The 51,442-nt window shown below is 72.8% G+C and carries 57 protein-coding genes and 4 pseudogenes; 34 read left to right on the forward strand and 27 right to left on the reverse strand.

The window, feature by feature from the left end; translation table 11 throughout:
* The first annotated feature begins 441 nt into the window (after window positions 1–441).
* Window positions 442–1,176 (forward strand): NDP-sugar synthase, encoded by a 735-nt coding sequence (locus tag ACFVU7_RS32865; protein ID WP_388048707.1) that lies wholly within the window; start codon window positions 442–444, stop codon window positions 1,174–1,176.
* Window positions 1,177–1,254: 78 nt separating this feature from the next.
* On the opposite strand, the gene ACFVU7_RS32870 is transcribed toward ACFVU7_RS32865, so the two are convergent.
* The 5 genes from ACFVU7_RS32870 to ACFVU7_RS32890 form a co-directional block, all read right to left on the reverse strand.
* Window positions 1,255–1,569 carry a hypothetical protein gene (locus ACFVU7_RS32870; RefSeq protein ID WP_375875258.1) on the reverse strand — a complete coding sequence of 105 codons (315 nt, stop codon included), beginning with the start codon at window positions 1,567–1,569 and terminating at the stop codon, window positions 1,255–1,257.
* A gap of 43 nt (window positions 1,570–1,612) precedes the next feature.
* Window positions 1,613–2,278, reverse strand: coding sequence for an SMI1/KNR4 family protein (locus ACFVU7_RS32875; protein ID WP_117487295.1), 666 nt, complete (start codon window positions 2,276–2,278; stop codon window positions 1,613–1,615).
* Between the two features lie 42 nt (window positions 2,279–2,320).
* Entirely contained in the window at window positions 2,321–3,094 is a 774-nt protein-coding gene (locus tag ACFVU7_RS32880; protein WP_074002226.1) for a maleylpyruvate isomerase family mycothiol-dependent enzyme, read from the reverse strand.
* A 162-nt stretch (window positions 3,095–3,256) separates the two neighbouring features.
* Window positions 3,257–3,460, reverse strand: a complete 204-nt coding sequence (locus ACFVU7_RS32885) for a hypothetical protein (RefSeq protein WP_049651392.1) — start codon at window positions 3,458–3,460, stop codon at window positions 3,257–3,259.
* A 231-nt stretch (window positions 3,461–3,691) separates the two neighbouring features.
* The gene (locus tag ACFVU7_RS32890) at window positions 3,692–4,168 is read right to left on the reverse strand and encodes an ATP-binding protein (protein ID WP_375875260.1); all 477 of its coding nucleotides are present in this window, start codon (window positions 4,166–4,168) and stop codon (window positions 3,692–3,694) included.
* Between the two features lie 122 nt (window positions 4,169–4,290).
* On the opposite strand from ACFVU7_RS32890, the gene ACFVU7_RS32895 reads away from it, so the two are divergent.
* Together ACFVU7_RS32895 and ACFVU7_RS32900 are read left to right on the forward strand one after the other, a co-directional pair.
* On the forward strand, window positions 4,291–5,160 hold the full coding sequence (locus ACFVU7_RS32895; protein ID WP_074002224.1) for a helix-turn-helix transcriptional regulator: 870 nt from the start codon (window positions 4,291–4,293) through the stop codon (window positions 5,158–5,160).
* Window positions 5,157–5,348: a DUF397 domain-containing protein gene (locus ACFVU7_RS32900; RefSeq protein WP_388048710.1), complete on the forward strand. Its 192-nt coding sequence runs from the start codon at window positions 5,157–5,159 to the stop codon at window positions 5,346–5,348. The genes ACFVU7_RS32895 and ACFVU7_RS32900 overlap by 4 nt, the downstream gene beginning before the upstream one ends.
* A 168-nt stretch (window positions 5,349–5,516) precedes the next feature.
* On the opposite strand, the gene ACFVU7_RS32905 is transcribed toward ACFVU7_RS32900, so the two are convergent.
* Together ACFVU7_RS32905 and def are read right to left on the reverse strand one after the other, a co-directional pair.
* Complete coding sequence (locus ACFVU7_RS32905; protein ID WP_388048712.1) at window positions 5,517–6,173, reverse strand: class I SAM-dependent methyltransferase; 657 nt, start codon at window positions 6,171–6,173, stop codon at window positions 5,517–5,519.
* Window positions 6,170–6,754, reverse strand: a complete 585-nt coding sequence (gene def / locus ACFVU7_RS32910; RefSeq protein WP_049651387.1) for a peptide deformylase — start codon at window positions 6,752–6,754, stop codon at window positions 6,170–6,172. Before def ends, ACFVU7_RS32905 begins: the two co-directional genes overlap by 4 nt.
* Window positions 6,755–6,819: 65 nt before the next feature.
* Here def and ACFVU7_RS32915 point away from each other — a divergent pair, with 65 nt between their 5' ends.
* Window positions 6,820–7,344, forward strand: a complete 525-nt coding sequence (locus ACFVU7_RS32915; protein WP_338016274.1) for a helix-turn-helix transcriptional regulator — start codon at window positions 6,820–6,822, stop codon at window positions 7,342–7,344.
* A 20-nt stretch (window positions 7,345–7,364) separates the two neighbouring features.
* Here ACFVU7_RS32915 and ACFVU7_RS32920 read toward each other — a convergent pair whose 3' ends face one another.
* A complete protein-coding gene (locus tag ACFVU7_RS32920) occupies window positions 7,365–7,895 on the reverse strand; it encodes a hypothetical protein (RefSeq protein ID WP_388048714.1) in 531 nt (176 codons plus the stop codon).
* Between the two features lie 219 nt (window positions 7,896–8,114).
* Between ACFVU7_RS32920 and ACFVU7_RS32925 the strand changes: the two genes are divergently transcribed.
* Window positions 8,115–8,717 carry a GrpB family protein gene (locus tag ACFVU7_RS32925; RefSeq protein ID WP_380743817.1) on the forward strand — a complete coding sequence of 201 codons (603 nt, stop codon included), beginning with the start codon at window positions 8,115–8,117 and terminating at the stop codon, window positions 8,715–8,717.
* A gap of 4 nt (window positions 8,718–8,721) precedes the next feature.
* On the opposite strand, the gene hemC is transcribed toward ACFVU7_RS32925, so the two are convergent.
* From hemC to ACFVU7_RS32940, 3 genes are all read right to left on the reverse strand, one after another.
* Window positions 8,722–9,657 (reverse strand): hydroxymethylbilane synthase, encoded by a 936-nt coding sequence (gene hemC / locus ACFVU7_RS32930; RefSeq protein ID WP_049651384.1) that lies wholly within the window; start codon window positions 9,655–9,657, stop codon window positions 8,722–8,724.
* A 126-nt stretch (window positions 9,658–9,783) separates the two neighbouring features.
* On the reverse strand, window positions 9,784–12,093 hold the full coding sequence (locus ACFVU7_RS32935) for an FtsX-like permease family protein (protein ID WP_388048716.1): 2,310 nt from the start codon (window positions 12,091–12,093) through the stop codon (window positions 9,784–9,786).
* The gene (locus tag ACFVU7_RS32940) at window positions 12,090–12,815 is read right to left on the reverse strand and encodes an ABC transporter ATP-binding protein (protein WP_049651382.1); all 726 of its coding nucleotides are present in this window, start codon (window positions 12,813–12,815) and stop codon (window positions 12,090–12,092) included. Before ACFVU7_RS32940 ends, ACFVU7_RS32935 begins: the two co-directional genes overlap by 4 nt.
* Before the next feature lie 117 nt (window positions 12,816–12,932).
* Here ACFVU7_RS32940 and ACFVU7_RS32945 point away from each other — a divergent pair, with 117 nt between their 5' ends.
* The 6 genes from ACFVU7_RS32945 to ACFVU7_RS32970 all read left to right on the forward strand — a co-directional run bounded on the left by ACFVU7_RS32945 (window position 12,933) and on the right by ACFVU7_RS32970 (window position 18,318).
* Window positions 12,933–13,805 (forward strand): sensor histidine kinase, encoded by an 873-nt coding sequence (locus ACFVU7_RS32945; protein WP_387966421.1) that lies wholly within the window; start codon window positions 12,933–12,935, stop codon window positions 13,803–13,805.
* Window positions 13,806–13,816: 11 nt separating this feature from the next.
* The gene (locus ACFVU7_RS32950) at window positions 13,817–14,515 is read left to right on the forward strand and encodes a response regulator transcription factor (protein WP_255357472.1); all 699 of its coding nucleotides are present in this window, start codon (window positions 13,817–13,819) and stop codon (window positions 14,513–14,515) included.
* 189 nt (window positions 14,516–14,704) lie between these two features.
* Window positions 14,705–15,913 (forward strand): cytochrome P450, encoded by a 1,209-nt coding sequence (locus ACFVU7_RS32955; protein ID WP_388048718.1) that lies wholly within the window; start codon window positions 14,705–14,707, stop codon window positions 15,911–15,913.
* Window positions 15,914–16,046: 133 nt separating this feature from the next.
* Window positions 16,047–17,204 (forward strand): type III polyketide synthase, encoded by a 1,158-nt coding sequence (locus ACFVU7_RS32960; RefSeq protein ID WP_380743824.1) that lies wholly within the window; start codon window positions 16,047–16,049, stop codon window positions 17,202–17,204.
* A complete protein-coding gene (locus ACFVU7_RS32965; RefSeq protein ID WP_380743826.1) occupies window positions 17,204–17,788 on the forward strand; it encodes an NUDIX hydrolase in 585 nt (194 codons plus the stop codon). Before ACFVU7_RS32960 ends, ACFVU7_RS32965 begins: the two co-directional genes overlap by 1 nt.
* Before the next feature lie 98 nt (window positions 17,789–17,886).
* Window positions 17,887–18,318: an SHOCT domain-containing protein gene (locus ACFVU7_RS32970; protein ID WP_074002217.1), complete on the forward strand. Its 432-nt coding sequence runs from the start codon at window positions 17,887–17,889 to the stop codon at window positions 18,316–18,318.
* Window positions 18,319–18,420: 102 nt separating this feature from the next.
* Here ACFVU7_RS32970 and ACFVU7_RS32975 read toward each other — a convergent pair whose 3' ends face one another.
* Window positions 18,421–20,928, reverse strand: a complete 2,508-nt coding sequence (locus ACFVU7_RS32975; protein ID WP_388048720.1) for a Tex family protein — start codon at window positions 20,926–20,928, stop codon at window positions 18,421–18,423.
* 179 nt (window positions 20,929–21,107) lie between these two features.
* Between ACFVU7_RS32975 and ACFVU7_RS32980 the strand changes: the two genes are divergently transcribed.
* Together ACFVU7_RS32980 and ACFVU7_RS32985 are read left to right on the forward strand one after the other, a co-directional pair.
* Complete coding sequence (locus tag ACFVU7_RS32980) at window positions 21,108–21,500, forward strand: PPOX class F420-dependent oxidoreductase (protein ID WP_074002216.1); 393 nt, start codon at window positions 21,108–21,110, stop codon at window positions 21,498–21,500.
* A gap of 127 nt (window positions 21,501–21,627) precedes the next feature.
* Entirely contained in the window at window positions 21,628–22,527 is a 900-nt protein-coding gene (locus tag ACFVU7_RS32985) for an aminoglycoside phosphotransferase family protein (protein WP_117487304.1), read from the forward strand.
* A 16-nt stretch (window positions 22,528–22,543) separates the two neighbouring features.
* On the opposite strand, the gene ACFVU7_RS32990 is transcribed toward ACFVU7_RS32985, so the two are convergent.
* Window positions 22,544–22,885: a DUF5713 family protein gene (locus tag ACFVU7_RS32990; RefSeq protein ID WP_049658165.1), complete on the reverse strand. Its 342-nt coding sequence runs from the start codon at window positions 22,883–22,885 to the stop codon at window positions 22,544–22,546.
* 134 nt (window positions 22,886–23,019) lie between these two features.
* Here ACFVU7_RS32990 and ACFVU7_RS32995 point away from each other — a divergent pair, with 134 nt between their 5' ends.
* The 3 genes from ACFVU7_RS32995 (at window position 23,020) to ACFVU7_RS33005 (ending at window position 24,912) form a co-directional block, all read left to right on the forward strand.
* Window positions 23,020–23,754: a tyrosine-protein phosphatase gene (locus ACFVU7_RS32995; protein WP_388048723.1), complete on the forward strand. Its 735-nt coding sequence runs from the start codon at window positions 23,020–23,022 to the stop codon at window positions 23,752–23,754.
* Between the two features lie 102 nt (window positions 23,755–23,856).
* Window positions 23,857–24,309 (forward strand): hypothetical protein, encoded by a 453-nt coding sequence (locus ACFVU7_RS33000; RefSeq protein WP_388048724.1) that lies wholly within the window; start codon window positions 23,857–23,859, stop codon window positions 24,307–24,309.
* A 42-nt stretch (window positions 24,310–24,351) separates the two neighbouring features.
* Window positions 24,352–24,912, forward strand: coding sequence for a DinB family protein (locus ACFVU7_RS33005; RefSeq protein WP_079272064.1), 561 nt, complete (start codon window positions 24,352–24,354; stop codon window positions 24,910–24,912).
* Window positions 24,913–24,916: 4 nt separating this feature from the next.
* Here ACFVU7_RS33005 and ACFVU7_RS33010 read toward each other — a convergent pair whose 3' ends face one another.
* Window positions 24,917–25,867 carry a pentapeptide repeat-containing protein gene (locus ACFVU7_RS33010; RefSeq protein ID WP_388048726.1) on the reverse strand — a complete coding sequence of 317 codons (951 nt, stop codon included), beginning with the start codon at window positions 25,865–25,867 and terminating at the stop codon, window positions 24,917–24,919.
* Window positions 25,868–25,997: 130 nt separating this feature from the next.
* Here ACFVU7_RS33010 and ACFVU7_RS33015 point away from each other — a divergent pair, with 130 nt between their 5' ends.
* The gene (locus ACFVU7_RS33015; protein WP_074002211.1) at window positions 25,998–26,660 is read left to right on the forward strand and encodes a GNAT family N-acetyltransferase; all 663 of its coding nucleotides are present in this window, start codon (window positions 25,998–26,000) and stop codon (window positions 26,658–26,660) included.
* A 31-nt stretch (window positions 26,661–26,691) separates the two neighbouring features.
* Here ACFVU7_RS33015 and ACFVU7_RS33020 read toward each other — a convergent pair whose 3' ends face one another.
* Window positions 26,692–27,483 carry an SGNH/GDSL hydrolase family protein gene (locus tag ACFVU7_RS33020; protein WP_388048728.1) on the reverse strand — a complete coding sequence of 264 codons (792 nt, stop codon included), beginning with the start codon at window positions 27,481–27,483 and terminating at the stop codon, window positions 26,692–26,694.
* Between the two features lie 363 nt (window positions 27,484–27,846).
* A pseudogene (locus tag ACFVU7_RS33025) lies at window positions 27,847–28,200 on the reverse strand (winged helix-turn-helix transcriptional regulator); the annotation flags it as partial.
* Between the two features lie 97 nt (window positions 28,201–28,297).
* Here ACFVU7_RS33025 and ACFVU7_RS33030 point away from each other — a divergent pair.
* Both ACFVU7_RS33030 and ACFVU7_RS33035 read left to right on the forward strand, forming a co-directional pair.
* Window positions 28,298–29,512, forward strand: coding sequence for a pyridoxal phosphate-dependent aminotransferase (locus tag ACFVU7_RS33030; protein WP_049652769.1), 1,215 nt, complete (start codon window positions 28,298–28,300; stop codon window positions 29,510–29,512).
* Between the two features lie 18 nt (window positions 29,513–29,530).
* On the forward strand, window positions 29,531–29,863 hold the full coding sequence (locus ACFVU7_RS33035; RefSeq protein ID WP_380663970.1) for a YnfA family protein: 333 nt from the start codon (window positions 29,531–29,533) through the stop codon (window positions 29,861–29,863).
* 103 nt (window positions 29,864–29,966) lie between these two features.
* Here ACFVU7_RS33035 and ACFVU7_RS33040 read toward each other — a convergent pair whose 3' ends face one another.
* The 3 genes from ACFVU7_RS33040 to ACFVU7_RS33050 form a co-directional block, all read right to left on the reverse strand.
* Window positions 29,967–31,634 carry a metallophosphoesterase family protein gene (locus tag ACFVU7_RS33040; RefSeq protein WP_079272061.1) on the reverse strand — a complete coding sequence of 556 codons (1,668 nt, stop codon included), beginning with the start codon at window positions 31,632–31,634 and terminating at the stop codon, window positions 29,967–29,969.
* A 202-nt stretch (window positions 31,635–31,836) separates the two neighbouring features.
* The gene (locus ACFVU7_RS33045) at window positions 31,837–32,091 is read right to left on the reverse strand and encodes a hypothetical protein (RefSeq protein WP_049652766.1); all 255 of its coding nucleotides are present in this window, start codon (window positions 32,089–32,091) and stop codon (window positions 31,837–31,839) included.
* A gap of 206 nt (window positions 32,092–32,297) precedes the next feature.
* Window positions 32,298–32,714 (reverse strand): hypothetical protein, encoded by a 417-nt coding sequence (locus ACFVU7_RS33050; protein WP_049652764.1) that lies wholly within the window; start codon window positions 32,712–32,714, stop codon window positions 32,298–32,300.
* 147 nt (window positions 32,715–32,861) lie between these two features.
* Between ACFVU7_RS33050 and lepB the strand changes: the two genes are divergently transcribed.
* Entirely contained in the window at window positions 32,862–33,533 is a 672-nt protein-coding gene (gene lepB / locus ACFVU7_RS33055) for a signal peptidase I (protein ID WP_388048730.1), read from the forward strand.
* Between the two features lie 104 nt (window positions 33,534–33,637).
* Here lepB and ACFVU7_RS33060 read toward each other — a convergent pair whose 3' ends face one another.
* The 3 genes from ACFVU7_RS33060 to ACFVU7_RS33070 form a co-directional block, all read right to left on the reverse strand.
* A complete protein-coding gene (locus ACFVU7_RS33060; RefSeq protein WP_387819407.1) occupies window positions 33,638–33,928 on the reverse strand; it encodes a hypothetical protein in 291 nt (96 codons plus the stop codon).
* The gene (locus ACFVU7_RS33065) at window positions 33,925–34,206 is read right to left on the reverse strand and encodes a hypothetical protein (RefSeq protein WP_375873880.1); all 282 of its coding nucleotides are present in this window, start codon (window positions 34,204–34,206) and stop codon (window positions 33,925–33,927) included. Before ACFVU7_RS33065 ends, ACFVU7_RS33060 begins: the two co-directional genes overlap by 4 nt.
* Before the next feature lie 148 nt (window positions 34,207–34,354).
* On the reverse strand, window positions 34,355–36,010 hold the full coding sequence (locus tag ACFVU7_RS33070) for an FAD-binding dehydrogenase (protein ID WP_388048732.1): 1,656 nt from the start codon (window positions 36,008–36,010) through the stop codon (window positions 34,355–34,357).
* 368 nt (window positions 36,011–36,378) lie between these two features.
* Here ACFVU7_RS33070 and ACFVU7_RS33075 point away from each other — a divergent pair, with 368 nt between their 5' ends.
* Entirely contained in the window at window positions 36,379–37,317 is a 939-nt protein-coding gene (locus tag ACFVU7_RS33075) for an SGNH/GDSL hydrolase family protein (RefSeq protein WP_380781414.1), read from the forward strand.
* 126 nt (window positions 37,318–37,443) lie between these two features.
* Here ACFVU7_RS33075 and ACFVU7_RS33080 read toward each other — a convergent pair whose 3' ends face one another.
* A complete protein-coding gene (locus tag ACFVU7_RS33080; protein WP_375873883.1) occupies window positions 37,444–38,580 on the reverse strand; it encodes a HoxN/HupN/NixA family nickel/cobalt transporter in 1,137 nt (378 codons plus the stop codon).
* A gap of 302 nt (window positions 38,581–38,882) precedes the next feature.
* Here ACFVU7_RS33080 and ACFVU7_RS33085 point away from each other — a divergent pair.
* The 4 genes and pseudogenes from ACFVU7_RS33085 to ACFVU7_RS33100 form a co-directional block, all read left to right on the forward strand.
* A pseudogene (locus ACFVU7_RS33085) lies at window positions 38,883–39,839 on the forward strand (hydrolase); the annotation flags it as partial.
* Window positions 39,840–40,036: 197 nt separating this feature from the next.
* Window positions 40,037–41,887, forward strand: a complete 1,851-nt coding sequence (locus tag ACFVU7_RS33090; protein ID WP_388048734.1) for a CocE/NonD family hydrolase — start codon at window positions 40,037–40,039, stop codon at window positions 41,885–41,887.
* A 57-nt stretch (window positions 41,888–41,944) separates the two neighbouring features.
* Window positions 41,945–42,640 carry an aspartate/glutamate racemase family protein gene (locus ACFVU7_RS33095; RefSeq protein WP_388048736.1) on the forward strand — a complete coding sequence of 232 codons (696 nt, stop codon included), beginning with the start codon at window positions 41,945–41,947 and terminating at the stop codon, window positions 42,638–42,640.
* Window positions 42,641–42,773: 133 nt separating this feature from the next.
* Complete coding sequence (locus tag ACFVU7_RS33100) at window positions 42,774–43,265, forward strand: VOC family protein (RefSeq protein ID WP_388048738.1); 492 nt, start codon at window positions 42,774–42,776, stop codon at window positions 43,263–43,265.
* On the opposite strand, the gene ACFVU7_RS33105 is transcribed toward ACFVU7_RS33100, so the two are convergent.
* The 4 genes and pseudogenes from ACFVU7_RS33105 to ACFVU7_RS33120 form a co-directional block, all read right to left on the reverse strand.
* Window positions 43,262–44,092, reverse strand: coding sequence for a hypothetical protein (locus ACFVU7_RS33105; protein ID WP_388048740.1), 831 nt, complete (start codon window positions 44,090–44,092; stop codon window positions 43,262–43,264). The genes ACFVU7_RS33100 and ACFVU7_RS33105 overlap by 4 nt on opposite strands.
* Window positions 44,093–44,299: 207 nt before the next feature.
* Window positions 44,300–44,659, reverse strand: coding sequence for a hypothetical protein (locus tag ACFVU7_RS33110; RefSeq protein ID WP_387819418.1), 360 nt, complete (start codon window positions 44,657–44,659; stop codon window positions 44,300–44,302).
* 67 nt (window positions 44,660–44,726) lie between these two features.
* On the reverse strand, window positions 44,727–45,302 hold the full coding sequence (locus tag ACFVU7_RS33115; RefSeq protein WP_388048741.1) for an HD family hydrolase: 576 nt from the start codon (window positions 45,300–45,302) through the stop codon (window positions 44,727–44,729).
* A gap of 149 nt (window positions 45,303–45,451) precedes the next feature.
* Window positions 45,452–45,949, reverse strand: a pseudogene (locus ACFVU7_RS33120) (XRE family transcriptional regulator); the annotation flags it as partial.
* Window positions 45,950–46,196: 247 nt separating this feature from the next.
* Between ACFVU7_RS33120 and ACFVU7_RS33125 the strand changes: the two are divergent.
* The 9 genes and pseudogenes from ACFVU7_RS33125 to ACFVU7_RS33165 form a co-directional block, all read left to right on the forward strand.
* Window positions 46,197–46,421, forward strand: a pseudogene (locus ACFVU7_RS33125) (helix-turn-helix domain-containing protein); the annotation flags it as partial.
* Between the two features lie 63 nt (window positions 46,422–46,484).
* The gene (locus tag ACFVU7_RS33130; protein WP_388048758.1) at window positions 46,485–47,432 is read left to right on the forward strand and encodes a transcriptional regulator; all 948 of its coding nucleotides are present in this window, start codon (window positions 46,485–46,487) and stop codon (window positions 47,430–47,432) included.
* A 438-nt stretch (window positions 47,433–47,870) separates the two neighbouring features.
* Entirely contained in the window at window positions 47,871–48,287 is a 417-nt protein-coding gene (locus tag ACFVU7_RS33135) for an ATP-binding protein (RefSeq protein ID WP_388048743.1), read from the forward strand.
* Between the two features lie 14 nt (window positions 48,288–48,301).
* The gene (locus tag ACFVU7_RS33140) at window positions 48,302–48,676 is read left to right on the forward strand and encodes a hypothetical protein (RefSeq protein WP_388048745.1); all 375 of its coding nucleotides are present in this window, start codon (window positions 48,302–48,304) and stop codon (window positions 48,674–48,676) included.
* Window positions 48,676–48,984, forward strand: coding sequence for a hypothetical protein (locus ACFVU7_RS33145; protein WP_388048747.1), 309 nt, complete (start codon window positions 48,676–48,678; stop codon window positions 48,982–48,984). The genes ACFVU7_RS33140 and ACFVU7_RS33145 overlap by 1 nt, the downstream gene beginning before the upstream one ends.
* Complete coding sequence (locus tag ACFVU7_RS33150) at window positions 48,948–49,793, forward strand: hypothetical protein (RefSeq protein ID WP_388048749.1); 846 nt, start codon at window positions 48,948–48,950, stop codon at window positions 49,791–49,793. Before ACFVU7_RS33145 ends, ACFVU7_RS33150 begins: the two co-directional genes overlap by 37 nt.
* Window positions 49,790–50,311, forward strand: coding sequence for a GNAT family N-acetyltransferase (locus ACFVU7_RS33155; protein ID WP_388048750.1), 522 nt, complete (start codon window positions 49,790–49,792; stop codon window positions 50,309–50,311). The genes ACFVU7_RS33150 and ACFVU7_RS33155 overlap by 4 nt, the downstream gene beginning before the upstream one ends.
* A gap of 72 nt (window positions 50,312–50,383) precedes the next feature.
* Window positions 50,384–50,800, forward strand: coding sequence for an ATP-binding protein (locus ACFVU7_RS33160; RefSeq protein ID WP_388048752.1), 417 nt, complete (start codon window positions 50,384–50,386; stop codon window positions 50,798–50,800).
* A 14-nt stretch (window positions 50,801–50,814) separates the two neighbouring features.
* Window positions 50,815–51,366, forward strand: a complete 552-nt coding sequence (locus ACFVU7_RS33165; RefSeq protein WP_388048754.1) for a hypothetical protein — start codon at window positions 50,815–50,817, stop codon at window positions 51,364–51,366.
* The last annotated feature ends 76 nt before the right edge of the window (window positions 51,367–51,442 follow it).

Here is a 51,442-nt window from a genome sequence, read left to right on the forward strand (position 1 = left end):
GCCCCTCGGGTGGCGTTTGGGGGGGGGTTCCCCGTGGGGGCGGCCCACTTTCGGTGGGTCTGCGGGCCGGGGGGTCCCGGCCCGGCACGACGAGTCTTCCGATCCCGCTCGCCTGGGGCATCAGGGGCGGGGAGCCGCCGTCCCCTGATCTTCCGTCAGGGTTCACCCGGAGGCGCGACACAGGAGGCTGTGGGCGGAGTCCGACTCGAACATCTGAGGACCCGACTGATCACTCCACAGGACGGGAGCACCGATCACCCGCTCATCGGCGTGACTTCACGGCGATCGGATCGGTTGCCTCTCCAGCGGCGCGTCGGGGCCACCCTCGTCGCATTCGTACGCTCCGTCCGCACCGTGCGGCCGGGGCTCCGAAGCCGTGCCGTCGCTCCCCGGAGGTCGGGAATGCCATCGCCGGACACGTGCTTCCCGATCCGCCAAGCCGTGATCCTGGCAGGCGGACGCGGCAGACGGCTCGCCCCGCACACGGACCTGCGCCCCAAGGCCATGGTCGAGGTCGACGGCACACCGCTGCTGCGCCACCAGCTCGACCGGTTCGCCGACGCGGGCGTGGAGACGGTGGTCGTCTCGGCGGGCTACCGCTCCCAGGCGATCACCGACTACGTCCGCACGGCGCCCCTGCCCGTCCGCACCACCGTGGTCGTGGAGTCCACCCCGCTGGGCCGGGGCGGCGGGCTGAAGCTCGCCGCCCGCGCGCTACCGGCGCCGCGGGACCCGTGGTTCGCCGTCTACGGCGACATCTGGGCCGACTTCCCGCTCACCCCGCTGGCCGCCCACCACCTGCGGTGCGGGGCGCTGGCCACGGTCGCCCTGGTCCCGCCCCGGCTGCCCCGGGGCACGGTCCGCTGCGACGCCCTGGGCCGGGTCGCCGAACTCGCCGCACCGCCGCCGCCCGCCTGCACGGTCAACGGCGGCGTGTACGCCTTCGCGCCCGGGGTCGTCCCCCTGCTGCCGGACCGGGGAGACCACGCGACCACGACCCTGCCGCACCTGGTGCGGCTGCGGCAGCTGGCGGGGTACCGCGCCGAGGGCTACTGGTGCGCGGTCAACACCCCGGCGGACCTGCGAGAGCTACGGGAGCGCGTGGCACCGACCGCGCCACCCGGGAACGGACCCGGCCTCAGCGGTACGACCGGGGACCGACACCCGCCGACCTGAGACCTCCCCGGTCCACGATCGTCCTCAGCACGAGCGACGCAGCGCTCCACGGCCGGGGAGTGGCGCCGGGATTGTGAATCAGGAGAGCCGTCTCCCGGGGTACGGAGGCAGGGCGGGGCCCGGCAGCCGGACCTGGCGCGAGTACACCGGCGGGGTGCCCTCCGTGGGAGCGGGCTCCGTGAAGCACTCCAGGAGCAGCTCGCCGCGCAGGTCGTCGAGCTCGTCGGGCGCCTCCTCCAGCAGGGCGTCCGCCCATACCTCCAGGGGCACGTTCCTCAGCGCGTCGTTCGGAACCCGGTTGACCGGCTCGGGCCCCAGCACCGCGAACTCCGGCTCGCCGTCCGCACGGAACCGCAGCCGCCACCAGTACGGCTGCCAGTAAGGGCGCTTCACCGGGAACCGCCTCCCGTCCGCGGTGCGCGTGCGTGCGGCGCCCTCACGTCCTGACCCAGGGCATCTCCGTCGACCCGGGCGCCGTGAGGAATCCGTCGATCCCCCACTCGGCGCCCCAGTTCCTGCCCGCCCAGTCCCCCTTCGGCGACCAGAGGGGCCGGGCCGGCTGCGGCCCCCACACGGCAGGGTCCGCGCGCACCAGCAACTCGTCCTCCGCCGCGTAGCCGCCGGTCAGCACGGTGACCAGGAACTCCGCGAAACCACCGTCGAAGTGGTCGAGCCGGTCCTCGTAGAACACCGCCACCGGCCACTGCTCGGGGTCCGGACCGGTGGTCAGCCAGCAGCACTGGTTGTGGTTGCTGTTCCAGCCCCAGGGCAGCAGGCCGCCCGGGTCCGGGAACACCGGGGTGGGGCCCGGCAGCTCCCACCACACCTCTTCGCCTTCGAGCTGATCGCGGAGATCGGTGTCGGTCCTGAAGCGCCATCCCGCCAGACCGGTCGGCTCGCCGGCGTAGACCGGCGTCTCCGTCGGCGTGTACACACCCCACTCGCCGTTCAGGTTCACCCCGCCGTAAAGGTCGATGAACGCCCGGTAGTCCGAGGGCAGTTGGACCCCCAGCTCGGCAGGCGCCGACTCCCACGGAACCCGCGCCGGGGCGTACACCGGCTCCCCCATGATCGCCCGCAGTCGGTCCCACGCCTCGGCCATCGCCCGCCCTCTCGCCGATTGCCAGCCCACCGGATGCCGCCTCTACGCGGTCGGGTCCCACTCCGCGAGCTGCTCCATCGGCTCGGTGGTGCCGGAGTTGTCCAGGCTGTCGAGCGGGATGCGGTCGTAGAAGTAGAGGACCAGGTCGCTCGCCGCCCCGCGCATCACCATGTCGCCCGGCTCCGCGTCGGCGGCGAGGCCGTCGCAGCGGACGCCGGAGGCGTCGAGGGTCAGGCGCCAGGAGCGGCCCTCGGCCGCGTGCAGGTCGATGGTCGCCGGCTTGAACGGCCAGGGGACGGTCGTCGCCGAGACGGTCGTCAGGAACTCGTCGACGCCCTCGACCGCGACGTCCGCCGGCAGCGGCTGTGCGGCGCCCAGGATGAGCTGGACGTCGTAGGTGTGGACGGCGATCTCCTGGATCTGGTGCCGGGCCAGGGCTCCGCTGGTCTCCGGGGCCTGCGAACGGCCCCACCAGGTCCAGCAGCCGCGGTCCGGACCGGCCTCGCGCAGAGCGTCGAGCATGAGCCCGGTCGACTCGGCGAGCCAGGCGTCCAGGGCTTCGCGGTCGCGGGGCGCGGTCGGGGCGCCCTTCGGGGACGTCTTCGCCGGGGGCTCGGCACCCGGGCCCGCCGCGACGATGGCGGCCTGGCGACGGCGGCCGTCGCCGAGGTGCTGCGCCAGTTCGCGCAGCGTCCAGTCCGGGCAGGTCGGGACCTGGACGTCGAGGTCGGGGGCGGCCGCGATCGCGGCGCGGAAAGCGGCCGACCGGTCCTCGATCAGCCTCAGGACCTCGGGAAACTCCACTATGTTCTGCACGCCGGATTGTGTATCACGGCACTCCGGCCACCGGACAGCGAATTTGTCGGCATGGTCCCCGCGGTGGACCGGAGCACGGGGGCGCCGACGTCACCGATACACCGGACGACAGCGGCCGGTGGGTCGCGGCCCCCGGCCGGGGCCGGGGGCCGCGGGAGGCGGTCAGCCCGCCATACAGGCGGCCCACTGGCCGCGAGCGAAGGACGCGCCGCCGGACCAGTAGTTGACGTTCCACGCCGCGGTGCACTGCTCCCTCTTCGACAGCTGCCGCGGGTAGGCGTTCGCCTGGGTCCCGGTGGCCAGGACGAGCACCGGGGCCAGCACGGCGGCAACGGCCGAGGCGGCGACAAGTCGGCGGATCTTCATGGGTGTGGATCCCTCTTTCGAGACGGCCGGACGCTCCGACGGAGCCCGGCCGGAGTGGTCGGCTCCGTGCGCCACATCCTGGCAATGCCCCTCGACCTGGGGGTATCCCACAAACCTGGGATGTCCCCGGACCGGCGGTGGGCGTCGGCGAGGAAGCGAGAGGAGTGGGAAGTCGGAGGGGTCGACTTCCCACTCCTGCTGGTTCAGTGGGGTGTTGGGCTATCGCGGGGTTCAGGGGGCATCGGGGACATCGGGCGCGGCGGGCGCGACGAGGTCGAGTTCGGCCCACACGGTCTTGGAGTTGGGGTGGCGGGGGATGGTGCCCCAGCGGTGGCTGAGGGCGTCGATGAGGGTGAGGCCGCGTCCGGTCTGGGCACTGGGGGTGTGGACGGTGGGGAGGACGGGGAGCCTGTCACCCCGGGGGTCGCTGATCTCGATGCGAAGGGTGGTGCCCCGGCGCACGGAGGTGGTGAGGGAGAGGTGAAGCTCGAACCCGCGCCCCGGAACGCGTCCGTGCGTGATCGCGTTGGCGGCCAGCTCCGTGACGATCAGCAGCGCGCAGTGGAACGGCTCGGTGTGCGTGGAGTCCAGCCCCCAGTGGGTGAGTTGACGCCTCGCCAAGCGTCGGCAGATGGCGGCGCCCTTGGGGGTGGCGGCGAAGAGGGCGGTACGGGACCGGGGGTCTTCGAGGGGGGTTTCGGTCGTCATGGGAGTTAAGCGTGGTCGGGCGGACGTACGCTGGCCAGCAGCCCGGCGGACACAGAGAGTATCTGTACGGGTGCACATAGTTGGCCTGCCGGTCGACCCAAGATCGAAAGAGATGGACTGCGATGAGCCTTGAGGGAACCGTCTTCGAGGACGGCGAGACGGCGGAGGGCTTCGACGGCGTCGCGGAGTTCTACAGCGCGGTCGGGAAGATGATCAAACTCCTCCGCGAGCGGGCGGGAATCACGCAGAAGCAGCTGGCCAAGACCACCGGCTACAGCGAAGACCACGTCGGGGCCGTGGAGCGGGGCGTGCGGACCCCGAGGATCGAGTACCTGACGGTGGTGGACGACGCCCTTGACGCAGGCGGGCTGCTCAAGGTCGTCGCGGACGACGTAATGAAGGCGAAGGTGCGCGTGTCCGAGAGGCACCCCGCCTACAACAAGGCCTTCACCCAGGAAGAGTGGAAGGCGATCGAGATCCACGAGTACAGCAGCCTCCACATTCCTGGACTTCTCCAAACGGAGGCCCATGCACGAGCACTGTTCGACATGCGCAGGCCGTGGCTCTCCGTGGAGCAGGTCGACCAGTGGGTTGCCGCGAGGTTGGAGCGGCAGCAGATCCTCACCCGCTGGCCTTTGCCGGTCATGAGTTGGGTGATCGACGAAAGCGCCCTGCGTCGTCCGCTGGGCGGCTGGGACGTTCACCGGGAGCAGTTGCGCCACCTGCTCAAAGTCGCCGAGATCCGGGGCCTGGAGTTGCAGGTCATGCCGCTCGACAGGACCGAGAACGCCGGCATGGGGGGTTCGTTCGTCCTCCTCACGCCGAGCGGACGACCGCAGATCGCGTACGTCGAGGTCCAGCACGTCAACAGGCTGATCACAGCCCCTGAAGAAGTCCGTAGGATGGCCGCACGGTACGGCACCCTCAGGGGGCAGGCGCTCACCATGAGGGAGTCCTTGGCCTTGATCGAAATGATCCTTGGAGAGCGATGAGCATGTCCGAGCTGGCATGGTTCAAGAGCAGTTACAGCAGCAACGAAGGTGCCGCATGCGTCGAGGTTGCCGGGACGACCACCGCCGTCCACGTGCGTGACTCCAAGGACAAGACCGGCCCCCAGCTGGCCTTCGAGCCGACCGCCTGGGCGGCCTTCGTGAAGTTCGCCGCCACCACCGAGGTCTGACCGACCAGAGCTCCCCTCAAACGGCCCACCGCCTTCCCGGCGGCGGGCCGTTGGCGTACCTGCGGCCTCCTGCCCCCACCCGACAGATCCATTCTGTACGGGTCCGGGTCGGCGTGTGTCAGCCGCCGACGCTCTCCCTGGTCCGGCGGGCCGCGCCGATGTCGGGGCTCAGCGCCGGCCGGGCGCCTGGGCCAGCAGACAGGCGTGGGACCGGTTTTCCCGCTGCGGGTGCGGCTGTTCGAGGCGGGTCGTGACGGTGAAGCCGGCCTGTTCGAGGAGTTCGGCGAGGTGCCCGGCCGGGACGAGGTGCGAGGCGTACGACACCGGGTGGCCGTACGCCTGGGTCGGGCGCAGCAGTTGGGCCTCGCCGACGTGGCCGCCGAGGAGGAGGTGGCCGCCGGGTGCGAGGACGCGGGCGAACTCGGCGAAGAGGCCGGGCAGTTGCGAGGCCGGGGTGTGGTGGACGGAGTACCAGGCGAGGATGCCGCCGAGGGCGCCGTCGGGGAGGTCGAGGGCGCCCATCGAGCCGTGCAGGAAGCGCAGTCGGGGGTAGGCCCGGCGGGCGAGCGCGACCATCTCGCCCGACACGTCCACCCCGAAGGCCCTCAGCCCCAGGCCGGACAGGTACGCCGTCACCCGCCCGGGGCCGCAGCCGAGGTCCGCGACCTCGCCGCCACCCGACTCCCGTACCAGCTCCGCGAAGGCGGCGAGCATGGCGCGGGACACCGGGTCCATGCCCTCCGGCGGGACGACGAGGCGGAGGTAGTCGGCGGCGACGGCGTCGTACGAGGCGCGGACGGCGGCGAGGTGCGCGGGTTCGGTCACCGCGCCATCTTGGCAGCCCTGGTGGCGCGTTCGGCGAAGACCTTCTCCCGGCGGTCGGCGGTCTGCTTCAGCATGCGCTTGCGGTCGCGGGCGGAGAGGCGGTCGATGTAGAGGCCGCCGTTCAGGTGGTCGGTCTCGTGCTGGAGGCAGCGGGCGAAGTAGCCGGTGCCCTCGATCACGACGGGGTCGCCGTGCTGGTCGACGCCGCGCACCACGGTGCGGGCGGGGCGGGCGAGTTTGGTGTTCGCGCCGGGGACGGAGAGGCAGCCCTCGGTCTCCTCGATCAGTGCGCGGCCGGGCTCCTGCTCGTCGACCACCGGGTTGAGCACGTGGCCGGTGTGCCGGACGCCGTCGTCGTCGGGGCAGTCGTAGACGAACAGGCGCAGGTCGACGTCCACCTGGTTGGCGGCGAGGCCGCAGCCGTCGGCGACGTGCATGGTGGCGAACATGTCGTCGATGAGCCGGGCCAGGCGCTCGCTGCCGAAGTCCTCCTCGGTGGCGGTCCGGCAGGTGCGGCTCAGGATCTCCTCCCCCACCTCGGTGATCCGCAGGACGGTCGGCCGTTCGCGCAGCTCGGACACGGGAGGGCACTCCTTCGAGAGACGGTACTTGCGGTCTGACTTTGCAAAGTAGCAGACTTTGCAAAGTGACCGAAGACCTCGTCAGAACCGGCCCCCTCCCCGAGCACGCCGTCCGCACCGCGCTGCTGGACCTGCTCGCCGAGCGCGAGCACGGCACCGTCACCTCCACCGAGGCCGCCGCCCGGCTCGGCCTCAGCTCCGGCCTCTGCTCGTTCCACCTGCGGCAGTTGGCCCGGTACGGGCTGATCGAGGAGGCCCCGGCCACCGACGGGCGGGCCCGGCCCTGGCGGCTGCCGACGACCCAACCGGACGCCGTGGAAGGCGGGTTCGGAGAGCTGGCGCGCGGCCTGGAGGACGAGAGCTACCAGCACTGGCTCGCCCGGCGCGCCGAGGCCCCGGCCGAGTGGCGGCAGGACGAGGCCTTCAGCGCCGTCGTCTACCTGACGCCCGAGGAACTGGCCGCCGTCGGCGAGGAGGTCCGCCGGACGCTGGCCCGCTACCGGGGCCGCGAGACCGACCCGGCCGCCCGCCCCGCCGGGGCCCGCCCGGTCGCCGCCGTCACCCGGCTCTTCCCGCTCCTCGACCAGTAGACAGCCGGATGGACAGGCCGTCAGACGGCCCGCGAACGCGCCCGCAGCGCCCGTACCAGCGGCCCGGCCGCCAACCCCGCCGCCGCTCCGAAGGCGACCCCCTGCACCCCGTCCCAGACGTCCTGCACGTCGCAGGCCCGCCCGATCGCCGGCAGCGCGTAGTGCACCGCCGACACCGCGAACGGCAGCACCGCCGCACCCAGCAGCGCCGCCGCCCGCCGCCGGGGGCCCGCCAGCGCCGCCGCGAAACCGACCGGGGCGTAGGTCGCCAGCTTGAGCTCGATGTGCCGGACGTGCAGCAGCTCGTACGGCGACCGCGGCCGGCCGCCCGCCACGGCGCAGTGCCGGACGGCGCCCTCCGAGAGCCGGAACGCCTCCGGCAGCAGGGTCGCCACGACCACCCCGCCGAGCCCGAGCAGCAGGACGAAGCCCACCACCCAGTGGGCCCGCAGCAACCGCCCCACCGGCCGGTTCAACAGGGCCGCGGGCACCAGCGAGAGCAGCAACCCGGGCCAGAACATCGGCATCCCGCCGAGCACCGCACTGATCACGCCTCAAACGGACGCCCCGCGCACCCGGCCGGTTCTCACCCGGAAGAGAAAAACCTCCGGAGCGTCACCATCCGCTCACCGCACGGACCGTCAGGCGACCGCGCGGAAGCCGACGCGGCCCCGACCCGACGGCCGCGCGAAGGCCGACGCGTCCTGGTCTACTGGGTCGGTCCCCGACGAGGACCCCCTTGACCAGCACCCGAGGAACAGGAGCCGGCCGTGCCCGAGCAGGAGATCCCGCGCGTCCCCATGACCACCGAGGAGATCGAGGCGGCCAACCTGGGTGCGCCCACCAGGCCCGACGGCCGGATCGTCCTGCGCGACCACGACCCGCGGTGGCCCGCGGCCTACCAGCGGGAGGCCGCGGGCATGGCGGAGCGCCTGGCCCACCTCGACCACCGGATCGAGCACGTCGGCTCCACCTCCGTGCCCGACCTCCCCGCCAAACCGGTCGTCGACATGCTGCTGATCGTGCCCGACTCCGCCGACGAGGCGGCCTACGTGCCCGCCCTCGAAGCCCTGGGCTACCGGCTCGCCGTCCGCGAACCCGACTGGTACGAGCACCGCGTCCTGCGCCGGTACGCCATCGACCCCAGCGCCGACTACGCCAACCTGCACGTGCTGTCCGCCGGATGCCCCGAGATCGGGCGGATGCTGCGCTTCCGCGACCGGCTGCGCCGCCACCGCGGCGACCGCGAGCTGTACGCCGACGCCAAGCGGGCCCTGGCCGAGCAGTCCTGGGAGTACCTGCAGAACTACGCCGACGCCAAGACCGAGGTGATCGCCGGCATCATCGAACGGGCCGCGGCCGAAGCGGAATAGCCGCTCAGTGCGGGATCGAGGAGATCAGCTCCTGCGCGCCCTGCCGCTTGAGCGCCAGCGCCACCGACGTCCCGAGGTCCTCCGGGCTGAGCGCGCCCGCCCACTCGTGGGCGTCCAGCACCTGCTTGCCGTCCGGGGTGAAGACCCGGCCGCGCAGCGAGAGGCGGCCGTCCCGCTCGGCCCTGGCGTACCCGGCGATCGGGCTGTTGCAGTGGCCCTGGAGCGCGTGCAGGAACATCCGCTCGGCCGCCGCCTCGCGCCAGGTGTCGTGGTGGCCGAGGCCGGTGACCGCCTCGATGGTCGCGGTGTCGCCCTCGCGGCACTGCAGGACGAGGATGCCGGCGCCGATCGGCGGGCACATCGCCTCGATGCCGAGCACCTCGGTGATCCGCGCCTGCTCGCCGATCCGCTCCAGGCCGGAGAGGGCGAGCAGCAGCGCGTCGACGTCCCCGGCGTCCAGCTTGGCGAGCCGGCTGTTGGCGTTGCCGCGGATCGGGAGGCACTCCAGGTGCGGGTGGGAGGCGGCGAGTTGGGCGACCCGGCGGACGGAGGAGGTGCCGATCCGGGTGCCGGGCGGGAGCGCGGCCAGCGGCAGGCCGCCGGGGTGGACGAGGGCGTCGCGGATGTCGTCGCGGCGCAGGTAGGCGGCGAAGACGGTGCCCGCCGGCAGCGGTCGGTCGGCGGGCACGTCCTTGAGGCAGTGGACGGCGACGTCGGCCTCCCCGGCGAGCAGCGCGGCGTCGACCTCCTTGGTGAAGGCGCCCTTGCCGCCGAGGGCGGCGAGATCACCCGTCCAGCGGTCGCCCGAGGTGGTGACGGGCACCACCTCGGTGCGCAGCCCCGGGTGCAGGGCGGCGAGTTCGGTGCGGACCCGCTCGACCTGGGCCAGTGCCATGGGCGAGGAGCGGGAGACGATGCGGATCAGCTCAGCGGTGGCCATGGCGCAGATGATAGGCGTCCTCACGGCACGGACTGAGCATGCGTCAGTTCCGTGACGGGAACGCGGCGGACCCGCGCACGGCGGAGGGCCGGTCGGATGATCCGACCAGCCCTCCCCACGGCGGGCTTACTCGTTGTGCAGCACCTCGGCGATCGGCAGCCGGGCGGCCGAACGGGCCGGGACGAGCGCGCCGAGGACGGCGATGGCGACGCCCGCGACGCCGACGCCGGTGAGCAGCGGGGCGCTCCAGACGTCCATCGTCCACTCCGGGAAGAGGATGCTCCCGACGTTCTCGATGAGCAGCCGGTGCGCCAGGATGCCGGCCGGGACGCCGATGAGCGCGCTGACCACGCCCTGCCAGGCCACCGAGGTGATCGTCATCGTCACCACCTGGCGGGGTGTCATGCCGATCGACTTGAGCATGCCGAGGTCCCGGCGGCGCTCGCGGATGGTGAGCAGCAGGGTGTTGAAGACGCCCAGCGCGGCGACCACCGACAGCAGGACGGTGAAGATCGTGGCGAAGCTGATCACCGCGACGATCGGGCCGGACGGGTCGGGCGCGAACACCTGGGCCGAGAGGCTCGGGTCGGCGGCCGTCACGGCCCGCTGGTACGCCTGGGCGTCGGCGCCCTCGGCGAGGCTGATGTCGTACTCGACCGCGTGCGGGTCGTCGGTGAGCGCGGTCCGGGTGAGGTCGTTGGACGTGAAGGCCCGGGCGTTGCCCTGGACCACCTCGCCGACCACGGTGACGGTCAGCCGCCGGCCGTCGAGGTCGAGGGTGAGCCGGTCGCCGAGCCTGAGTCCGTGCTCCCGGAGGAAGGAGGGCCCGGCCTCGATCTCGTTCGGCCCGGTCGCCGCGCGGCCCCTGACCACCTCGCGCTGCAGCTGCTCAGCGATCCCGTCGCCGCTGAGGAAGTCGGCGAAGACCGGCTGGGTGAAGCCGACCAGCCCGACCTTGACCAGCCCGCGGACGTGGACCTGGTCGGCGCCGGGGGTGGTCCGCAGCATCGTCTCGGTCTGGGCGGGGGTGAGCCGGGGCTCGGTCTTGTTGCCCGCGAAGTGGGCGGTCTGCACCCTGACGTGGGTGTGGCCGTCGTTGTGGCCCACCAGCCTGGTCAGGGTGGTGCCCAGTCCCGACGTCACGGTCACGGTGAGCACGCCGAGCACGATCGCCGACATGGTGAGCGCGGTGCGGCCGGGGCGGGCGAAGGGCTGGCCGAGGCCGAGGCTGACGGCGCGCGGCAGGCGGGTGCCGCTCAGCAGGCGCTGGACCTTCAGTCCGCGCCCGGCGCGCGGTGCGCTGCCGGCCGAGATGGCCTGGGCGGCGGACAGCCGGTGGGCGCGCGAGGCGGGGAGGAGGGCGGCGAGGACCACCAGCAGCGGGACGCTGACCAGGGTGGCGGCGGGCAGCCAGCCGGCCGGTTCGATCACGGCGGTGCCGGTGGTGATCCCGGAGAAGGCGGACTGGAGGATCGGGTGGGCCGCCACCCAGCCGGCCGCGGTGCCGAGGACGGTGCCGGCGACGGCGGGTACCGAGACCATGGTCAGGTAGACGGTGACCACCTGGCGCGGGGTGAAGCCGATCGCCTTCAGCACGCCGATGTGCCGGTAGCCGGAGACGACCGCGCCGCTCACCACGTTGCCGACGATCAGCGCGGCGACGACCAGGCCGAGCACGCCGAAGACCGTCATCAGCGGCAGGTAGGCGTCGGCGCCCGCGGAGAAGGCGTCCTTGAGCACCAGGTAGGACTGGACGTTGGTGAGCGCGTCCTTCGGCAGGCCCTCGGTGGCGGTGGCCAGGGCGGAGGTGAGCCGCTGTTCGTCGGAGGCGTCGGAGAACCGGTAGAGCATCTGCCGGGCGCTGGGGTGCAGGTCGGCGGCCTGTTCGGGGGTGACCCAGCCGCCCGCGCTCTGGCTCATGCTGGTGGCGTAGCCGACGATGGTCAGCGTCCGGCCGCCGCTGAGGGGCAGCGGGTAGTCCAGGTTGGCGGGCGAGTAGCCGCCGAACGGCTCGTTGATGACGACCTCGCCGGGCTTGCTCGCCCAGCGGCCGCCCAGCAGTTGCACCCGGTCCACCGGGCCGGCCGGGTCGGAGCGGCCGACCAGGGTGAGCGCTCCGGGCGGGCTGCCGACCCAGTCGGTGGGGATCTCCACCACGGCCTGGTCGAACGGCCCGGCGGCGGCCTCGACGCCGGGCCGGTGGGCGGTGGCGGCCAGTTGTTCCGGCGTGGCCCCGGCCGGGTCGAAGGTCGCGACGACGTGGGCGCCGCGCTGCTGGGAGAAGGCGTCGTCGAAGGGGGCCCGGGCGGCGCTGATCACCGCGAGGGCGAGCAGCACGGTCGTGGTGGAGCAGAAGACGACCAGGCCGATCACGATGGTCTGCACCCGGCGGCGCTTCACGGCCGCCCGGGAGGCACGCCAGACGGCGCCGGTCATGCGGACGCCTCCAGCATCCGGTCGCCGGCCACCCGGCCGTCCGCGACCTCGACCAGTCGGCTGGCGCAGCGGGTGGCCAGGGCGGGGTCGTGGGTGACGATCAGCAGGGTCTGGCCGATCTGGTTGAGGTCGATCAGGAGGTCCATCACCTGCTCTCCGGAGCGGCTGTCCAGGGCGCCGGTGGGCTCGTCGGCGAGCAGCAGGGCCGGGCGGTTCATCAGGGCGCGGGCCACCGCGACGCGCTGGCGCTCGCCGCCGCTGAGCGTGGCCGGGTAGACGTCCTTGCGGTGCGCGACGCCGAGTTCGTCCAGCAGCTCCAGCGCCCGGCGGCGGGCCTGGCGGGCGCCGGTGCCGGTCAGCTGGGCGGCCAGGGCGACGTTGTCGAGGGCCGGGAGGTCGTCGATCAGGTTGAAGAACTGGAAGATCATGCCGACGTGCCGGCGGCGGAACAGGGCCAGCCCGTTCTCGTTCAGCCGTCCGAGGTCCTGGCCCTGCACCCGGACGGTGCCGGCGGTGGGCCGGTCCAGTCCGGCCACCATGTTCAGCAGGGTGGACTTGCCGCACCCCGAGGGGCCCATCACGGCGACCGCCTCGCCGGCGCGGATCCGCAGGTCGACGCCGTCGAGCGCCTTGGCGTCGCCGAACTCCTTGTGCACCCCGGACAGCTCGACGACGACCTGCGCGTCGTCCGGCCGGGAGGTCCCGTCGTGGTCGTTGCTCATGGTGGACGACCGTAGGCGCGGGGCCGCCGCCGGCACGTCCCACCCCGGGTGTAACCGCGGCGGCCGTAGTACCCGGGATGTACGGGGGCGGCACCCCCGGATGATGTGGATCATGCGGTGACCTGGGAGGCTGTCGCCGTGTGGGGAACGGGGTGGGAGTGGGCGGCCGTCGCGACGGCCGCTGCGGCGGGCACGGCGGCCGGCTGGCTGGCGGTGGCGCTCGCCCGGGCGCGGCGGCTGCACCGGGCGGCCATCGGCGAGCGCGGCTGGCTGCTGGAACGGGAGCGGGAGAGCGCCGCCCGGACCGCCGTGGAGGCCGAACGGTCCCGGATCGCCGCCGAGTTGCACGACATCGTGAGCCACAACGTGAGCCTGATGGTGGTGCAGGCCGGGGCCGCGCGCGAGGTGCTGGCCACCATGCCCGCGGAGGCGGCGGCCGCGATGGCCGCGGTCGAGGCGGCCGGGCGGGACACGATGACCGAGCTGCGGCACCTGCTCGGCCTGCTGGCCCCCGCCGCGGACGGCAGCGAGGAGCCCGCGCCGGACGGCTTCGCGCCGCAGCCCAGCCTGAGCCGGCTGAGCCCGCTGATCGACCGGTTCGCCTTCGCCGGGCTGCCGGTCGAGGTGCGGGTCTCGGGCGAGCCGAGGCCGCTGCCGGGCGGGATCGACGTGACGGCGTACCGGATCATCCAGGAGGCGCTGACCAATGCGCTCAAGCACGGGGACGGGGTGACGGCGGAGGTGACGGTGCGCTACGCGGACCACTACCTGCGGGTGGAGGTGCTCAACAGCGGTCCGAGCGTGCTCTCCGGGGCGGCCGCCGCGTCAGGGGGGCGGGCCGCACCGGACGGGCCGAGGCCGGACGGCGCCGGGCGCGGGCTGATCGGCCTGCGCGAGCGCGTCGCGGTGTACGGCGGGGACCTGGACGCCCGGCGCCGGCTCGGCGGCGGCTTCCGGGTCCGCGCCCGCATCCCGCTGGACCGGCCGTGACGGAGGAGAACGTGCCCCAGGACCAGGAGCGCCGCCCCCGGGTGGTGATCGCCGACGACCAGGAGCTGGTCCGCACCGGCTTCCGGATGATCCTCACCGCGCGCGGCATCGACGTGGTCGCCGAGGCCTCGGACGGCGCCGAGGCGGTGGCCGCCGCCGTCCTGCACCGCCCGGACGTGGCGCTGCTGGACATCCGGATGCCCGGCACGGACGGGCTGGAGGCCGCCCGGCGCATCCTGGCCCAGGTGCCCGGCTGCCGGGTGATCATGCTGACCACCTTCGACCTGGACCACTACGTCTACGCCGCGCTGTCCGCCGGGGCCAGCGGCTTCCTGCTCAAGGACGTCACCTCCGCCCACCTCGCCGCCGCCGTACGGCTGGTGGACACCGGGGACGCGCTGCTCGCCCCCTCGATCACCCGGCGCCTGGTCGAGCGGTTCGCGGCCGGCGCCCCGCGCCCGGCCCCGGGCGCCGACGGCCCGGCGCTGCACCGCGACCTCGCGCCGCTCACCCCGCGCGAGGCGGAGGTGCTGGCGCTGCTCGGGCGCGGGCTGTCCAACACCGAGCTGGCGCGCGAGCTGACGCTCAGCGAGTCGACGGTGAAGACCCACGTGGCCCGGATCTTCGCCAAGCTGAACCTGCGGGACCGGGCGCAGGCGGTGGTGCTCGCCTACGAGACCGGGCTGGTCGCGCCGGGCGGCGCCGACTGAACGTCAACTTCCCTTGACCTCATGCTGATTGGCATGACTATCAGCCCAATCTCACTCCTTGGAGTTAACTCTCTTCACCACGTTCTCCTTTTTGCCAGTTCATGGGGCACCATCTGCATGTCCACGCCCGAACGTGACCACCACCTCGGGCGCCACCCCCCGGCATGACGAGAACACTTGGACCGGCCCGTGACCACCACCGCCCCCGTGTGGGACTGCCCCTTCCACCACACCGACGGCCTGGAGTTCGACCCCCTCCTGAAGCGACTGCTCACCGAGGCCCCGGTCGCCAGGATCCGGCTGCCGCACGGCGAGGGCGAGGCCTGGCTGGCCACCCGCTACGAGGACGTCAAGGTGGTCACCAGCGACCGCCGGTTCAGCCGCGCCGCCGGCATCGGCCGCGACCTGCCCCGGATGACGCCCGCCCCGATCGCCCAGGCCGAGGCGATCAACCTGATGGACCCGCCCGCCCACAACCGGCTGCGCCGACTCGTCGCCCAGGGCTTCACCAACCGCCAGGTCGAACGGATGCGCCCGGCCACCCAGCGGACCGTCGACGGCTACTTCGACGAGATGACCGAGCACGGCGCCCCCGCCGACCTGATGCACTTCCTGGCCGGCCGCCTCCCGCTCACCACCATCTGCGAACTGCTCGGCATCCCCGCCGCCGACCGCGCCGAACTGCGCGGCCACGCCGTGGCGATGATGCGGATGGGCCCCGGCAGCCGGGACGGCCAGGAGGCCGCCAAGAGCGCGCTGCGCGACTACTTCACCGGGCTGACGGCCGAGCGCCGCGCCCGCCCCGGCGAGGACCTGATCAGCGCCCTGGCCACCGCCCGCGACGGCGACGAACTGCTGGCCCCGGACGAGCTGACCGTCATGGCGATGGTCCTGCTGGTCACCGGCCACGACACCAGCACCTACCAGCTCGGCAACCTCACCTACACCCTGCTCACCCACCCCGAGCAGCTCGCCAAACTGCGCGCCCGGCCCGAGACGCTGCCCCGCGCCCTGGAGGAGCTGCTGCGCTTCATCCCGTTCCGCCAGGGCGTCGGCATCGCCCGGGTCGCCACCGAGGACGTCGAACTGGGCGGCGTGCTGATCCGGGCCGGCGAGGCCGTGCACGTCTCCTACCTGACCGCCAACCGGGACCCGGCGGCCTACGAGCGCCCCGACGAACTCGACCTCGACCGCGACGCCGGGCCCGTCAACATGACCTTCGGGCACGGCCAGCACCGCTGCCTCGGCTCGCACCTGGCCCTGATGGAGCTGCAGGTCGCCATCGGCACCCTGCTGCGCCGCTTCCCCGGCCTGCGGCTGGCCGTCGAGCCGTCCGAACTCGACTGGAACTCCGGCTCGATCTGGCGCTTCCCGCACACCCTGCCGGTGGCCTGGTAGCCGACTCCCCGCCTGCCGCCGCCACCCGTCACCACCACCCGCCGCCGCCCGCCGCCCACGGCCGCCGCGGCGTCCGCACCGCTCCACGCATCCACCATGCCTGCCACCAGGCCCCCAGGGGAGACCCGTACCCATGGCAACACTCTGCCGCCCCGCCATCGCCGTACCCGAGCACGTCATCACCCTCGACGAGACCCTCGCCCTGGCCCGCACCCTGCACGCCGACCACCCCCGACTCGGCCTGGCGCTGCGGCTGATCGAGAACACCGGGGTGCGCACCCGGCACCTGGTCCAGCCGATCGAGCGGACCCTCGCCCACCCGGGCTTCACCGTCCGCAACGAGGTGTACGAGCGCGAGGCCAAGCGGCGCGTCCCCGAGGTGGTCGAACGCGCCCTCGCCCACGGCGAGTTGACCGCCCGGGACATCGACCTGATCGTCTACGTGTCCTGCACCGGCTTCATGATGCCGTCGATGACCGCCTGGCTGATCAACACCATGGGCTTCCGCTCCGACACCCGCCAGGTGCCGATCGCCCAGCTCGGCTGCGCGGCCGGCGGCGCCGCCGTCAACCGGGCGCACGACTTCTGCCGCGCCTACCCGGGCGCCAACGTGCTGATCGTCGCCTGCGAGTTCTGCTCGCTCTGCTACCAGCCGACCGACCTCGACGTCGGCTCGCTGCTCTCCAACGGACTGTTCGGCGACGCGGTCGCCGCCGTGGTGATGCGCGGGAACGGCGGGCACGGCGTGCAGGTCGAGCGCAACGGCTCGCACCTCGTCCCGCACACCGAGGACTGGATCTCGTACGGGGTGAAGGACACCGGCTTCCACTTCCAGCTGGACCGGCGGGTGCCCGGCACCATGGAGCTGCTCGCGCCCGCGCTGCGCGGCCTGGCCGGGGAGCACGGCTGGGACGTCTCCGGGCTCGGCTTCTACATCGTGCACGCGGGCGGCCCGCGCATCCTGGACGACCTGTGCCGCTTCCTCAACCTGGAGCCGGCCACCTTCCGCTACAGCCGGGCGACGCTCACCGAGCGCGGCAACATCGCCAGCGCCGTCGTCTTCGACGCCCTGGCCCGGCTGTTCGCCGACGGCGGCGTGCCCGAGGGCACCACCGGGCTGATCGCGGGCTTCGGACCGGGCATCACCGCCGAGATCTCGCTGGGCAGTTGGGTCGGCGCACCGGCCGAAGGGGCGCGTCCGCGCCGGCCGCGCGCCATCTCCACCTCCGACATCGCGCTCGTCCATCCGACCGTCCCCCGCCGTTTCCCGACCGGCACTACGATCTCCTGATGACCGATACCACGGAGCGCACCGACACCTCTGCCAGATCAGCCGAACTCGCCGCCCTGTTCCCGGCGTTGCACGCGCCGCAGTACTGGAGCTGGGGCCGCTTCGACGCGCAGTTCTCCACCGAGCCGCCGCCGGACGCCCTGGTCACCAACATCCACCTGGTCGGCTTCGCGGACGGTCAGGTCGTGCTCTGCCGGGACGACCGGGACCACTGGTTCCTGCCCGGCGGCACCCGGGAGCAGGACGAGGGCATCGTCGCCTGCCTGGCCCGGGAGCTGCGCGAGGAGGCGGGCGCCCGGCTGCTCGGCGAGCCGCACTGGCTGGGCGCGCACCGCTGCCGCACCGAGGACCCGGTGCCGTACCGGCCGTGGCAGCCGCACCCGGAGAAGGCCTGGCTGTGGGGCTGGGGCGAGGTCGCGCTGGACTCCGCGCCGACCAACCCGGCGGACGGCGAGCAGGTGGTCGAGGTCCGTCCGGTGCCGCCCGCGGAGGCCCAGCGGCTGCTGCTGGCCGGGCACGACGCCTGGTGGGGCGAGCTGGTCGCGCTGGCGGTGGAGCTGCGCCGACGGGCCGGGCTGGGCTGAAACCGCTCCCCGCCGGGATATTCCCACTGGGACGGAAGACCACCGGAACAGCCGAACAGCAGCAGGCCATGTCCGTTTTACGGTGATATGACTCGGCCATGGACACCAAACTGCTGGCCGTGGACTACCCGGCACTCCACATCTTCTGGACGATGCTGGAGCTGTTCCTCTGGATCCTCTGGTTCTTCCTGCTGTTCAAGATCATCACGGACATCTTCCGCAGCCACGACCTCGGCGGCTGGGCCAAGGCCGGCTGGCTGGTCCTGGTGATCATCCTGCCGCTGATCGGCGTCCTCGCCTACCTGATCGCCCGCGGGCAGTCGATGGGCAAGCGGGACGTCGAACAGGCGGAGCGGTCCGAGGCCGCGTTCAAGTCCTACATCCGGGACGCCGCCGGAACGGCACCGGCGGGCGGCGGAGGCGGTGGCGGCAGCCACGTCGACGACCTGGCGAAACTGGCGGCCCTGAAGGAGAAGGGCGCCATCTCCGACGAGGAGTACCAGAAGGCCAAGGACAAGCTCCTGGCCTGACCCGCACGGACGGCCGGGGCCGGTGGACGCACCGTGACGTCCACCGGCCCCGGCCGCTGCCGCTGTCGGGTTCCGGGTGCCGGTTCGGCTCCGCTCAGCCGTTCAGCGCCGCCCGGAGCGCCGGTCGCCGCGGCCGCCGTCGCCGCCGGTCAGGCCCGCGCGGCGCAGCGCGTCCGCCATGGCGCTGTTGGCCGGCGCACCGCCGCCGGAGCCGCCGCGGTCACCACCGCCGCCCTGACCGCCACCGCGCCGGTCCTGGCCGCCGCGACCGCCCTGGCCCTGACCGCCCTGGCCGCCCTGGCCGCCCTGGCCGCCCTGGCCACCGCCCCGGCGCTCCTGGCGCGGCGGGCGGGCCTGGCGGTCACCGCGGTCGCCGCGGTCCCCGCCGCGCTCGCGCCCGACCTCGTCGTCCAGCCGAAGGGTCAGCCCGATCCGCTTGCGCGGCACGTCCACCGTGAGCACCCGGACCTTGACGATGTCGCCGGGCTTGACCACCTCGCGCGGGTCCTTGACGAAGTTCCTCGACAGCGCCGAGACGTGCACCAGCCCGTCCTGGTGGACGCCCACGTCCACGAAGGCGCCGAAGGCAGCGACATTGGTGACCACGCCCTCCAGCACCATGCCGACCTCCAGGTCGCCGATCTTGTCGACGCCCTCCTTGAAGGTCGCGGTGCGGAAGGCCGGACGCGGGTCGCGGCCCGGCTTGTCCAGCTCGCCGAGGATGTCGGTGACGGTCGGGACGCCGAAGGTGTCGTCGGCGAAGTCCGCCGGGCGCAGCGCCCGCAGCCGCTCGCCGTTGCCGATCAGCTCGCGCAGCTCCCCGCCGGTCGCGGCCAGGATGCGGCGCACCACCGGGTAGGCCTCCGGGTGCACGCTGGAGGCGTCCAGTGGGTCCTCGCCGCCGGGGATGCGCAGGAAGCCCGCGCACTGCTCGAAGGCCTTGGGGCCGAGCCGGGAGACGTCCTTGAGCTGTCGGCGGGTGCGGAACGGGCCGTTGGCGTCGCGGTGCGCGACGATGTTGTCGGCCAGCGTGCCGGTGACCCCGGAGACCCGGGTGAGCAGCGGCGCCGAGGCGGTGTTGACGTCCACCCCGACGGCGTTGACGCAGTCCTCGACCACGGCGTCCAGCGAGCGGGAGAGCTTCACCTCGCTCAGGTCGTGCTGGTACTGGCCGACGCCGATCGACTTGGGGTCGATCTTGACCAGCTCGGCCAGCGGGTCCTGGAGCCGACGGGCGATCGAGACCGCGCCGCGGATCGACACGTCCAGGTCCGGCAGCTCCTGCGAGGCGAACGCGGAGGCCGAGTAGACCGAGGCGCCGGCCTCGCTGACCATCGCCTTGGTGAGCTTCAGCTCGGGGTGGCGCCCCAGCAGGTCCTCGGCGAGCTTGTCGGTCTCCCGGGAGGCGGTGCCGTTGCCGATCGCCACCAGGTCGACGTCGTGCTTCTTCGCCAGGGCCGCCAGCGTCGCCAGGGCCGCGTCCCACTTGTTGGCGGGCTGGTGCGGGTAGATCGTGTCGTACGCGACGACCTTGCCGGTGGCGTCCACCACGGCGACCTTCACGCCGGTGCGGAAGCCCGGGTCCAGGCCCATGGTGGCGCGGGTGCCGGCCGGGGCGGCGAGCAGCAGGTCGCGCAGGTTGGCGGCGAAGACCCGCACCGCCTCCTCCTCGGCCTCGGCGCGCAGCCGGGCGCGCAGGTCGATGCCGAGCCGGACCAGCACGCGGGTGCGCCAGGCCCAGCGGACGGTGTCGCCCAGCCACTTGTCGGCCGGGCGGCCGCGGTCGGCGATGCCGAAGCGGGCGGCGATCCGCTGCTCGTAGTCGTTCTCGCCCGGAAGGTCGCCCTCGGACTCGCCGTCGTACGGGGAGAGGTCGAGGTCGAGCACCTCCTCCTTCTCGCCGCGCAGCATCGCCAGGATGCGGTGCGAGGGGAGCCGGGTGTACGGCTCGGCGAAGTCGAAGTAGTCGGCGAACTTGGCGCCGTCGCCCTCCTTGCCGTCGCGGACCTTCGCGACCAGCCGGCCGCGGGTCCACATCCGCTCGCGCAGCGAGCCGACCAGGTCGGCGTCCTCGCCGAAGCGCTCGACCAGGATCGCCCGGGCGCCCTCCAGGGCCGCGGCGCCGTCCGCCACCGACTCGTTGAGGTACTGGGCGGCCAGCGCGGCCGGGTCCTGCCCCGGGTCGGCCAGCAGGGTGTCCGCCAGCGGCTCCAGGCCCGCCTCGCGGGCGATCTGCGCCTTGGTGCGCCGCTTCGGCTTGAACGGGAGGTAGATGTCCTCCAGGCGGGCCTTGGAGTCCGCGGCGAGCACCCGGGCGCGCAGCGCGTCGTCCAGCTTGCCCTGGGCCTCGATCGACTCCAGCACGGCCGCCCGGCGGTCCTCCAGCTCGCGCAGGTAGCGCAGCCGTTCCTCCAGGGCACGCAGCTGGGCGTCGTCGAGGGAGCCGGTGACCTCCTTGCGGTAGCGGGCCACGAAGGGCACGGTCGAGCCGCCGTCGAGCAGATCGACGGCCGCCTTCACCTGCCCCTCGCGGACACCCAGCTCCTCGGCGATCTGCCGCTCGATCGCCTGCTGGGCCTGCCGGGCCACCTGTTCGACTGGCGTGGTCACGAAGCCGGTCACCTTCTCCATCAGTGCTTGCGCCGTACGCCCTGCATTCTGGCAGGTGCCGACGACACCGACCGGCCGCCCCCGGGACGGCCGGGCGTGGCGCGCGCCTCCGGCTGACGACCCCCGGGCTCCACCGAGGCTTGAGCGGGGCCCAGTTGCGGCTTCCTAGGCTGGCGGGCATGGACACTCTGGATGCCGCCGCCGAGTTGGAGCGGCTCGCCGCCGCCAAGTACCTGCTGTTCACCACCTACCGGAGGAACGGCACTCCGGTCGCCACCCCGGTGTGGGTCGCGCGCGACGGGGACGCGCTGGTCTTCACCACCGTCACCAAGACCGGCAAGGTCAAGCGCCTGCGCAACCGTTCGGACGTGCTGGTCGGGCCCAGCGACATCCGCGGGAACCTGCTCGGCGCCCAGGTGCCGGCCACCGCGGTGCTGGACCCCGACCGGGCGCCCGCCTACCGGAAGCTGCTGCGGCGCAAGTACGGCCTGCTGTGCGCGGTGGCGCTGACCGCCAACGTGCTGCGCTTCGGCAAGGGCGGCACCATCGGGGTGCGGGTCACCTTCGGGTGACCGTCGGGGCCGTCAGGGCCGTCGCCGGGTGGCCGAAATCGCGCGTTCCGGTTCGAACGACCGTCGGAATGTGAGCAGTTCGGCAATCCGGCTGAACGGCGACGACCGGAGCTGTACGCTGCCGGGCATGTGCGCTGCCACCCGGATCCACCCCGACGGGCCGGTGGTCGACGCGGCCCTGGTGCGGCGGCTGATCGCCGCCCAGTTCCCGCAGTGGGAGCGCCTCCCGGTCACCCCCGCCGCCACCTCCGGGGCGGACAACGCGATGTTCCGCCTCGGGCCCGAACTCGCCGTCCGGCTGCCCCGGGTGGAGTGGGCCGCCGGGGGCCTGCGGCGGGAGCAGCAGTGGCTCTCCCGGCTGGCCCCGCGGCTGCCGCTGCCCGTCCCGGCACCGCTCGCGGTCGGCCGGCCCGCCGCCGGCTACCCGTGGGAGTGGTCCGTCCTGCACTGGCTGGACGGCGCCAACCCGGTCGTCCACGCCCTGGCCGCACCCCAGGCGCTGGCCCGCGACCTGGCCGGCTTCGTCAACGCCCTGCGCGCCGTCGACCCGGCCGACGCCCCCGTCTCCCAGCGCAGCGTCCCGCTCGCCTCCCGCGACGGCGCCACCCGCGCGGCCATCGCCCAGCTCTCCGGCTCGATCGACACCGAGGCCGCGACCGCCCTGTGGGACAAGGCACTTCGACTGCCCGACTACGCCGGCCCGCCGGTCTGGCTGCACGGCGACCTCACCCCCGGCAACCTGCTGCTCACCGGCGCCGGCCGGCTCGCCGCCGTCATCGACTTCGCCCTGATGGGCGTCGGCGACCCGACCGCCGACCTGATCGCCGCCTGGAACCTGCTGCCCGCCACCGCCCGCCCCGCCTTCCGCGCCGCCCTCCACGCGGACGAGGCCATGTGGGCCCGCGGCCGCGCCTGGGCGTTCTCCCTCGCCCTGGTGACGATCCCGTACTACCGCCACACCGACCAGGCGCTGACCGCCAACGCCCGCCACGTCGTCCGCGAGGTCCTCGCCGACCGCGGCGTGTAGGGCCGGGCGGTGCCCGTCACCACTCCCGGGGCTCGACCATCTCCTCCACGTCCGCGTCCTCGAAGCCGTAGGCCGAGGCGATGATCCAGAAGGCCTCGGCGATGTCCTCCCGCGCCGCCGTCTCGATCTCGCTCCCCGCCGCCTTCAACTCCGTGTCCAGACGGTTGAACTCCTCCGCGGCGGCGTGGGAGAGCACGTACAGCGCCGGCAGGTCCGCCGGTCGCTCGGCCTCGATCCGCTCGCACAGCCGCACCAGGATGGCCCTGCCCTTGGCCACGAGGTGGTCGGGGAAGTACGGGTCCTCGGACATCTCCCGCAGGAACTCCTGCTCCGTCACCTGCTCGTTCGTGATCGCCATGACGCCCTTTCCGTCCCTCCGAAGAACCGACGTGCCGATCCTGCCCGACACCACTGACAGACGGCGGCGCCCGGGCCGGCCGCCGCCGCTCCCCCGGCCCGGCGGCGCTTGACGCGCTGGTTAGAGTGCCGCGCATGACCACACGTCACATCGAGTTCGAGGCCCTGCACAACTTCCGCGACCTGGGCGGCTACCCGGGTGCCGGCGGGCGGTCCGTCCGGTGGGGGCTGGTGTACCGCTCCGACTCGCTCGGCAAGCTCGGCTCCCCCGCCGACCTGGACCGGCTCCGGGCGCTCGGCGTGCGGACCGTGATCGACCTCCGCTACCCCTGGGAGATCGACGCCAAGGGCCGGGTGCCCGGGTTCGAGGGCCTGGAGTACCACAACCTCTCGATCGAGCACCGCCCGTACGACCAGGCCGAGATCGACCCGGAGGTCGACCCCTGGCGCCACCTCGCCGACCGCTTCGCCGAGGTCGCCGAGGACGGGGTGAAGGAGATCCGCCAGGCGCTGGACGTGATCACGGCCGCCGAGGCCCCGGTGGTCTTCCACTGCGCCTCCGGCAAGGACCGCACCGGGCTGATCGCCGCCCTGCTGCTCACCCTGCTCGGCGTCGGCGAGGACGACATCGCCGCCGACTTCGCCCTCACCGAGCTCGCCACCGCGCACTTCGTCGCCGAGTGGCACGCCGCCCACCCCGGCCGCACCCTGCGCTGGCCCGGCTACGGGCGCGCCCCGGAGGCCGTCATCCGGCTCACCCTCGCCGACCTCGCCGACCGCCACGGCTCGGTCGAGGCCTACCTCACCGGCGCCCTCGGCATCGACCGCGCGCAGATCGACACCCTGCGCGCCCGCCTGCTGACCGACTGAGCCCCGCCGCCCCGCACGGGAGGTCGGCCGGTCCGACGTCCCGTGCGCGGACGCCCCCGAAACGCCCTCGCCCGGCGGAGCGGCGCCTGGCAGCATGCCGCCATGCCCACGCCGAGCCCCGACCCGGACTACAGCGTCACCACCGGGTACGACCTGTCCGACGACGCCTACTTCCTCGAACTGCGGCTCAGGGCGGACCCGCGGGCTCTGGTCGCCGCGGTCGTCCCCGACGAGGACCCGGCGCGGGAGCCGACGATCAGCCTCGACCCGCGGGGGCGGGCCGTCGACATCCCGTACGAGGTGATGCGCTGGTTCCTGCGGCTGGTCGAGGAGGAGGTCGACGCCGTCCGCGCCTGGATGCGGCTGCGCCCCGAACTCGTCGCGCTGGTCCACCGGTTGCGCCGGGAGCACCAGGGCGTGATCGACGACGAGGGGTTCCCGGGCGTCCTGGCGGAGGTCCGCGCCGCCGTGCCGGAGGCCGACGTCGCCGCCGTGCTCCGGGCCGCCTTCGGGGCGGAGGGCGAGCGGTTGCTCCGGGGGCCGGGGGTGCGATAACCCGGTGGCGGCCGGGGGTGGTTGCGAAGGAGGATGCCGGGCATGACCGAGCAACCCGTGCGATGGACCGAGGCGACCGTCTACCCCGACATGTGGGCCGACCCGGACGACGACCCCCGCAACAGTGAGGGCCCGAGCCCGGACGGCGAACTCGCCACCCTCCAGGACTACCTGACGAACTACCGGCTGACCCTGCGGATGAAGTGCGACGGCCTGGCCCCGGAGCAGCTGGCCCGCCGCTCGGTGCCGCCGTCCACGATGTCGCTGCTCGGCCTGGTCCGGCACCTGGCCCGGGTGGAACGGGACTGGCGGAACTGGATCACCGACGGCGAGCCGCTGCCCAAGCTGTACGGCGGGCGGGACGCGGACTTCGACGGGGCCGTCGGCGAGCAGGCCGTGGTGGACGCCGCGTTCCACGACCTGGAGCGCGAACAGGCCGCACTGGACGCCGCGTTGGCCGGGTACCAGGACCTGGGCGAGCGGGTCGGGAAGGACCGGCTCTCGATCCGGGAGCTGCAGGTGCACCGGATCGAGGAGTACGCCCGCCACTGCGGCCACGCCGACCTGCTGCGCGAGTGCGTGGACGGCCGGGTGGGCCAGTAGCGCCTCAGCGCCGGCGGCCGCTCCGACCGGGGCGGCCGCCGCCCTTGCCCGCACGGGGCCCGGCCCCGGCGCCCGCGGCGGGAGCCGGGGCGGTCTCGGGCCAGTGGGCGGGCCGGGTGAGGCCGGCCGGGAGGCGGGTGGTGGCGTCGCCGCGGGCGGCGTCGAGCTGGGCCTGGGTGAGGAAGAGGGCCGTGCTGAGGTCCGCGCCGGCCAGGGCGGCGTCCCGCAGGTCGGCGCCGACCAGGTCGGCGAGGCGCAGGTCCGCGCCGGAGAGGTCGGCCGCGACGAGCAGGGCGCCGCGCAGGTTGGCGCCCCGCAGGTCGGCGCCGCGCAGGCGGGCGCCGAAGAGGTCGGCGCCGCGGAGCTCGCGGCGGCGTGGGACGGCCGCGCGGACCAGTTCGCCGGCCCGCAGCAGCAGCTCGCTGACCCGCTGCCGGTGGGCCGGGACGTCGATGGCGAGGATCTCCTCGGGGGTGCCGCCGGCCAGCCGGTCGGTCTCCGCCAGCGCCTGCCGCAGTTCGTCGTGGACGGGCTGGGCGGGGGCGAAGGTGAGCGCCTCGGTGAGGTACCGGAGCAGCTCGTGCAGCTGCCGCACGACCGGGAAGACGTCGAACATCGCCTTGGCGCTGTCCGGCTCCTCGCGCCAGCTGCGGCCGCCGAAGGTGACCTGGGAGACCCGCTGCCCGGCGCCGAAGCAGTCGTAGACGGTGCAGCCCTGGAAGCCCTTGTCGCGCAGCCGCACGTGGATGCCGCAGCTGAAGTCGGTCTGGAGGTTGTGGCAGGGGCTGCCGGCCTGCTTGTTCATGGCGAAGTCGGACCCGGCGGCGAACGGCAGGGCGACGCAGCAGAGCCCGAAGCAGCTGCCGCAGTCGGCCCGGAGCGCGGTCGGCTGCGGGGTCGGTGGCGGGGTCGGCGCGGCCGCCGTCTGGTCCTGCGGCGACTCGGTCTCGCGCACGTTCCGGGGTCCTTCCAGCAGCGGGGCGCCGGTCGGCGCGGTGAACCCCGGAATCCTACTGGGCAGACGACCTTCGGCGCCGGTAAGCTGTCCAGCGCAGTAGAGACCATTACACGCGGGGGTGGGTGCCATGCGGGAACCGGACATCAGAGAACTGGTCCGGATGTGGATCTCGGGCTGGGCCGTCTCGCGCGGCTCCGCCGAGCCGGTGGACCAGCCCTGGGGCTGGAGCATCGACGTCGGCGCGCCGGTCGGCGAGGTCGGCCGGCACGTGCTGCCGGAGCCGACCGAGGCCGAGGTCCGCAAGCTCGGCGAGACCGTCACCGCGCCGACCACCTGGCTGAAGCTGTTCGCCGAGGACGCCACCGTGCGCCCCTGGCTGGACGAACGGTGGCGGCTGGACGCGCCGGGCTTCCTGATGAGCGTCCCGCTCGTCCCCGAGCGGCCCGAGGCCCCGGCCGGGTACACCGTGACCACCTGGGAGCGGGGCGGGATCCTCCGGGTGCTGGTGCGCACCGGGGACGGGCACCTCGCCGCCCGCGGCCAGGCGGGCCTGGCCGGCCCCGTGGCCGTACCGGACCAGATCACCACCGCACCGGAGCACCGCCGCCGGGGCCTGGGCGCCCTGGTGATGCGGACGCTCCAGTCCGCCGCGCACGAGCGGGGCGCGCGCACCGGCGTGCTGGTCGGCACCCCGGAGGGGCAGGCGCTCTACACGGCGCTCGGCTGGGCCACCCACGCCCCGATGGCGAGCCTGGTCCTCGACGCGCCGGGCGTCTACGACACCGAGTAGGCCGGGGCCCGTGGCACCCGGGCGGCGGGCCTCAGCGGTACGGCAGCAGCTCCGGCCGCTTCGCCGGGCGGCCGTCGCCCGAGGAGCGGCCGGTGAGGCGGCGGCCGATCCACGGGCCGACGTGGGTGCCCAGCCAGCGGGCGTCCTCGCGCAGCCGCTCGGCGCGGCCGGCCGGGGCGGCGGCGGGCAGCGGGGCGCGCCAGTCGAAGGCGGCGGGGCGGCCGAGCGTCTCCAGCACGCCCTCGGCGACCCGGCGGTGCCCCTCGGGCGACAGGTGCAGGCGGTCCTCGGCCCACAGGCGGCGGTCGTCGAAGCAGGGCGCGGAGAACAGGTCGACCACGACGAAGCCGTCCTGCCGGCCCAGTTCCTGGACGAAGGCCTTCATCCGCAGGATCGCGGGCAGCAGCCGGGCGCCGCCCGCCATCCGGCGGGTCGGGTCGGTGCTGGTGAACAGCACGACGGTCGCGCCGGTGGCGCGCAGCCCGTCGGCGCAGCGGCCGAGCAGCCGCTCGACGGCGTCGATGTCGCAGCCGGGACGCAGCACGTCGTTGAGGCCGCCGGCCAGGGTGACCAGCTCGGCGCCCATCGCGGCGGCGGGGGCGAGCTGCTCGTCGTGGATCTGGCCGATGAGCTTGCCGCGGACGGCGAGGTTGGCGTACCGGAAGCCGGTGCCCGCGGACTCCGGCTCGGCGTGCTCGGCGGCCAGTGCCGAGGCGACCCGGTCGGCCCAGCCCCGGTAGTGGCCGTCCGGCAGCAGGTCGTCGCACATGCCCTCGGTGAAGGAGTCGCCGACGGCGACGTAGCTGCGGTAGGGGGTGGGCACGGGCTGGCCTCCGCTCTCCCGGGATGACTCCGGCGGTTCGACGATCCGACGATCGTACGTGCGTGCCCGTCCGGAACCACAGCGGGCCCCGGTGGCTCCGACGGACCCCCGGTGAACCCCGACGGACCTCGGCGAACCTCGGCGCTCATCGCACGCCGATCGTTCGTTTATCGGCCCGGGCCATCCTGGGCCCACGGGGCGGCGGTCGGCGACGGGGGCCTTGCCGCCGCCCCATCCGGGCCACCATGCCCGCCGCAGGCGCCAGGCCCGCCGCACGCGCCGCAGGCACCGCGCCCACCGCGACGGTCAGCCCGTCACGGCCACCGCCTCCTCGCCGGCCTCCTCGCCCGCCTTCCGGGGCGTGAACCAGTGCTCGCGCACGGCGTCGGTGGGCCGCTGCTCGCCGAGGGCGGCCAAGCCCCACTCCCCCAGCGCCTCGACGACCGGCCGCAGTTCGCGGCCGCGTCCGGTCAGCTCGTAGACGGTCGCGTTGGCGGGCCGCTCCAGTCGGCGGCGGGCGATCAGTCCGTCGCCCTCCAGCTGCTTGAGCCGGGCGGCCAGGATGTCGGTGGAGACGCCGGGCAGGTCGGCGTGCAGGTCGGTGTAGCGGCGCGGGCCGCCGAGGAGCTCACGGACGATCAGGAGGCTCCAGCGCTCCCCCACCGCGTCCAGGGCGCGGGCGACGGCGCAGTACTGGTCGTAGCTTCGGCGTGACATGCGGATCAGCATAGCCAAGAGGTTGGACTTTCCAAGTACTCACTTGGTAGAACAAAGCTGAAGCAACGGAGCGGTGGTGACGGTCGGGAGGCCGCAGATGGAGTTTCGACAGTCCAGCAAGCTGAATGACGTGTGCTACGAGATCCGGGGCCCGGTGGTCGACCAGGCCAACGCCCTGGAGGAGGCCGGGCACAGCGTGCTGCGGCTGAACACCGGCAACCCCGCCCCCTTCGGCTTCGAGGCGCCCGAGGAGATCCTCCAGGACATCATCCGCAACCTGCCCAAGGCGCACGGCTACAGCGACTCGCGCGGCATCCTGCCGGCCCGTCGCGCGGTGGTGCAGTACTACCAGCAGCGCGGGGTCGAGGGCGTCACCGTCAACGACGTCTACCTCGGCAACGGCGTCTCCGAGCTGATCCAGATGGCCGTCACCGCGCTCGTGGACGACGGCGACGAGGTGCTCGTGCCGATGCCCGACTACCCGCTCTGGACGGCCGTGGTCCGGCTGGCCGGCGGCAAGGCCGTGCACTACCTGTGCGACGAGCAGGCCGAGTGGTACCCGGACCTGGACGACATCGCCGCCAAGATCACCGCCCGCACCAAGGCGATCGTCGTCATCAACCCCAACAACCCCACCGGCGCGGTCTACCCGAAGGAACTGCTGGAGGGCATCCTCGACCTGGCCCGCCGCCACCACCTGATGGTGCTGGCCGACGAGATCTACGACAAGATCCTCTACGACGACACCGAGCACCACTGCCTGGCCGCCCTGGCCGACGACGTCCTCACCCTCACCTTCAACGGCCTCTCCAAGGCCTACCGGGTGGCCGGCTTCCGCAGCGGCTGGCTGGTCGTCTCCGGGCCCCGGCAGCACGCCACCGACTACCTGGAGGGCCTGACCATGCTCTCCGGCATGCGGCTGTGCCCCAACGTGCCCGCCCAGTACGCCGTGCAGGCCGCGCTCGGCGGCCACCAGTCCATCAACGACCTGGTGCTGCCCGGCGGCCGGCTCACCGAGCAGCGCGACATCGCGGTCAAGGCGCTCAACGAGATCCCCGGCGTCAGCTGCGTCAAGCCCAAGGGCGCGCTGTACGCCTTCGCCAGGCTGGACCCGGCGGTGCACCGGATCGTCGACGACGAGCGGTTCGTGCTGGACCTGCTGCTGCGCGAGAAGATCCACGTCGTCCAGGGCACCGGCTTCAACTGGCCCCGCCCGGACCACTTCCGCTTCGTCACCCTGCCCCGGGCCGACGACCTGGAGACGGCCATCAACCGGATCGGGCGCTTCCTCGCGACGTACCGGCAGAGCTGACCGCCTAGGCTCTGGGTCGTGACCGTCCTGCGCTCCATCGCCCTGTTCGTCCTCGCCGCCCTCGCCGAGATCGGCGGCTGCTGGCTGGTCTGGCAGAGCGTGCGCGAGCAACGGCCGTGGTGGCTGGCCGGGGTGGGCGTGGTGGTGCTCGGCGCGTACGGCTTCGTCGCGGCCCTGCAGCCGGACAGCCACTTCGGCCGGGTGCTGGCCGCGTACGGCGGGGTGTTCGTGGCCGGCTCGCTGCTGTGGGGCATGGCCGTGGACGGCTTCCGGCCGACCCGCTACGACGTGCTGGGCGCGCTGATCTGCCTGGCCGGGGTCGCCGTCATCATGTACGGCCCCCGGCGCTGAACGCACCGGTGCCCCGGTGTCGGACCCATCTCCGACACCGGGGCACCGTCACGACCGCCGGGCCCCGTCACCCTCGCCGGGGCACCGTCGCGACCGGCGGGGACTACCAGCCCCAGCCGCCGCCCTGGCCGTCGTCGTCCCGGTCCGAGTCCCAGCCCTCGCCGACCGTGCGCAGGATCGTGTAGTTGTCGATCTGCGTGCCGTCCTCGGCCAGCGCGGTGACCTTCATGACCGACTTCTGGCCCAGGTGCTTCGGGGTGACGTCGACCTTGATGAAGGAGTATCCGGTGTAGCGCACCCGCGACCACTGGATGGTCTCGGGGGTCTTCACCTTGCCCTTGCTCCAGTAGTAGGTCTTGACCTCGTCCTGGTGGTTCTCGTGCCCCTCGTAGGTGTCCGGCACGTCGAACTTGTACAGGCTGCGGCCGGCCGCGCCCGCGGTGACGTAGACCACGCCGTCCTTGGCCGGCTCGATGGTGGCGCCGCTCGGCACCTGCTTCGAGACCTTGTTGCCGAGGATCGCGTCGGTGCGCTCGTAGATGTGGTTGTGGCCGTTGATGACCAGGTCCACCCGGTACTTCTCGAACAGCGGCACCCAGGCCTCGCGGACACCGCCCTCGGAGGCGTGCGCGACGGTGGTGGAGAAGGCGCAGTGGTGGAAGAAGACCACGACGAAGTCGATGGTCTCGTCGTTGCGCAGGTCCTTGAGGGTGCGCTCCAGCCACTTGGTCTGCTTGTTCGCCGAGATGCCCAGGTTGGCCGGGATCTCGTAGGAGACGTCGTTGGCGTCCAGCGAGATGACGCCGACGTTCTTGTAGCGGAAGGTGTAGACGCCGGGGACCTGGCGCGGGTCCGGGCCGTTGTTCGGCAGGAAGAAGCGGGCGTTCTCGCCGCCGTAGCCGTTCGGCGAGTACCAGGCCTCGATGTCGTGGTTGCCGTACGCGACCATCCACGGGATCTCGGCGGCGACCGTCTCGGTCTGCACCAGGAAGTCGTCCCAGGTCTTCGCGTTGAAGACGGACTTGTCCGGGTCGGTGCCGGAACCGGCCGGGTCGGCGTAGCAGATGTCGCCGGCGTGCAGGTGGAAGGCCGGGTTCTGCGCCTTGATGATGTGGTCGTTGCCCGCCGCGTGCGCGCTGACGCCCTGGTCGCCGAAGGCGGTGAAGGTGAACGGCTCGTACACCTTGCCCCAGCGGTGGTCGCGGGACGGCGCGGTGCGGAAGGTGTGCAGGGTGGAGATCTGCTGCTGCGCGGCCGGGTCGAAGCCCTCGTGGCCGACACCGTAGTAGTAGGTGGTGTCGGGGCGCAGGTCCTCCAGCGCCACGTGCAGGTAGTACTGGTCCACCGGCTGGCTGTTCGGGGTCAGCGCCGGGGTGTGCAGGGCACGGACCTCGGCCTGGACCTTGTGGCTCAGCTCCCACGGGGTCTTGCCGAAGCGCAGGAACGGCTTCTTGACCGGGGCCGGGACCTGCCAGGAGATACGGAACTGGGTGTCCGGCTCCGGGCCGAACTGGAGGTGACGGCCGATCGGCGCGACCAGCGAGCCGTCGATGCCGCTGGTCGTGCCACCGGTCAGCAGCTGCGGGCCGGCCGGGGCGGCGAAGGCCGTGCCGCTGCCCAGCGCGCCACCGACGGCGACGGCGCCCACGGTCACGGCACCGGCGCGCAGCATCCGGCGGCGGGAGAAGCGGGCCCGCAGGTACTCGTGCTGCTCGGCCATGCTCATGCGGTCGGCAAGCTTGGCCGGCACGCCCATGTTGGGGATATCCATGCGCGGGACTCTTCCAGCGGCGCGTTGATCGCGCACGGACGCCGGGTGAACGGGTCGCAGCGTACCGCCCATTCGAACGCCAATGTTCGACCATGGTTTGGCAAAGGCCGTGTCCGCACCGTTCCGACGCCGCATCATGGCCCCCATCCGCCCCGTGGCCTGAGCGGGCGTCGGCGGAAGCGCGGACAGCGTTCGGACCTGGTCAGCCGGAGCGCTCGTCCCACTGGGTGGCGGTCCGGTTGCCGGTGCCGTCGCAGGTGCGGCAGATCTCGTCCCGGTAGGCGTGCTTGGCGCCGGTCGCGTCCACCCGGTAGCGCACGTACACCCCGGTGCCGTCGCAGAGGAAGCAGTTGCCGCCCCCGCCGCCCACCTCGGTGGTGCCGGTGCCCTGGCAGGTCCGGCAGCTGAGGCCGGCGGTCCGGCCGGTGCCCGCGCAGATGCGGCAGACCGTCGTCATCGGCTTCCTCCCTCGCGCGGAAACGGCTCGGCGCCGTCCGGAAGGGCCCGACACCACCGGTCATGGTAGTGGTGAAGGCACCCGGACCGACCCGGGTTCGGCCCGGGTAGACATGATCCGACGATCATCCTGTAGGACCAACGGCCGACCTCAGCCGGGCCCGACCTCACTCCGGCAGGCTCGTCCTCACTCCGGCAGACCCGTCCTCACTCCGGCAGGCCCTCGCGGACCCGCCGGGACACCGAGATCAGCTGGAGGTCCAGCAGCCCCGGCGGATCGGCCAGGCCCGGGCCGCCCGCGCGCACCCAGGCGCCGATCTCGTCGATCATGTCGTCCATCAGCACGAAGCCCAGCCAGACCGGCCGGCCGCCCGCCGCCCGGCCCTCCGCCGAGGGGCCGACCACCACCACGTTCGACTGGGTGCACACGTCCAGGCACTTGACCGCCCGGACCCGGCCCGCCGAGCCCACCGCCGTCCGCAGCCGCTCGTACTGGCCCGCGTGGTCCACCCCCGGGTGCTTGGCCTCGGTGCCGCAGCAGCAGCCCCGGCAGACCGTCACGGTCACGGGGGCACCGGCGCCCCGCTTGCGGTCCCGGGCACCGTCGCGCTCTCGGCGGCTCATCGGCTCTGCTCCCCCTCGTGGTCGGCGGCGCGCTCCGCACCGGCCCCCGCACTGTACCCGCAGGCCAGCGGGCATCCCAGACCCTTAGGATGCGCACGGCCCACGGGCCACCACACGACTCACGAACACCAAGGGGAGGACGGCCTGATGCCGAAGCGAAGGGGCCGCCGCGGTACATGGATATCGGTGGCCGTGGGGGTGGTCGGGATCCTGTGCGCCGTGCTCGGGTTCGCCGTGATCGGCTCCGGCTACGGCTACCACCGCCTGACGGGCGACACGATGTCGCCGGAGCTGGCGCCGGGCACCGGGCTCTGGACCGACCGGGTCCAGCCCGCGGACGTGCGCCACGGCGAGGTCTACGCCGTCGACTCCCCCTGGACGTTGCAGGGTACGGTCATCCAGCGGGTCATGGCCCTGGGCGGCGACCGCATCGCCTGCGCGAACGGGCAGTTCAGCCTCAACGGGAAGCCGGTCGACGAGCCGCCGGCCCGGCAGGCCCACACCTGCTACCTCGACTTCGACGTCACCGTCCCGCCGGGCCGAGCCTTCCTCATGGGGGACGTCCGCGGCGACGCCTTCGACTCCCGGATCAACCTGGCCGACCAGCAGGGCACCGTCGACCTCGCCAAGGTCGGCGAGCGGGTGGTGTGGCACAGCGGCGCCGACTCCGAGGCCCTGCCCGGCAAGCTCGCCGGCGCGCTCGTCGTGGCCGCGCTCGGGCTGCTGCTGGCCCTCGTAGGCCTGATCGCGGCGATCGTCTTCGCCGTCCGCGGCCGGGCCGCCCGGCCCCTGGGGTTGGAGCCGCCGGCCACCTTCTGACGCCGTCGCCACCCGTCGGCGCCCGGTCGACCAGCACTACGCAGCCAGGCCCTGACCGTCGGTTCCCGACCGGCCGGCCCTCGGTCTCACCGAAGGCGAGCCGGTCAGTCCACTCGCAGGACACGGGAGACGTAGACCCGGGGCGGGTCCGCGTCCTCGTTCACCGCGTACTCCACCAGCCCGAGGTCCCGGCGCAGCGGGGCCGAGTGCATCCCGGGCCGGCCGGGCACCGGCATGCTCAGGCGCGGGAACGGATCCTCCCGCAGGTCGACCAGGAAGGCCACGACCGCCGAGAACACGTCGGCCGGCGTGCCAGGGTCGCCGAGGAACTCCTCCACGGCCGGGGAGACGGTGATCGGGTCGTCGTCGTCCGGGAACTCGTCGTAGCCGCTCACAGGGCCCCGAGCCGGCGCAGGACCGCGGAAGCGGAGGCGCCGGGAGCGGTGCCGGCCTGGACGGCGGCGTGGATCCGGTCGCCCTCCGGGTCGCGGTACAGCTCCGCCCGCAGCCACCACCGCTTCAGTACGCCGCCGATCGTCTCGATGTCGGCTTCGCCCATCTCCCGGTAGAACTCCATGCGCTGCGCGGGCGGCAGGGCCGCGGCCACGCCGTCCTGGGTGCGGGGGACGGGCTGGCGGCTGTCGTGGTGACCGTGCAGGGGTGCTGCGCTCACCGTTCCTCCGAACGTCTCGTGCGGGCGGGACCGCTACCAGTGTCCTCCCCCAGGGGCCGGTCCGGTACCGCCTTCCGACCGCCGGGACCCTCCCCTGTCCGGCCGAGGGACATGCCGCAGGCCCGGTAGCAGGGGCCGGGGGGCGCCGCTACCCGACCGCCCGCGCCGCCGCCCGGCCCGCCGTGCGGCCCGAGAACAGGCAGCCCCCCAGGAAGGTGCCCTCCAGCGAGCGGTACCCGTGCACGCCCCCGCCGCCGAACCCGGCGGCCTCGCCGGCCGCGTACACCCCGGGCAGCACCTCGCCGTCGGGGCGCAGCACCCGGGAGGAGAGGTCGGTCTCCAGGCCGCCCAGCGACTTGCGGGTCAGGATGTTCAGCCGGACGGCGATCAGCGGGGCGGCGCCCGGGTCGAGGATGCGGTGCGGGGCGGCGGTGCGGATGAGCCGGTCGCCGAGGTGGCGGCGGGCGCCGTGGATCGCGGTGACCTGGAGGTCCTTGGCGAAGGGGTTGGCCAACTGCCGGTCGCGGTCCTCGACGGTGCGGCGCAGTTCGTCCGGGTCGATCAGCGGCTCGGCGGTCCTGGCGTTCATGCCCCGGGCGAGGTCGGCGAGGTTCCCGGCGACCACGAAGTCCCGTCCGTGCCGCAGGTGTCCCTGGACCGGGCCGGGGGCGCCGGGCAGCGCGCGTCCGAGCACGCCGCGCACCGACTTCCCGGTCAGGTCGGGGTTCTGCTCGGAGCCGGAGAGGGTGAACTCCTTCTCGACGATGCGCTGGTTGAGCACGAACCAGGTGTACTCGTACCCGGTGGTCATGATGTGTTCGAGCGTTCCGAGGGTGTCGAAGCCGGGGAACAGCGGGACGGGCAGCCGCCGGCCGCGGGCGTCCAGCCAGAGCGAGGACGGGCCGGGCAGGATGCGGATGCCGTGCCGGGCCCAGATCGGGTCCCAGTTCTCTATGCCCTCGGTGTAGTGCCACATCCGGTCGCCGTTGATCAGGCTGCCGCCGGCCCGGCCGACGACGTCCAGCATCAGTCCGTCCACGTGCGCGGGCACCCCGGAGAGCAGCCTGGCGGGCGGGGTGCCGAGCCGGGCCGGCCAGGCCTTGCGGACCAGGTCGTGGTTGCCGCCGATGCCGCCGGAGGTGACGATCACGGCCTGGGCGCGCAGTTCGAAGCTTCCGGCCACCTCGCGCGAGCTGGCCTCGCCCCGGCCCGCCGGGCTGGGCACCAGCACCTCGCCGGTGACGGTGTCGACGGCGCCCGCGGTGGCGGACAGCCCGGTGACCCGGTGCCGGAAGCGCAGGTCCACCAGGCCGCGGGCGGCGGCCGCGCGGACCCGCCGGACGAAGGGCGCCAGCAGTCCCGGTCCGGTGCCCCAGGTGATGTGGAAGCGCGGCACCGAGTTGCCCGGCCCGTCGGCGAGTTGACCGCCGCGCTCGGCCCAGCCGACCACCGGGAAGAACCGCACTCCCATGCCGTGCAGCCAGGAGCGCTTCTCGCCCGCCGCGAAGTCCACGTACGCCTCGGCCCAGCGGCGCGGCCAGGCGTCCTCGGGGCGGTCGAAGCCGGCCGTGCCGAACCAGTCCTGCCGGGCGAGGGCGTGCGAGTCGTGGATCCGCATCCGGCGCTGCTCGGGCGAGTCGACCAGGAAGAGTCCGCCGAAGGACCAGTGCGCCTGGCCGCCGAGGGAGGCCGCGGGCTCCTGGTCGAGCAGGATCACCTTCCGTCCGGCGTCGGCGAGTTCGGCGGTGGCGGCGAGGCCCGCGAGGCCCGCCCCGATGACGATGACGTCGGCGTCCAGGGCCATGCGCAGTCCTCCGTGGCGGCTCGCGGTGGCGGCGCGCCCGGGACGCGCCGTCGCTGTGCGCCCGATACTGCGGCCTGCGGTGACGTCCGGTCAACCGGCGGGTAACAACCGCCGGCGTGAATTCCGCTCCACGCCGTTTCGGAATTGCCGTCGACGGCCGGGCGATACCCGCGCGATTGCCGAGCGATACCCGGTGGAGCGAAATGCGAAATGCCGTTCGACACCGTTCGACCACATCTGACGGAATGTCGGCGATTTCCGCGCGAACCATGGACGTCCAGGAAACACGGCAGTAACTTACCTGCGAGTAGCCGTAGTCCGGCTCCGCACGAACCCCCACCCGTCGTTTCTCTCCCCCAGGAGGAACCGTGCTCCGTCCTGCCCGGAAATCCCGGCACCTCCGGAATTCCACCGCCCTCGCCGCCGTCGCCCTCGGCGCCGCGCTCGCGCTCACCTCCACCACCGCCCAGGCCGCCACCCAGGCGCCCCGGCACTACGTGGCGCTCGGCGACTCCTACGCCGCCGGCGCCGGAGTGCCGGGCCAGTCGGCCGGCCTGTGCCTGCGCTCCGACCGCAACTACGGCCACCTGGTCGCCGGCGCCCTCAAGGCCGGCCGGTACACCGACGTCACCTGCGCCGCGGCCAAGATCAAGGCGATGACGCAGCCCCAGTACGACGCCTTCATCCGGGTCAACGACCCGCAGCTGGACGCGGTCACCGCCGACACCGACCTGGTCACCCTCGGGATCGGCGGCAACGACCTCGCCGCCAGCGACCTCGGGCTCGGCGAACTGGTCGCCACCTGCATCGCCGGCGCCGTCGTCAACCCGTTCGGCACGCCCTGCAAGGACGTCTACCACCACGGCCACTGGGACTGGAGCACCATGTCCTGGCAGTACGGCACCGACGACCTCGCCGAGCGGATCCGCACCACCATCACCCCGCAGCTGACCGACACCCTCAAGCGCATCCACACCAAGGCGCCCGGGGCCCGGGTGCTGCTGGTCGGCTACCCGTCCGTCCTGCCCGCCGACGGCTCGACCTGCGTGCTGCGCCAGCCGGTCACCCCGGGCGACGTCGAGTACATGCACGGGGTGCTCGACAAGCTGAACGCCGCCCTGAAGGCCACCGCGGCCGCGAACGGCGCGACCTACGTGGACACCGCGACGCCGACCCTCGGGCACGACGTCTGCTCGGACGACCGCTGGATCGAGGGCGCGCTGCCCGGCTCGCCCGCCGTGCCGTTCCACCCGAACGCGACCGGCGAGCAGGTGATGGCGCAGGCGGTGCTCGCCGCGCTGAAGTAGCGGCGGGGCGGTGCCACCGCGGCGCCGGAGCGGTACCGGGGCGGCACGGAAGCGGTGCCGCCGGGAAAGCCCCGAGGGGCCGGTGACCAGACCCCGGTCACCGGCCCCTCGGTTCTCGTGCGCGCGCTACTCGGACTTCGCGGAGGCGGAGCCGGAGGCCGAGCCGGAGCCGGTGGCCGACGCGGCGGCCAGCCCGGCCGACCACTTCTCCTCGACGTTGCCGAGCTTCCAGTAGGCGATCGCCGCGGCCCAGGTGAGCACGAACAGTCCGACGATCGCGTAGCCGACGAAGTTGAGGTCCAGCCCGCCGATCCAGGCGATCGGGCCGCTGGTGATGTCCAGCTTCTCGCCGAGCAGGCCGATCAGCTCGATCGAGCCGATCACCAGCGCGACGAGCACCGACAGCCCGGTGACGGTCAGGTTGTAGTAGATCTTGCGGACCGGCTTGGAGAAGGCCCACTCGTACGCGAAGTTCATGAACGAGCCGTCGATGGTGTCCAGCAGGCTCATCCCGGCCGCGAACAGGATCGGCAGGGTGAGCAGCGCGTACCAGGGCAGCGAGAAGGCCGCCGCGCCGCCCGCCAGCACCAGCAGGGACACCTCGGTGGCGGTGTCGAAGCCCAGGCCGAACAGCAGGCCCACCGGGTACATGTGCCAGGGCTTGGTGACAGCCCTGGTGACCCTGCCGAGGATGCGGTTCATCAGCCCGCGCCGCTCCAGCTGGCGCTCCAGCTCCGCCTCGTCGTAGTCGCCCAGGCGCATCCGGCGGAAGACCTTGAGGATGCCGTTGAAGGCGCCCAGGTTGATCAGGCCGAGCAGCAGCAGGAAGGTGCCGGAGACGGTGACGCCGATCAGGCCGGTCATCTCGTGCAGCGTCGAGTCGTCGGACTCCACCTGGCCGGCCAGCGAGCGGATGCCGAAGGCCAGCAGGGCGCAGAGGCCGAAGACGATCGAGGAGTGCCCGAGCGAGAACCAGAAGCCGACCGACAGCGGCCGCTTGCCCTGGCCCATCAGCTTGCGGGTGGTGTTGTCGATGGCGGCGATGTGGTCGGCGTCGAAGGCGTGCCGCATGCCGAGGGTGTAGGCGGTCAGGCCCATGCCCGCGCCGAACACCTGGCCGCCGACGGTGTAGTGCTCGGGCTCGACCAGCGCGAGCAGGGTGAACCAGCCGACGACGTGCAGCGCGAGGATGAATCCGCCCATTCCGGCCAGGCGGATCCACTCCTCACGGGTGAGCCGGTCGCGCCAGCGGGGGGCGGTCATCGTCGTGTCCTTTCGGTCGGGCGGTCGAAGCTGGGCCATCTTTCCGCCTTGACGCGCGCAGTTGCAAGTCATGCGCAATTACGGATTCGTCTCCCCCCGCTTCCGCACCGTTTCCGCCCCGCTTTCACACCGCTTCCCCCCGGCTTCCCCCGACTTCCGACCGACCCCCGGAGATCGTCACCACCCGTACAAGGCTTCGTAACCTCCCGGGGCTTTCACCGTGCGCTCTACGCGCGGATACTCCCGTTCTACGCGCGAAAACCTGAGCGCCGACCCCTCAACTCCCCACGGAGGAACGGCTCATGACGATCCGTATTCGAACCGCCGCGGCCCTGGCCGGTGCGGCGCTGCTCGCGGCCGGTCTCACCACCCCCGTCGCCACCGCCGCGCCGGGCCCCACCGCCCCCACCACCCGGGCCGCCGCGGCCGGCGCCACCCCGCACCGGGTGCTGTTCGACAACAGCAAGGCCGAGACCGCGGGCAACGCCGACTGGATCATCAGCACCAGCCAGCCCGACCCGCTGGCCCAGAACGCCAACCCCACCACCGAGAAGAGCTGGACCGGCGCCCTCTCCGCCTGGGGCGTCGCCCTCCAGAAGACCGGCCAGTACAGCCTGAAGACCCTCCCGGCCGGCTCCACCATCAGCTACGGCACCGGCGCCGCGCTCGACCTCGCCAACTTCGACACCTTCGTGATCCCGGAGCCCAACATCCGGTTCAGCGCGAGCGAGAAGACCGCGATCATGAAGTTCGTCCAGAACGGCGGCGGGCTCTTCCTGGTCTCCGACCACGTCAACAGCGACCGCAACAACGACGGCTGGGACTCCCCGAAGATCATCAACGACCTGCTGACCAGCAACGGGGTGAACAACAACGACCCCTTCGGCTTCTCGGTCGACCTGCTCAACATCACCACCGACAACCCGCGCGCGGTCAACGACGCGACCGACCCGGTGCTGCACGGCCCCTTCGGCACCGTCACCGGCTCGATCCTGCGCAACGGCACCACCTTCACCCTCAAGCCCGCCGACAACCCGAACGTCAAGGGCCTGGTCTACCGGACCGGCTACAGCGGCAACACCGGCGCCTTCTTCGTCACCAGCACCTTCGGCTCCGGCCGGGTCGCGGTCTGGGGCGACAGCTCCCCGATCGACGACGGCACCGGCCAGTCCGGCAACACCCTGTACAACGGCTGGGACGACCCGGCGGGCACCGACGCCGCCCTCGCCCTCAACGCCACCGCCTGGCTCAGCAAGGCCTGACCGGCCGCGCCCCGGATCGGGGCGGCTCAGCCCCGGGGTGCCCCCGCCAGGGCTGCTCGCCAGGAAAAGGGCCGCTGCCTCCCCTACTGTCGGAGTACCGACGCCCGCGGCGCGCTCGTACGGAGCGGCACCCCGTCCGTACGCGCCGCGGGCCCGCCGGTGCTCCACCGGCCCGGGACCGACGGGAGCGGCCGATGCCGTCCTACCCCTTCCACACCACCCGCGAGGACCTGCGCGTCCCGCTGCCCGACGGCACGCGGCTGGCCGCCCGGCTGTGGCGGCCGGTCGGCGACGAGCCCGGCCCCGCCCTGCTGGAGTACTCCGGCGGCCGCCTCACCGACCGGACCGCCGCCGAGGACGCCCGCCGCCACCCCTGGTACGCGGGCCACGGCTACACCGCCGTCCGGGTCGACACCCGCGGGCACGGCAACTCCGAGGGCGTCCCCGGCGAACCCGGCGGCGACCAGGAGCTGGCCGACGGCGCCGCCGTGGTCCACTGGCTCGCCCGCCGCCCCTGGTGCAACGGCCGGCTCGGCCTGCTCGGCGTCGGCGCGGCCGGCACCACCGCGCTGCGGCTCGCCGCCCGGACCCCCGAGACCGTCGGCGCCGTGGTCACCGCCTGCCCCGAGGGCGGGCACCGGACCGGCGGCGCCGTACTCGCCGCCGACCTGCAGACCCGGCTCACCGCCCTGGTCGCCGACGCCGCCCTGCCGCCCGACCCGCGGTACGTCGGCGACGCCTGGCGGGCCGCCTGGCTGGCCCGGCTGGAGTCCCTGAACCCGCCCGTCGACGACTGGCTCGCGGCCGGCGAGAGCACCGTCCCGGTGTCCGTGCCCACCCTCGCGGTGGCCGGCTGGGGCGACCCGTCCTGCTCCTTCGTGCTGCGGCTGCTCGCCGAGTCCCCCACCGCGCGCGCCCTGATCGGCCCCTGGCCGCACGGCCTGCCCGAGGCCGCCCTGCCCGACACCCTGCGCTGGTGGGACCACTGGCTGCGCGGCGTCGACACCGACGCCCTCCAGGAACCCGCCCTGCGCAGCTGGCTCACCACCCGCTGGACCGGCGACGAGGCCTGGCCCTCCCCCGACGTCCGCGAGATCCACTACGGCCTGGACGGGCCGCTGCGCACCGCCGGCACCGCCTCCGACGAGCGGTACGTCCGGGTCCGCTCCCCGCAGCACACCGGCCTCAACGCCGGCGCCTACGTCCCGCACGGCCGCCCCGCGGACCAGCCGCCCGACCAGCGGGAGGAGGACGGCCGCTCGGTCTGCTTCGACTCCCAGCCGCTGCCCGAACCGGTCGAACTGCTCGGCACCCCGACCGTACGGCTGCGGCTGCGCGAGGACGACGCGCCCGCCCAGGTGGCCGTCCGGCTGTGCGCGGTCGGCCCGGACGGCACCTCGGACCTGGTCACCCGGGGCGTCCTCGCCGCCGGGGGCCCGGACGCCGAGGTCGAACTCGCGGCCTGCGCCTCGACCATCCCGGCCGGGCACCGGCTGCGGCTCGCCCTCTCCTCCGTCTACTGGCCCTGGGTGTGGCCCCCGGCCGAGGACACCGGGTACGGCGTCGACCCGTCCCGCTCCACCCTCAGCCTGCCGGTGCGCCACCTCGCCGCCGACGTCGGCACCCGGCCCGTCACCTTCGAACCCCCGATACTGCCCGAACCGCTCGCCGTCCACCTCACCGAACCGCTCACCGCCCGGCCCGAGCACCTCACCGTGCACGACATCGGCCGCCACGAGTGGCGCGCCGAGTTCTCCCCCGCCACCGACGGCACCCGCACCCACCCCGACGGCCTGGTCCGCGACGAACACACCGTCACCGCCTACCGGGTGCTCACCGGCGCCCCGCTCAGCGCCCAGGCCCGCACCGACCACACCGTCCGCCTGGAGCGCCCCGACATCGGCTGGGACGTCACCGTCCAGACCCGCACCCAACTGCGCTGCGACGCCGGGCACTTCCTCAGCATCGTCCAACTGCGGGCACTGGAGGGCGGATCGGAGGTGTTCGCCCGGGAGTGGCAGCACCGGGTGCCCCGGGAGAGCTGATCAAAGATTTACTTATGCACTTGCCTCGCATTTCGATTCCGGCTTATAAATGGCCCCATGAAGACCATCGGCCTGATCGGCGGCATGAGCTGGGAATCCACCGCCGAGTACTACCGCCTGCTGAACCGACTCACCCGCGAGCGCCTCGGCGGACTGCACTCCGCCCGACTCGTGCTCTACTCCGTCGACTTCGCGCAGATCGAGCGACTGCAGACGGCCGGCCGCTGGGAGGAGGCCGGCCAGGTCCTCGCCGACTCGGCCCGGTCACTGGAGGCGGCCGGCGCCGACCTGCTGCTGATCTGCACCAACACCATGCACAAGGTCGCCGACCAGGTCGCGGCGGCGGTCTCCATCCCCCTGCTGCACCTGGCCGACACCGCGGCGGCCGCCGTCCGGGCGGCGGACCTGCGGCGGGTCGGACTGCTCGGGACGGCCTTCACGATGGAACAGGACTTCTACCGCGGCCGGTTGGCGGCGGGCGGCCTGGACGTCCAGGTGCCGCAAGCCGACTCGCGCGCCCTGGTCCACCGGGTGATCTACGAGGAACTGTGCGTCGGACTGGTCCTCGAGGAGTCCCGGGCGGCCTACCGGCGGGTGATCGCGGAACTGGTGGCCGGGGGCGCGGAAGGCATCGTCCTCGGCTGCACCGAGATCGAACTGCTGGTCCGGCCGGAGGACAGCCCGGTGCCCGTCTTCCCCACCACCCGGCTGCACGCCGAAGCGGCGGTCGACGCCGCCCTGGCCGGCCCCTGAACCCCGACCGCCGCCCTGAGGTGCGCGGTCGGCGGGCACCGGGACAATGGTGAGCGGACCGGTTTCTCCAGCACTCCGCCCCGCGCCGCCCCCCGAAACCGGGGGCCACGGAGCGCGAACGAGAGGGACGACCATGGCCGTTTCCAGCACCCCGATCAACCTCACCCTCGCCGCCCACGTCGGCATCTCGGTCTCCGACCTGGACGCGTCGATCGCCTTCTACACGGCCCTCACCGGGCGGGAGCCCGTCGCACAGGGCACCATGCACAGCGTGCCGTTCGGGAAGTCGCAGGGCCTGCCCGTGGCGAAGCTGCGCTACGCCACGATCAACCTGGACAACAGCCTCGGCATCGACCTCATCCAGTTCCAGGAGCCGGTCGGCGAGCGGACCGGCGGCGTGGCCAACCGGCCCGGCTCGATGCACCTGTGCCTGCGGGTCGACGACTTCGACGCCGTGTACTCGCGGATGAAGGACGCCGGCTACGACTTCCTCGGCGACGACTACACCTTCATCGAAGGCGAGGTCACCCCGGACGCCGCGCTCGGCACCCGGGTCGCCTACTTCAACGACCCGGACGGCACCAACCTGGAGATCATCCGCCCCGAAGGCGGCTTCGCCAGCTAGGAGTTCGCGGCGACCGGCCGCCCGGGCCACCCGCGCAGGGCGGCGCGGGCGCGGGCGACGCCTCCGGGGGTGGCGGGCGCGCCGGTGCCGACGGCGACGGTTCTCGTGCCGAGGCCCGCGCAGGCGCGGCAGATGCCGGGGCGGGGCACCGGGTCGTGGCAGCGGCCGCACTCGGCGTACGAGGCCGGTTGGGTTTCGGGGCGCTCCGGTGGCAGCTTGCGGTGCAGGCGGTCCCGGAGGATCGCCACCGGGGAGTGCATCGGCTGCGGCAGTCCGGGGAGCAGGGCGTGGGCCAACTCGGCTTCGTCGCAGCCCCGTTCCAGCCACTGTGTGACGAGCGGTGCCAGTGCCTGCGCCTTGGCCTCGCCGAGGCGCAGGCGGGGTTCGGGCCGGATCACCCGGAACAGGGTGGCCACGGCGGCCCGCGTCCGTTCATCCGGGAGGGTGGGTTCTTGTCCCGGGTCCTTTACGGGAGGGGTGACAGTGCGGCCGGTCCCTCGCCCACCGGAAGCCGGGCGGGGGACAGCCGGTGCGGGCTGCGGGGTGTCGAAGACATGGGCCTCGGACCGGATGGTCCCGTCGGCCATCCGGACGGTGTCGACCCGGTAGTACCCGGCGCTGGTCAGCTCCTTGAGCGCCCGCCGGACGGCGCCCCGCCCCTGCGGACTGCTGTCCGCCATCTGCCGCCCGTCCTCCCGCCACCCGTCGGGGCGGGAGAGCAGGTCGGCGAGGAGGCCACGAGCGGTGTAACTCAGCCGCCGGTCCTGCAACAGGCCGTTCGGAAGAACGGTGAACGCGCGCGTGCGCGCGCTACGATGAATCCGCATCTGGAGCTCTATCTCCTGGTGCCAGACCCCGGGGTGTTACGAGCACCGCCGGGGTCTCCTATGTTCTGTTGATGATGCGGAAAGTAGTACAGCGACTACGAAGAGTGCGAACCGTTCGAGCGTGAAGCCCAAGCCCCCACATCACGCACGCCCCTACCTTCTGCGTGGGAAGTCGGCGGGGCCGACTTCCCACGCCGAGCACGGTGTTCAGGAATGGGCGCGTTCGATCGCTTCGAAGATGTCCGCATCGGTCTCCTGCTGCCACGACGGCAGGTCGACCCAGTCGGCGACATAGCCCGGCTTCGGGTTCTCGATGTGCTTGTGGATCTGAGCGATCCAGCAGGTAGCGACGAAGCGGCCCTTCTGCTCCCGGGTGAGCTTGGAAGTGTTGCCGCCGCTCACACCGATGAAGTCACGGACCTGCCCGAACACGGCGGCGGCGCACTCCCGCTCCCACTCGGGGGTCTCCTCCCACGGGGCGACATAGCCCGCCTTCGGCTCACCCGGGTAGTGCTTCGACACGCCCGCGATCCACGCCTCGCGGAAGATCCGCCCATCAGTCGACATGCGTAACTCCTTTGTCAGATGGCACTGTCAAGCGCCGAGAAGCGGTCGAAGACGAGTGTTGGTGGCGTCACGCGAGGTAGACCTTCTGCCATTCCAGGGACGTCATGGTCAGCGCGGCTTCGGCGAGGGCGTGGGCCGACTCGGTCTTGAGGCTGCCGAGGCTGCTGTCGATCCACGGCTGGACGTTCTGGTAGCCCTGCTCGCGGTACTCCACGGCCTGGATCAGGCACTCCAGCTTGTCCGCGTCGTGGGCGACCGTGACCTCCAGGCTCTCGGCGTTCTCGTACTCCTCCACGAGGGCCTGGAGTCCGGCAACGACGGCCGGGTGAGCGGCGCTGACCTGGTCGGCGGTCACCCGCTCGTTCGACGCGGCGGTGAGGTAGCGCCGACTGATGTGCGGGATATCGCTGACCCGGGTCTCCTGGGTGTCGTGGAAGAGGCACAGCAGGGCGACCTTGGCCGGGTCGGCACCCTCCATCATCGCGAGCACCGCGCCGATGACACCCGTCCGGAACGAGTGCTCGGCGATCGACTCGGGATCCTTGACGCCGGCGATCCACCAGCCCTGGCGCTTCGCCCGCTTGAGCATGCCCGCCTCGAACAGGTAGCTCGCGGTGCCCCTCGCCTGCTTGTCGTCCGTCATGGCTGTCCTTCGCTGCCAGAGCGATTGTCGCTGTAACCGCCTACCCACAGACCGTAGTGCACAGACTCCGACTCTCGACGCGCCACCGTGAAAGGCCGTCACCATCAAATCGACACGGGGGCTCGCCCGTACCAGTGTGGTGAGGCGCGCTACGCCTCCGGCGGCACGCTGTAGCGACTCAAGACCTCATCCGCCGTGGACTTCTCCAGCAGGCGCAGCTCCCAAGGCCCGGTGTTGACGTCGAACTCCTTGCCGAAGCCGACCCACTTGCCGGCCATGCGGCGCCCGGTCGGATCGACCAGCAGCTGAATGGCGCCGTGGTACCTGGCCCCCTGGTAGTAGCCGTCCTGTGCGGTCTGCTCCACCCACGAGCCCGTCACAACGTTCCGGTCGATGGTGAGGTCGAACGACAGCGGCGAGTCGGGATTGGACGACGCACCGGGGAGCGACCGGCCGGTGATCCGGTTCCCGCTCTGGGACAGGACGACGTGGTGCAGGCCGGTGAACGTGTTCTCCCGGCTGCTGCTGAAGAACTCGTAATGGCTGACCCAGACCCCCGAGTAGTCCTCACCCGTGGGAGCGGGTGCGGCCTGCACGGGCACGCCCGGTTCGTCGCTGCTCATGTCATGGCCTCCCGTACCGTTCGCGGTACCTGCGGGCGGACGCCGGTGAGGACGTCCGCAACTGGTCGTCCAGGACCCTGATCCGTTCGGTCATCGCCGCGACGGACTGGGCCGCCGAGGCTCCCCACGTCGATCGGTCCTGACACCGTATCCGTCGACTGGCCGGCGGAAGTAGCTATCTCATGGAACCCGGCCGCGCACCAGCCGACCAACGTCAACGTTGTTTGACCGAATGATCTGTGACCAGGCGAGTTCGAGGGTACGGTCCCCTATGCAGGGTTCAAGGAATTCACGAGATGGGGCCAGCGTGGCACCTCCGGACGGAATCAGCACCGGCCAGCGCATCGCCGCCTACGCAGATGTGAGAGGCCTGAGCCATCGGCAACTCGCTGATCGTGCTCACGTCTCGTACAGCCTGCTCACGAAGGTGGTGGCCGGGCACAAGCCGGCGACGCCGGAGTTCGTTGCAGCGGTGGCCAGGGCTTTGGGAGTTGAGCCCGGCGACCTCCAACCGCCCCCGTACGGCGACGGGACGGCAGATGACCCGTTGGTCCCGCTGATGGGCCCGATCCGTACGGTGCTCGATCTGTACGACCTGCCGCCGCAGGAGGCCGTTCGGCCTCGCGCCCTGCCCGCGCTTCGGGCAGCGGTACGACAGGTGAACACGCTGGCCCAGGCCGCGAAGTACAAGCCGATGGTGGCGATGCTGCCGGGCCTGCTGGTCGAACTGCACACGGCCGCACACGAGTTCACCGGTGAGCAGCAGCGGCAGGTGTGGGGCCTGCTGGCGGAGGCCTACCGGTGCGGGCACTCGGTCGGGATCGCGATCGGGCTGAGCGACCTGTCCGCGACCGCACTGGCCCGGATGGACTGGGCCGCGGAGCGGGCCGGCGACCAGGCACCCGCGCTACGGGCCGCCCGCGAGTACCTGCGGGTCACCGCCTACCTGCGCGTCGGCGACCTCGCGGCCTGCCGGCGCCTCCAGGAGTCCGGCCGCGGCCACCTGGAGGGGACCGACGCCAAGACTCCGAGCGCACTGGTCACCACCGGGCAACTGCACCTCGGCTCGGCCGTGGTCGCCGCCCGCGCCGGACAGAAGGACCTGATGCAGCACCATCTGGACGAGGCTGAACACGTAGCCGCCCGGACCGGCGAGCAGCCGGACCTGTCGCTGCACTTCGGGCCCACCAACGTGCGGGTGCACCGGGTGATGACCCTGGTGGAGGCCGGCGAGCACGACCGGGCGGTGGCCGCCGCGAAGGGGCTGCGCTTCCCCACCGGATGGGCCCCGACCAGGATCGGGCACCACCACATCGACCTGGCCCGTGCCTACCGATGGATGGCCCGACCGGAGGCCGCACTCGACCAGCTCGACGCCGCGTACGCGGTCGCACCCGACCAGGTATCCCGGCACCCGCTCGCCCGCGAGACCGTGACCGCACTGTCACGCTCCGCTAGCCGCCGGAGTCTGCGGCTGTCAACCTGGATCACCCGAACGGGTATCTGACGATCTTTCACTTCTGGTGAAATTCAAGGCCTTCCAGCAGCGGCATCGTGGTGCTCAGCACCCCGAGAAGCGACGCCTCGGGGTGCGAGCCCGGTCGGGTCCGGGCTCGCACACACCACTGCCGCATCCCTTGGAGCCCGCGATGGCCGCCGCCCCCCGCCCTTCGTGTCCTGCCCAGACACCGACACCCGGGCCGCGCAGATCCGCCGAGGACCGCCTCCGACGGAACGCCCTGGCCACCGCAGCGGCCGGCTGGGCAGAGTTCGCCCCGACCGCCGACCCCCGGGCCCGCCGGGCCTCGTGAGTTCGGAGACGGCTCTCCCCCCGGTTGCAGCACGCCCCGCCCCGGTCGGGTGTCCAAACCCCCGATCGGCGGCAGGCCTGGCGTACGTCGCACTTCCTTCACATGCTCCCGCCCCGCCCCTCCGAGGTACCCCCATGTTCACGTCCCGTCGTCCTCGCATGTTCGTCGCCCGGCTCTCCTCCCGGGCCGAATCCGCGCCCCTGGCCCGGTACTTGATCCGGGCCTACCTCTCCGGACTGCCCTCCGGGGACCGCTACCGCGACACCGCCGAACTGCTCCTCGGCGAGCTGTTCGCCAACGCCGTCCAGCACTCCGACGGACCCGACGATCGCCACATCGAAGTCCGCTTCGCCCTCACCGGCTCCCGGCTACGGCTGGAGGTACACGACGCCGGTAGCAGCCGCCCGTCGGTCCGCACCGCCGCGCCTGACGACGAGCACGGGCTCGGCCTCTACCTCGTCAACGAGCTGGCCGAGCGCTGGGGCTGCGCCTCCCGCCCGTACGGCATCGGCAAGTTCGTCTGGGCCCACATCGCCCCCACCACCGTCTGAAAGCCCGACTCCCCATGCACCTCACAACCCTCGCCCGGCACACCCTCTCCCGTGGCACCACACCCGCCGCCACCTACGCCCATGGCAGCCTCCGCTCCGGCCACCACCACGGCCCCACCCGCTGGTTCACCACCGGAACCCTCACCATCACCACCCACCACATCACCTGCACCATCACCCACTACCGCACCCGCGCAACCCACCGGCAAGCGCAGGAAGTCGGCCTGGCCGACTTCCCGCGCAGCAGACATCGAGAGGCCAAGATGACCACGATCCAGCGCGCCACTGCACACGCCACCACCGGCTGGCTCCAGGGCCGCTCGGTCTCCTCGCATGCGAGAACGTCGTGCTGCGCGGGCACTGCGAAGGCGCCGACCACCGAGACTTGATGGCCTGGCCGCACTGGGCGCTGAAGCACCTGTACGCCCCGGTCGGAGTCATGTTCGGCAAGTTCCCCCAGGACGCTGCCGAGACCGGCCGGCGCGGGCAGCGGATCCCGCCGCCGCCCTTCTCGTTCCTCCCGGTACGGGCGGGCGTACGGCCGCTGGACCCGCGATTCCTGGAGACCACCCCCGACCTCGCGGCGGCGTTGGCGGTCTCGGCCAACGAAGGCCGCGACGTGTTCGAGCACATCCCTTGTGAATGGAAGGCAGTTCGAGAATGGGCGAGTTCCTTGCCGAGGCCCGCGAAGCGCTGAGGGCGGCGGAGGCCGTCTGCGGGCCGGTGGAGCTGAAGGAGATCAGCAACCGTCGGGGTTCGGCGGTGTGGAAGGCCAGCGGTCCGCGCGGTGTGGTGAGTATCAAGCTCGGCACCGGCGGGGCCGCCGAGGTCACCGCCCGTGAAGCCTCCGTACTGGACCAGCTCCCCGGCTACACCGTGACCGCCGGCCGCTTCGCCGACGGCATCTGGTACGTCACCCCGTGGCTGGCCGGCCCCTCCACCTGGCAGGTCTTCCGCCCCGTGCGCAAGGGAGACGGTGGGAAGGACGAAGCCCTCGCTGCCGCCGTCGGACTGTGCCGCGCCGTGGCGGACTTCCACACCGACGGCTGGGTGCACGGCGACCTCCAGCCCGCGCACGGCATCCACGGCGAGGACGGGACGGTCCGCCTCCTCGACTTCGCCTGGTCCCGCAGGATCGACAGCACCCCGTGGCCGACGTTCGACGGCACGATGATCCACCTCACCGCCCCCGAACTCGCCGCCCGGATCATCAACGGCCCCCAGCCCGTCGCCACGACACAGACCGCCGACGTCTACGCCCTCGCCGGAACCCTGTGGACCTGCACCACCGGCACGTGGCCGCTGGACTACGACACCGCAGGCCTCCCAAAGGGCACGCCCGTGGAGGAGATCCGCAAGGCCATCGCCCACCGAGCCGTCCCCATGTCCACCGCGATGCCCTGGCCCGCCTTCCAAGCCCGGCTGCGCTGCGTCCTGCTGGCCGCCCCCGACGAGCGGCCCACCGCCGCCGAACTGGCCGAGATCATCGAAGCGGTGGACGGATGATCGAGCTGCGGGAGCTGCGCCCCGGCGACGAGGAAGCCCTGCTCCGGATCTACAGCGCGGAGTCGACGAAGTACCTGGGCCGGGCACCCATGGATGCCGGCGAAGCCCGCTACCGCCTGCGCGACATCATCGCGGCAGCGGCACAGTCACCGCGCACGCTGTACGTGCTCGGCCTCGCCGTGAACGGTGACCTCCTCGGCGTCGTCAAGCTCCACTGTGACCGGCCGGTCGCCGCCATCAGCTACATCCTGCGCGCGGACACCTGGGGCCGCGGCTACGCCACCGAAGGGGTCCGCAGGCTCCTCGCCCTCGCCTTTGGTCACCTCGGCCTACCGGAGGTCCGCGCCAAACACCGCACCGACAATCCCACCTCCGGTCACGTCCTCCGCAAAACGGGATTCATCCCGACCGGCGAGCGCGCCGGCTTCAAGACCTACGCCCTCGGATCGACCGAACCGGGACACGAGCAGATCAGACAACCGCCCGGTGGTGAACCTACTACTGCCATGGGCAATTGACTGTCTATCGCTGGCAGATCACCAACGATGACGTGGATGACCCCCTCTCCTTTGCTTCCAAGGTGCTCCCTCATGCCCACTTCCCGTCGCCCCCGGGCTTTCGTCGCCCGTCTCTCCTCCCGGGCCGAATCCGCGCCCCTGGCCCGGTACTTGATCCGGGCCTACCTCTCCGGGCTGCCCTCCGGGGACCGCTACCGCGACACCGCCGAACTGCTCCTCGGCGAGCTGTTCGCCAACGCCGTCCAGCATTCCGACGGGCCCGACGACTGCCACATCGAAGTCCGCTTCGCCCTCACCGGCTCCCGGCTGCGGCTGGAGGTGCACGACGCCGGTAGCGGCCGCCCCTCGGTCCGTACCGCCGCGCCTGACGACGAGCACGGGCGCGGCCTCTACCTCGTCAACGAGCTGGCCGAGCGCTGGGGCTGCGCCTCCCGCCCGTACGGCATCGGCAAGTTCGTCTGGGCCCACATCGCCCCCACCACCGTCTGAAAGCCCGACTCCCCATGCACCTCACGACCCTCGCCCGGCACACCCTCTCCCGTGGCACCACACCCGCCGCCACCTACGCCCTGATCGCCCGCCTCGGCCACCCGCCCCTGCCCGTCGCGCGCGCCGTCTGCCTCGCCCTCGACATCCCCCTCGCCGAAACCACCCGCCGCCTGGCCGAGTGCTACGACGCCCTCCTCGCCGACCACCACCCCGCCAGCGAGACCGACACCGGCGAACTCCTCGAAGCCCTCGGCGTCTTCGACATCCCCAAGTCCCTCACCGACACCGAACTCGCCGTCGTCGAACACCTCCTGGCCGCCGTCGACGCCCACGGCAGCCTCCGCCCCGGCCACCGTCACGGCCTCCAGCGCTGGTTCACCACCGGCAACCTCACCACCGCCTACCTCTCCCTCACCGCCACCCACCCCCTCCCCCGCACCGGCGACCCCACCCTCTACTGGACCACCCTCGTCACCGCCGGCGAACTCCTCGCCACCACCCTCCCCTCCGACCGCCGCATCACCTACGCCCTCACCCACTGCCGCACCCGGGCAACCCACCCGTAAGCGTAGGAAGTCGGCCTCGCCGACTTCCTACGCAAGAGCGGCCCGTCGCCGCCGGGGGGCCGGCCCAACCGCGGCG

Origin of the sequence: Kitasatospora sp. NPDC058046, assembly GCF_042885595.1 — a bacterium.
Classification (GTDB): Bacteria; Actinomycetota; Actinomycetes; order Streptomycetales; family Streptomycetaceae; genus Kitasatospora.

Bases quoted from the DNA above. Each gene is read 5' to 3' on its own strand.
- ACFVU7_RS32875 (WP_117487295.1), bottom strand. From the start codon at position 2,278: ATGGCCGAGGCGTGGGACCGACTGCGGGCGATCATGGGGGAGCCGGTG.
- ACFVU7_RS32885 (WP_049651392.1), bottom strand. From the start codon at position 3,460: ATGAAGATCCGCCGACTTGTCGCCGCCTCGGCCGTTGCCGCCGTGCTG.
- ACFVU7_RS32890 (WP_375875260.1), bottom strand. From the start codon at position 4,168: ATGACGACCGAAACCCCCCTCGAAGACCCCCGGTCCCGTACCGCCCTC.
- ACFVU7_RS32895 (WP_074002224.1), top strand. From the start codon at position 4,291: ATGAGCCTTGAGGGAACCGTCTTCGAGGACGGCGAGACGGCGGAGGGC.
- ACFVU7_RS32900 (WP_388048710.1), top strand. From the start codon at position 5,157: ATGAGCATGTCCGAGCTGGCATGGTTCAAGAGCAGTTACAGCAGCAAC.
- hemC (WP_049651384.1), bottom strand. From the start codon at position 9,657: ATGGCCACCGCTGAGCTGATCCGCATCGTCTCCCGCTCCTCGCCCATG.
- ACFVU7_RS32935 (WP_388048716.1), bottom strand. From the start codon at position 12,093: ATGACCGGCGCCGTCTGGCGTGCCTCCCGGGCGGCCGTGAAGCGCCGC.
- ACFVU7_RS32940 (WP_049651382.1), bottom strand. From the start codon at position 12,815: ATGAGCAACGACCACGACGGGACCTCCCGGCCGGACGACGCGCAGGTC.
- ACFVU7_RS32960 (WP_380743824.1), top strand. From the start codon at position 16,047: ATGGCAACACTCTGCCGCCCCGCCATCGCCGTACCCGAGCACGTCATC.
- ACFVU7_RS32965 (WP_380743826.1), top strand. From the start codon at position 17,204: ATGACCGATACCACGGAGCGCACCGACACCTCTGCCAGATCAGCCGAA.
- ACFVU7_RS32970 (WP_074002217.1), top strand. From the start codon at position 17,887: ATGGACACCAAACTGCTGGCCGTGGACTACCCGGCACTCCACATCTTC.
- ACFVU7_RS32980 (WP_074002216.1), top strand. From the start codon at position 21,108: ATGGACACTCTGGATGCCGCCGCCGAGTTGGAGCGGCTCGCCGCCGCC.
- ACFVU7_RS32985 (WP_117487304.1), top strand. From the start codon at position 21,628: ATGTGCGCTGCCACCCGGATCCACCCCGACGGGCCGGTGGTCGACGCG.
- ACFVU7_RS32990 (WP_049658165.1), bottom strand. From the start codon at position 22,885: ATGGCGATCACGAACGAGCAGGTGACGGAGCAGGAGTTCCTGCGGGAG.
- ACFVU7_RS32995 (WP_388048723.1), top strand. From the start codon at position 23,020: ATGACCACACGTCACATCGAGTTCGAGGCCCTGCACAACTTCCGCGAC.
- ACFVU7_RS33000 (WP_388048724.1), top strand. From the start codon at position 23,857: ATGCCCACGCCGAGCCCCGACCCGGACTACAGCGTCACCACCGGGTAC.
- ACFVU7_RS33005 (WP_079272064.1), top strand. From the start codon at position 24,352: ATGACCGAGCAACCCGTGCGATGGACCGAGGCGACCGTCTACCCCGAC.
- ACFVU7_RS33015 (WP_074002211.1), top strand. From the start codon at position 25,998: ATGCGGGAACCGGACATCAGAGAACTGGTCCGGATGTGGATCTCGGGC.
- ACFVU7_RS33030 (WP_049652769.1), top strand. From the start codon at position 28,298: ATGGAGTTTCGACAGTCCAGCAAGCTGAATGACGTGTGCTACGAGATC.
- ACFVU7_RS33040 (WP_079272061.1), bottom strand. From the start codon at position 31,634: ATGGATATCCCCAACATGGGCGTGCCGGCCAAGCTTGCCGACCGCATG.
- ACFVU7_RS33045 (WP_049652766.1), bottom strand. From the start codon at position 32,091: ATGACGACGGTCTGCCGCATCTGCGCGGGCACCGGCCGGACCGCCGGC.
- ACFVU7_RS33050 (WP_049652764.1), bottom strand. From the start codon at position 32,714: ATGAGCCGCCGAGAGCGCGACGGTGCCCGGGACCGCAAGCGGGGCGCC.
- lepB (WP_388048730.1), top strand. From the start codon at position 32,862: ATGCCGAAGCGAAGGGGCCGCCGCGGTACATGGATATCGGTGGCCGTG.
- ACFVU7_RS33070 (WP_388048732.1), bottom strand. From the start codon at position 36,010: ATGGCCCTGGACGCCGACGTCATCGTCATCGGGGCGGGCCTCGCGGGC.
- ACFVU7_RS33080 (WP_375873883.1), bottom strand. From the start codon at position 38,580: ATGACCGCCCCCCGCTGGCGCGACCGGCTCACCCGTGAGGAGTGGATC.
- ACFVU7_RS33090 (WP_388048734.1), top strand. From the start codon at position 40,037: ATGCCGTCCTACCCCTTCCACACCACCCGCGAGGACCTGCGCGTCCCG.
- ACFVU7_RS33095 (WP_388048736.1), top strand. From the start codon at position 41,945: ATGAAGACCATCGGCCTGATCGGCGGCATGAGCTGGGAATCCACCGCC.
- ACFVU7_RS33100 (WP_388048738.1), top strand. From the start codon at position 42,774: ATGGCCGTTTCCAGCACCCCGATCAACCTCACCCTCGCCGCCCACGTC.
- ACFVU7_RS33105 (WP_388048740.1), bottom strand. From the start codon at position 44,092: ATGCGGATTCATCGTAGCGCGCGCACGCGCGCGTTCACCGTTCTTCCG.
- ACFVU7_RS33110 (WP_387819418.1), bottom strand. From the start codon at position 44,659: ATGTCGACTGATGGGCGGATCTTCCGCGAGGCGTGGATCGCGGGCGTG.
- ACFVU7_RS33115 (WP_388048741.1), bottom strand. From the start codon at position 45,302: ATGACGGACGACAAGCAGGCGAGGGGCACCGCGAGCTACCTGTTCGAG.
- ACFVU7_RS33130 (WP_388048758.1), top strand. From the start codon at position 46,485: ATGGGCCCGATCCGTACGGTGCTCGATCTGTACGACCTGCCGCCGCAG.
- ACFVU7_RS33135 (WP_388048743.1), top strand. From the start codon at position 47,871: ATGTTCACGTCCCGTCGTCCTCGCATGTTCGTCGCCCGGCTCTCCTCC.
- ACFVU7_RS33140 (WP_388048745.1), top strand. From the start codon at position 48,302: ATGCACCTCACAACCCTCGCCCGGCACACCCTCTCCCGTGGCACCACA.
- ACFVU7_RS33145 (WP_388048747.1), top strand. From the start codon at position 48,676: ATGGCCTGGCCGCACTGGGCGCTGAAGCACCTGTACGCCCCGGTCGGA.
- ACFVU7_RS33150 (WP_388048749.1), top strand. From the start codon at position 48,948: ATGGGCGAGTTCCTTGCCGAGGCCCGCGAAGCGCTGAGGGCGGCGGAG.
- ACFVU7_RS33155 (WP_388048750.1), top strand. From the start codon at position 49,790: ATGATCGAGCTGCGGGAGCTGCGCCCCGGCGACGAGGAAGCCCTGCTC.
- ACFVU7_RS33160 (WP_388048752.1), top strand. From the start codon at position 50,384: ATGCCCACTTCCCGTCGCCCCCGGGCTTTCGTCGCCCGTCTCTCCTCC.
- ACFVU7_RS33165 (WP_388048754.1), top strand. From the start codon at position 50,815: ATGCACCTCACGACCCTCGCCCGGCACACCCTCTCCCGTGGCACCACA.